The organism is Pantoea wallisii, from assembly GCF_002095485.1.
GTDB lineage: Bacteria > Pseudomonadota > Gammaproteobacteria > Enterobacterales > Enterobacteriaceae > Pantoea > Pantoea wallisii.
On the sequence record NZ_MLFS01000019.1, the window covers coordinates 1 to 57,015 of the forward strand.

Annotated in this window: 52 protein-coding genes and 3 pseudogenes (1 of these 55 only partly in view); 30 read left to right on the forward strand and 25 right to left on the reverse strand. The window is 57.9% G+C overall.

What is annotated here, in order from left to right; all coding sequences use genetic code 11:
- Positions 1-86: 86 nt before the first annotated feature.
- From HA48_RS08915 to HA48_RS08925, 3 genes and pseudogenes are all read right to left on the reverse strand, one after another.
- Entirely contained in the window at positions 87-1,637 is a 1,551-nt protein-coding gene (locus HA48_RS08915; protein WP_128600707.1) for a DUF3131 domain-containing protein, read from the reverse strand.
- Complete coding sequence (locus tag HA48_RS08920; protein ID WP_128600708.1) at positions 1,634-2,986, reverse strand: DUF3131 domain-containing protein; 1,353 nt, start codon at positions 2,984-2,986, stop codon at positions 1,634-1,636. Before HA48_RS08920 ends, HA48_RS08915 begins: the two co-directional genes overlap by 4 nt.
- Positions 2,983-4,802 (reverse strand): annotated as a pseudogene (locus HA48_RS08925) (glycosyltransferase family 2 protein). Before HA48_RS08925 ends, HA48_RS08920 begins: the two are co-directional and overlap by 4 nt.
- 312 nt (positions 4,803-5,114) lie before the next feature.
- On the opposite strand from HA48_RS08925, the gene opgC reads away from it, so the two are divergent.
- The 5 genes from opgC to HA48_RS08950 are packed head-to-tail and all read left to right on the forward strand — an operon-like array spanning position 5,115 to position 9,276.
- Positions 5,115-6,329, forward strand: a complete 1,215-nt coding sequence (gene opgC / locus HA48_RS08930) for an OpgC domain-containing protein (protein ID WP_128600709.1) — start codon at positions 5,115-5,117, stop codon at positions 6,327-6,329.
- Positions 6,330-6,342: 13 nt separating this feature from the next.
- Positions 6,343-7,257 carry a hypothetical protein gene (locus tag HA48_RS08935; protein WP_425270663.1) on the forward strand — a complete coding sequence of 305 codons (915 nt, stop codon included), beginning with the start codon at positions 6,343-6,345 and terminating at the stop codon, positions 7,255-7,257.
- Positions 7,258-7,267: 10 nt separating this feature from the next.
- On the forward strand, positions 7,268-8,506 hold the full coding sequence (locus tag HA48_RS08940) for a PP2C family protein-serine/threonine phosphatase (protein WP_128600710.1): 1,239 nt from the start codon (positions 7,268-7,270) through the stop codon (positions 8,504-8,506).
- Positions 8,496-8,831 carry an STAS domain-containing protein gene (locus tag HA48_RS08945; protein ID WP_128600711.1) on the forward strand — a complete coding sequence of 112 codons (336 nt, stop codon included), beginning with the start codon at positions 8,496-8,498 and terminating at the stop codon, positions 8,829-8,831. Before HA48_RS08940 ends, HA48_RS08945 begins: the two co-directional genes overlap by 11 nt.
- A 10-nt stretch (positions 8,832-8,841) precedes the next feature.
- The gene (locus HA48_RS08950) at positions 8,842-9,276 is read left to right on the forward strand and encodes an ATP-binding protein (RefSeq protein WP_128600712.1); all 435 of its coding nucleotides are present in this window, start codon (positions 8,842-8,844) and stop codon (positions 9,274-9,276) included.
- Here the strand turns inward: HA48_RS08950 and HA48_RS08955 are convergent.
- Positions 9,273-10,436: an alpha/beta hydrolase-fold protein gene (locus HA48_RS08955; RefSeq protein WP_128600713.1), complete on the reverse strand. Its 1,164-nt coding sequence runs from the start codon at positions 10,434-10,436 to the stop codon at positions 9,273-9,275. The genes HA48_RS08950 and HA48_RS08955 overlap by 4 nt on opposite strands.
- Before the next feature lie 250 nt (positions 10,437-10,686).
- Between HA48_RS08955 and HA48_RS08960 the strand changes: the two genes are divergently transcribed.
- Positions 10,687-11,418 (forward strand): YoaK family protein, encoded by a 732-nt coding sequence (locus HA48_RS08960; protein WP_128600714.1) that lies wholly within the window; start codon positions 10,687-10,689, stop codon positions 11,416-11,418.
- Between the two features lie 31 nt (positions 11,419-11,449).
- Here the strand turns inward: HA48_RS08960 and HA48_RS08965 are convergent, their stop codons facing one another.
- Positions 11,450-12,046, reverse strand: coding sequence for a TetR/AcrR family transcriptional regulator (locus tag HA48_RS08965; RefSeq protein ID WP_128600715.1), 597 nt, complete (start codon positions 12,044-12,046; stop codon positions 11,450-11,452).
- 308 nt (positions 12,047-12,354) lie between these two features.
- On the opposite strand from HA48_RS08965, the gene HA48_RS08970 reads away from it, so the two are divergent.
- Together HA48_RS08970 and HA48_RS08975 are read left to right on the forward strand one after the other, a co-directional pair.
- On the forward strand, positions 12,355-14,310 hold the full coding sequence (locus HA48_RS08970; protein WP_128600716.1) for a methyl-accepting chemotaxis protein: 1,956 nt from the start codon (positions 12,355-12,357) through the stop codon (positions 14,308-14,310).
- A gap of 161 nt (positions 14,311-14,471) precedes the next feature.
- Positions 14,472-15,368: an ABC transporter six-transmembrane domain-containing protein gene (locus HA48_RS08975; RefSeq protein WP_128600717.1), complete on the forward strand. Its 897-nt coding sequence runs from the start codon at positions 14,472-14,474 to the stop codon at positions 15,366-15,368.
- A 124-nt stretch (positions 15,369-15,492) separates the two neighbouring features.
- On the opposite strand, the gene HA48_RS08980 is transcribed toward HA48_RS08975, so the two are convergent.
- Positions 15,493-15,774 (reverse strand): VF530 family protein, encoded by a 282-nt coding sequence (locus HA48_RS08980; protein WP_128600718.1) that lies wholly within the window; start codon positions 15,772-15,774, stop codon positions 15,493-15,495.
- A 125-nt stretch (positions 15,775-15,899) separates the two neighbouring features.
- Here HA48_RS08980 and HA48_RS08985 point away from each other — a divergent pair, with 125 nt between their 5' ends.
- On the forward strand, positions 15,900-16,208 hold the full coding sequence (locus HA48_RS08985; protein ID WP_128600719.1) for a hypothetical protein: 309 nt from the start codon (positions 15,900-15,902) through the stop codon (positions 16,206-16,208).
- A gap of 483 nt (positions 16,209-16,691) precedes the next feature.
- Positions 16,692-17,447 carry an SDR family oxidoreductase gene (locus HA48_RS08990; RefSeq protein WP_128600720.1) on the forward strand — a complete coding sequence of 252 codons (756 nt, stop codon included), beginning with the start codon at positions 16,692-16,694 and terminating at the stop codon, positions 17,445-17,447.
- A 68-nt stretch (positions 17,448-17,515) separates the two neighbouring features.
- Here HA48_RS08990 and HA48_RS08995 read toward each other — a convergent pair whose 3' ends face one another.
- The gene (locus HA48_RS08995) at positions 17,516-18,337 is read right to left on the reverse strand and encodes a LysR family transcriptional regulator (protein WP_128600721.1); all 822 of its coding nucleotides are present in this window, start codon (positions 18,335-18,337) and stop codon (positions 17,516-17,518) included.
- Between the two features lie 107 nt (positions 18,338-18,444).
- Here HA48_RS08995 and HA48_RS09000 point away from each other — a divergent pair, with 107 nt between their 5' ends.
- A complete protein-coding gene (locus HA48_RS09000) occupies positions 18,445-19,179 on the forward strand; it encodes an SDR family oxidoreductase (protein ID WP_128600722.1) in 735 nt (244 codons plus the stop codon).
- 2 nt (positions 19,180-19,181) lie between these two features.
- Here the strand turns inward: HA48_RS09000 and yeiL are convergent, their stop codons facing one another.
- Complete coding sequence (gene yeiL / locus HA48_RS09005; RefSeq protein ID WP_128600723.1) at positions 19,182-19,874, reverse strand: transcriptional regulator YeiL; 693 nt, start codon at positions 19,872-19,874, stop codon at positions 19,182-19,184.
- Between the two features lie 134 nt (positions 19,875-20,008).
- Between yeiL and rihB the strand changes: the two genes are divergently transcribed.
- Both rihB and HA48_RS09015 read left to right on the forward strand, forming a co-directional pair.
- Positions 20,009-20,941, forward strand: coding sequence for a ribosylpyrimidine nucleosidase (gene rihB / locus HA48_RS09010; RefSeq protein WP_128600724.1), 933 nt, complete (start codon positions 20,009-20,011; stop codon positions 20,939-20,941).
- A gap of 113 nt (positions 20,942-21,054) precedes the next feature.
- Entirely contained in the window at positions 21,055-22,305 is a 1,251-nt protein-coding gene (locus HA48_RS09015) for a NupC/NupG family nucleoside CNT transporter (protein WP_128600781.1), read from the forward strand.
- A gap of 15 nt (positions 22,306-22,320) precedes the next feature.
- On the opposite strand, the gene HA48_RS09020 is transcribed toward HA48_RS09015, so the two are convergent.
- From HA48_RS09020 to HA48_RS09040, 5 genes are all read right to left on the reverse strand, one after another.
- Entirely contained in the window at positions 22,321-23,187 is an 867-nt protein-coding gene (locus HA48_RS09020; protein ID WP_128600725.1) for a DeoR/GlpR family DNA-binding transcription regulator, read from the reverse strand.
- Between the two features lie 141 nt (positions 23,188-23,328).
- Complete coding sequence (locus HA48_RS09025; RefSeq protein ID WP_128600726.1) at positions 23,329-24,276, reverse strand: D-ribose ABC transporter substrate-binding protein; 948 nt, start codon at positions 24,274-24,276, stop codon at positions 23,329-23,331.
- Positions 24,277-24,347: 71 nt separating this feature from the next.
- Entirely contained in the window at positions 24,348-25,403 is a 1,056-nt protein-coding gene (locus HA48_RS09030; protein WP_208613121.1) for an ABC transporter permease, read from the reverse strand.
- Positions 25,404-25,425: 22 nt separating this feature from the next.
- Positions 25,426-26,964, reverse strand: a complete 1,539-nt coding sequence (locus HA48_RS09035; RefSeq protein WP_128600728.1) for a sugar ABC transporter ATP-binding protein — start codon at positions 26,962-26,964, stop codon at positions 25,426-25,428.
- Positions 26,961-27,614 (reverse strand): DUF2291 domain-containing protein, encoded by a 654-nt coding sequence (locus HA48_RS09040; protein WP_128600729.1) that lies wholly within the window; start codon positions 27,612-27,614, stop codon positions 26,961-26,963. Before HA48_RS09040 ends, HA48_RS09035 begins: the two co-directional genes overlap by 4 nt.
- 399 nt (positions 27,615-28,013) lie before the next feature.
- Here HA48_RS09040 and HA48_RS09045 point away from each other — a divergent pair, with 399 nt between their 5' ends.
- From HA48_RS09045 to HA48_RS09060, 4 genes are read left to right on the forward strand one after another with little or no spacing between them, the layout of a single operon-like run.
- Positions 28,014-29,564, forward strand: coding sequence for an FGGY-family carbohydrate kinase (locus HA48_RS09045; RefSeq protein WP_128600730.1), 1,551 nt, complete (start codon positions 28,014-28,016; stop codon positions 29,562-29,564).
- A gap of 9 nt (positions 29,565-29,573) precedes the next feature.
- Positions 29,574-31,100 carry a glycerol-3-phosphate dehydrogenase gene (locus HA48_RS09050; protein WP_128600731.1) on the forward strand — a complete coding sequence of 509 codons (1,527 nt, stop codon included), beginning with the start codon at positions 29,574-29,576 and terminating at the stop codon, positions 31,098-31,100.
- A gap of 9 nt (positions 31,101-31,109) precedes the next feature.
- The gene (locus HA48_RS09055) at positions 31,110-32,054 is read left to right on the forward strand and encodes a sugar phosphate isomerase/epimerase family protein (RefSeq protein ID WP_128600732.1); all 945 of its coding nucleotides are present in this window, start codon (positions 31,110-31,112) and stop codon (positions 32,052-32,054) included.
- A 33-nt stretch (positions 32,055-32,087) separates the two neighbouring features.
- Complete coding sequence (locus tag HA48_RS09060) at positions 32,088-33,044, forward strand: sugar-binding transcriptional regulator (protein WP_128600733.1); 957 nt, start codon at positions 32,088-32,090, stop codon at positions 33,042-33,044.
- Between the two features lie 39 nt (positions 33,045-33,083).
- On the opposite strand, the gene HA48_RS09065 is transcribed toward HA48_RS09060, so the two are convergent.
- From HA48_RS09065 to ampC, 5 genes are all read right to left on the reverse strand, one after another.
- Complete coding sequence (locus HA48_RS09065) at positions 33,084-33,614, reverse strand: GNAT family N-acetyltransferase (protein ID WP_128600734.1); 531 nt, start codon at positions 33,612-33,614, stop codon at positions 33,084-33,086.
- Between the two features lie 97 nt (positions 33,615-33,711).
- Positions 33,712-34,452: a DeoR/GlpR family DNA-binding transcription regulator gene (locus tag HA48_RS09070; protein WP_128600735.1), complete on the reverse strand. Its 741-nt coding sequence runs from the start codon at positions 34,450-34,452 to the stop codon at positions 33,712-33,714.
- Between the two features lie 16 nt (positions 34,453-34,468).
- Positions 34,469-35,734, reverse strand: a complete 1,266-nt coding sequence (locus tag HA48_RS09075) for a YbiU family protein (RefSeq protein WP_128600736.1) — start codon at positions 35,732-35,734, stop codon at positions 34,469-34,471.
- Positions 35,735-35,950: 216 nt separating this feature from the next.
- Entirely contained in the window at positions 35,951-36,391 is a 441-nt protein-coding gene (locus HA48_RS09080) for a GNAT family N-acetyltransferase (RefSeq protein WP_128600737.1), read from the reverse strand.
- A gap of 9 nt (positions 36,392-36,400) precedes the next feature.
- On the reverse strand, positions 36,401-37,522 hold the full coding sequence (gene ampC / locus HA48_RS09085) for a class C beta-lactamase (protein ID WP_128600738.1): 1,122 nt from the start codon (positions 37,520-37,522) through the stop codon (positions 36,401-36,403).
- A 185-nt stretch (positions 37,523-37,707) separates the two neighbouring features.
- Here ampC and HA48_RS09090 point away from each other — a divergent pair, with 185 nt between their 5' ends.
- The 3 genes from HA48_RS09090 to HA48_RS09100 are packed head-to-tail and all read left to right on the forward strand — an operon-like array spanning position 37,708 to position 41,833.
- Positions 37,708-39,462, forward strand: a complete 1,755-nt coding sequence (locus HA48_RS09090; RefSeq protein ID WP_128600739.1) for a glycerol-3-phosphate dehydrogenase/oxidase — start codon at positions 37,708-37,710, stop codon at positions 39,460-39,462.
- Positions 39,446-40,285, forward strand: a complete 840-nt coding sequence (locus tag HA48_RS09095) for a class I fructose-bisphosphate aldolase (RefSeq protein ID WP_128600740.1) — start codon at positions 39,446-39,448, stop codon at positions 40,283-40,285. Before HA48_RS09090 ends, HA48_RS09095 begins: the two co-directional genes overlap by 17 nt.
- Before the next feature lie 60 nt (positions 40,286-40,345).
- Positions 40,346-41,833, forward strand: a complete 1,488-nt coding sequence (locus HA48_RS09100; RefSeq protein ID WP_128600741.1) for an FGGY-family carbohydrate kinase — start codon at positions 40,346-40,348, stop codon at positions 41,831-41,833.
- Between the two features lie 56 nt (positions 41,834-41,889).
- Here the strand turns inward: HA48_RS09100 and HA48_RS09105 are convergent, their stop codons facing one another.
- Together HA48_RS09105 and dcp are read right to left on the reverse strand one after the other, a co-directional pair.
- Positions 41,890-42,129: a hypothetical protein gene (locus HA48_RS09105; protein WP_128600742.1), complete on the reverse strand. Its 240-nt coding sequence runs from the start codon at positions 42,127-42,129 to the stop codon at positions 41,890-41,892.
- Between the two features lie 67 nt (positions 42,130-42,196).
- Positions 42,197-44,244, reverse strand: a pseudogene (gene dcp, locus HA48_RS09110) (peptidyl-dipeptidase Dcp).
- A 222-nt stretch (positions 44,245-44,466) separates the two neighbouring features.
- On the opposite strand from dcp, the gene ydfG reads away from it, so the two are divergent.
- Positions 44,467-45,213 (forward strand): bifunctional NADP-dependent 3-hydroxy acid dehydrogenase/3-hydroxypropionate dehydrogenase YdfG, encoded by a 747-nt coding sequence (ydfG, locus tag HA48_RS09115; RefSeq protein WP_128600743.1) that lies wholly within the window; start codon positions 44,467-44,469, stop codon positions 45,211-45,213.
- A gap of 47 nt (positions 45,214-45,260) precedes the next feature.
- On the opposite strand, the gene HA48_RS09120 is transcribed toward ydfG, so the two are convergent.
- Positions 45,261-45,590, reverse strand: a complete 330-nt coding sequence (locus HA48_RS09120; RefSeq protein ID WP_128600744.1) for a YnfA family protein — start codon at positions 45,588-45,590, stop codon at positions 45,261-45,263.
- Positions 45,591-45,720: 130 nt separating this feature from the next.
- On the opposite strand from HA48_RS09120, the gene HA48_RS09125 reads away from it, so the two are divergent.
- Complete coding sequence (locus tag HA48_RS09125; protein ID WP_128600745.1) at positions 45,721-46,056, forward strand: DUF1283 family protein; 336 nt, start codon at positions 45,721-45,723, stop codon at positions 46,054-46,056.
- 51 nt (positions 46,057-46,107) lie between these two features.
- Positions 46,108-46,404, forward strand: a complete 297-nt coding sequence (locus HA48_RS09130) for a DUF1161 domain-containing protein (protein WP_128600746.1) — start codon at positions 46,108-46,110, stop codon at positions 46,402-46,404.
- Positions 46,405-46,439: 35 nt separating this feature from the next.
- Here the strand turns inward: HA48_RS09130 and HA48_RS09135 are convergent.
- Positions 46,440-47,899, reverse strand: a pseudogene (locus tag HA48_RS09135) (MDR family MFS transporter).
- Positions 47,900-48,282: 383 nt separating this feature from the next.
- On the opposite strand from HA48_RS09135, the gene HA48_RS09140 reads away from it, so the two are divergent.
- The 4 genes from HA48_RS09140 to osmV are packed head-to-tail and all read left to right on the forward strand — an operon-like array spanning position 48,283 to position 51,737.
- Complete coding sequence (locus tag HA48_RS09140; protein WP_128600747.1) at positions 48,283-48,999, forward strand: ABC transporter permease; 717 nt, start codon at positions 48,283-48,285, stop codon at positions 48,997-48,999.
- 18 nt (positions 49,000-49,017) lie between these two features.
- Positions 49,018-49,944, forward strand: coding sequence for a glycine betaine ABC transporter substrate-binding protein (locus HA48_RS09145; protein WP_128600748.1), 927 nt, complete (start codon positions 49,018-49,020; stop codon positions 49,942-49,944).
- 9 nt (positions 49,945-49,953) lie between these two features.
- The gene (gene osmW, locus HA48_RS09150) at positions 49,954-50,601 is read left to right on the forward strand and encodes an osmoprotectant ABC transporter permease OsmW (protein ID WP_128600749.1); all 648 of its coding nucleotides are present in this window, start codon (positions 49,954-49,956) and stop codon (positions 50,599-50,601) included.
- Positions 50,601-51,737 (forward strand): osmoprotectant ABC transporter ATP-binding protein OsmV, encoded by a 1,137-nt coding sequence (osmV, locus tag HA48_RS09155; protein ID WP_128600750.1) that lies wholly within the window; start codon positions 50,601-50,603, stop codon positions 51,735-51,737. Before osmW ends, osmV begins: the two co-directional genes overlap by 1 nt.
- 84 nt (positions 51,738-51,821) lie before the next feature.
- On the opposite strand, the gene bioD is transcribed toward osmV, so the two are convergent.
- From bioD to HA48_RS09170, 3 genes are all read right to left on the reverse strand, one after another.
- Complete coding sequence (gene bioD, locus HA48_RS09160) at positions 51,822-52,511, reverse strand: dethiobiotin synthase (protein WP_128600751.1); 690 nt, start codon at positions 52,509-52,511, stop codon at positions 51,822-51,824.
- 102 nt (positions 52,512-52,613) lie between these two features.
- Positions 52,614-53,831: a sugar metabolism global transcriptional regulator Mlc gene (mlc, locus tag HA48_RS09165; RefSeq protein WP_128600752.1), complete on the reverse strand. Its 1,218-nt coding sequence runs from the start codon at positions 53,829-53,831 to the stop codon at positions 52,614-52,616.
- 135 nt (positions 53,832-53,966) lie between these two features.
- Complete coding sequence (locus tag HA48_RS09170) at positions 53,967-54,863, reverse strand: LysR family transcriptional regulator (protein ID WP_128600753.1); 897 nt, start codon at positions 54,861-54,863, stop codon at positions 53,967-53,969.
- A gap of 94 nt (positions 54,864-54,957) precedes the next feature.
- Between HA48_RS09170 and HA48_RS09175 the strand changes: the two genes are divergently transcribed.
- The 3 genes from HA48_RS09175 to HA48_RS09185 all read left to right on the forward strand — a co-directional run.
- On the forward strand, positions 54,958-56,214 hold the full coding sequence (locus tag HA48_RS09175) for an MFS transporter (protein ID WP_128600755.1): 1,257 nt from the start codon (positions 54,958-54,960) through the stop codon (positions 56,212-56,214).
- 166 nt (positions 56,215-56,380) lie between these two features.
- On the forward strand, positions 56,381-56,632 hold the full coding sequence (locus HA48_RS22460; protein ID WP_128600757.1) for a hypothetical protein: 252 nt from the start codon (positions 56,381-56,383) through the stop codon (positions 56,630-56,632).
- Between the two features lie 370 nt (positions 56,633-57,002).
- Positions 57,003-57,015 carry the 5' end (the start) of a sugar transporter gene (locus HA48_RS09185; protein WP_128600759.1) on the forward strand. It continues 1,172 nt past the right edge of the window, so only the first 13 of its 1,185 coding nucleotides appear in the window; the start codon lies at positions 57,003-57,005; its stop codon lies beyond the right edge, outside the window.

Genomic DNA, 57,015 nt, shown 5'->3' on the forward strand with positions numbered 1-57,015 from the left:
CCAGCGCCAGCCGGCGCCATCGTGACGAACCAGCAGCCAGGTGACGCCGGCCACGGCCAGCAGCAGTAATAACCCGACCAGGCGACTTACTGTTTTAGGCATGAGGTGGCTACCGGCGGTAATTTCACAGGCGCGGAGCTGTCGCAGCGGGCGCATTTACAGGCGCTGCACTTCGGCGCCGTACGCACTGAGGTGCCGGTCTGTTCACACCAGTTTTTAATGCCCGGCGTGACGCTTAAGAAGGGCCGGTTGCGCGTCTCGTTGTTCTGCTCAAACAGATCGACCACGCGCTTCTCCCACAGTGATGGCGCGTAATTTCGGTTGCGCGAATCATTGGTGTTATAGCGCAGCAGCTTGCCCTGTTTTTTAAACAGCAGCGCTTCCAGCATGATGCCGTTGTTATTGGCGGTGAACTCTTTGATCGGGCCATCCCCGTTCTCGTACAACCCTTCGTAGTAACCTTTGCCCTGTTCGTCGGCGTTTTCGATGGCATCAAACAGGCGGTCAGTGTAGGGCGAATCCCACAGCACCCACATGCCCAGCGCCGCTTTCAGCGATACCGCCGCCACGTTGGGCACATACTGGCCCTTATCGGTGATGGTGTTCCAGTTAAAGCCATCGCTGAAGACCGTGTCATAGACAAAGTAGGGGGACTTATCGAGCTGATGCTCCGAGCGCGCCGTAAGCGTGCCGGTGATCATGTAGCGGTTCTCCTGAGCCTGATAGACGCGGTCAGCGAAGTTTTTCATCCACGGATGCGAATGGTTCGCGGGGCTGTCGTCACGATCGTCCGGGTTATCCCAGCCCATCTCCAGCCCGTGCAGCAGGTAGGATTCCGTTACCACATAGTTGTGCTGATTGGTCAGGCGCGGATCGCGCGAGTCATAAGGCACCAGCACGCAGTAGATATCCGCCAGCGCGTAAGGCTCGGGTTTACTGGCCTGGCAGGTGGTAAAGCCCCACAGCTGGTAACCGGCCGCAGCATACTCTTCGTATCCCAGACGACCCTCCTGCACGTACTGTGGTTTTTTCTCTTTATCCAGGTATGCGCCGTAGAGCGTGCCGCAGTCATCCACCACGTGGGTGAAATCCCAGCCCAGCACCACGTTATCGATGCTGTTGCCGTGCTCCGGATAGCGCTCTTTGATGATCTTCAGCCACAACAGCATGCGGCCGATATCAATGGCGGAGAAGCCAATCTCACCGGGTTTGTTCAGGTAGTCCACCTTCTGCCCGGTAATGGTGTTGTAGGCTTTGTTGGGGACCTGATTCTGGAACAGCACCAGTTTGTTGAGCGTGGCCATGAACTGGATAAAGCGGCGGTCAAACTCCGCTTTGTCAATAATGCCCAGCTCGCGCGCGGCAGTCAGCGCTGCCAGATAAGAGCCGCTGTCCCACATGGTGGTTGAGGGATATTTGTTTACCGCATTCACCAGACCGGTGGTGGGCTGGTAGTTAGCGACAAAGTAGGACCACGCGTTTTTGGCCACGCTCATTTCACGTGGTGTCAGTTCGCCATGACGACTTTTGTAGTCAGATGCGGGCAGGCTCACGGCGGCCTGCAGCGGCGGGGCGATCAGGACCAGCACCAGCAGCAAGCGGCGTAAACCAGACAGGGTTAGGGATAACACGCTCATTGCGCTCTTACTCCTTTTGAGGGGGCGGTGGCGGGCGATCGGTTCAGGCAGCCCAGACAAAGCAGTTGGCCGTGCGCAATGTATGAGAGGCTCTCAAGCACCATTGCGTTGGTATCGGCATCGATGGCGGCGTTGACGCTACCGTCCGGATTAAAGCCGGCTCGCCAGCCTTTGCCCGGTTCAATCATTGGTAGCATCTGCTGGCGTAACGCCTCACTCCAGCGGTTGCGGAACAGGGCATACCAGGCGAATGCTGAACGGGTGGAGAGCAGGGCGCGCTCGGGCAGCGTATCGTGGCTGTTATCGTTTTGCTCTTGCACCGGCAGCGGCTGTTGACCCGGCAGCGTACCGCTGAAATCGGGCGCCTGTTCGGCGTAATCCGCATTGATATCGCCACGCGCATCCGGCTTACCGGTGCGCTGCTGAAGAATCTGCATAATGCGCCAGCTGATCTCACCGCTGCGCGCATCAAAGCCCTGCTCCAGCCCGGTGAGCAGATAAGGCTGGCTGATCAGCGCCGGCTGTTTGCCCCACGGCGTGCGCAGCCCTTCATCCGGCACGGCGTGCCCGTCAATTTCAATCAGCTTGAGGCCGTCCGGCGGCTGGCTCACCGCCAGCCCGGCTGCGCTGTTGATCATGCGCAGCACGCCGGCAGCATAGAGGCGATAGCCGTAGCTGCCACGCGGATCGTCAGTGCGGATCACCCAGCGGTTAACCGGCAGGCTGGCGCCCTGTGGGCCGCTGCTCTGCAGCAGGTTATTGAGCTGCCATTTCGCCAGCAGCTGGTTAACGGCAGCGGCGTGCTGCGGATAGCGCCAGACAAGCACCTGCAGCGGCACCAGCAGCCGACCCATATCGATGGCGGAGCCGTTAACCGGCGGGTCCTGAACTAGCGGCGTTAGCGTATCGGCGTGATAAAATGCTGCGGGTAGCCCCTCCGGCTGCAGCGGCAGGCTGCCTAAGGCCTCCAGCGCCGAGCTGATGCGGTCGTCAAACTCCGCTTCCGGAATGATATCGAGCTGGCGGGCGGAGAGGGTCGCCAGCAGATAGCTGCCGGCGCTCCACAGGCTCAGCCACGGCCGATCGGCTTCCGCATTCACCAGCCCATTGGGCTGGGTATTGGTGACGAAATATTGCCAGGCAATGCGCGCCCACACGGCTTCATCAAACGTCAGTTCACGCTGAGCCGGCAGCGGCGGAAACGCCTTGCTCAGCACAATGCCGTCCGTGGTCTCGACCCGCGTCGGCATCTGGCGTTCCACCCACAGTACGATGGCAAAACCGAGCAGAAAGCCGATCAGGATCGTGAGGTAGCTGCGTGCGCTGTATAAACCCGCTTTGAGACTCATCCGGCGTTTGTCTCCTGTGCTGCAGGAGGCGTCCACATCGCCGCCATGATCATCGGAAGCATCGCGGCGATGTTCACCGCACCCCAGAAAATGTTGATGACGTAACCGGAAGGGTCATCGACGTTACCGCGCGCCACCTGAATGCCACCCCACACTAGCCCCAGCAGCGTGAGCGCCACGATAGCCAGCTGCGGTTTCACCAGGTAGAGGAAGCGGCCTGACTGCCGCTCTTTTGGCGTGACGTGAAACTTGATCTTTTCACCGCGCAGCACGGTACTGAGCGCCCGCAAATTCACCGAGAAGAACGCGAGGTAGGAGGATCGCCCATCCCATGCAGAGATGCCCCAGGTACCGAACATAAACGCCAGCTCAGAGACGATAAAGAACGGCAGAAAGTGCAGGTAGAAGGGCGTGGAGTAGGCCGACACCGGCGGCACGCCGGTAAACAGATAGACCAGCGGCGAGATCAAAAACACGGTGTTCCAGATACAGGCGAGATAGGACCAGAACGTGGTGCCGTACATCAGCGTCTGCCCGAGGCTCAGTTTAAAGCGGCGGCGGCTGAAGATTTTATCGTGAAACAGAATATCCAGCGATCCGGCGGCATATTTGAAGCGCTGAATCATCCATGTCAACAGATCCTGCGGTGAGAGCATTTTCGATTCAATGCCCGGATGCATCACCGAACGCCAGCGGCGTCCTTCGTCACCATGCAGCACAATGGAGGTGTAGATATCCTCCGAGACGTGGAATTTGTAGGGCGTCAGTTCGGTATCGGCGATCACATGCGGACGCATCGCCAGGCTCAGCGCGGAGCGGGCCTCTTCATCGCGGATGTCACGTGTAAACTGCGCAATCTCCTGTTCGACGTTAAACACATAGCTGCGCAGTGCAGCCTGCATGACCGCTTCGCGCCGATGCACGGAGGCGGCGCCGCAGCAGAAGGCCGCGTTAACGGCGTTACGCCGACGCAGTATCACATCGTAGAACATGCGTGGATCGTTGAAGAAGGGATCGTTACCGATGGTCAGGCGCCCGAATAGCTTTTCACTCAGGCTGCCGAGGAGATACCCCGGCCAGCCCGCCTTGCGCCGCAGCCAGGTGGTCAGTCGCTCGCCTTCAGGCAGATCGTAAAACCACTGTGGCGTCTGTACCCAGGCGACGTCCGGATCGCGGAAATAGCCCAGCGTATTCTCCAGCAGCGTCGGGAAGACGCGCGTATCGGCATCGCAAATCACCAGAAAATCGCCGTCGGTGTGCTCCATACCGTTGCGGATATTGCCGGCCTTGAAGCCAATATTGTTATCGCGCGAGATGTAGTTGACGCTCTCCTGCTCACACACCGCGCGCATCTCCGGGCGGCGGCCGTCGTCCAGAACGTGCACGCGAAAATCCAGCGTGGCGGGGTAGCGCATTTTGCAGGCGTCCTGAATGGAGAGCCGCACCAGTTCGGGATCTTCAGAGTAGGTAGCAATAAACAGGTCAACTTTGATGGGACGCGCTGCTTCCCGATCGGCGGGCAGCAGACACTGATTGATATCGTCAGGCGCAGGCGGGCATTCAGGGTCTTTGACCTGCCAGATGTTGATGGTGAACAGCAGCGTGCTATCCAGGCCAGGGTCTCAGCCAGCGCCAGCGGCACGGCATACCAGAGCGCATCCATGTTGAGCGACTCCATCCAGCGCCAGCGAATGTAGTTAGCGCCCAGCACCAGCCCGGCAACGGCCAGCGTTTGCCAGATCCGCATGACCCAGCGCGGTGTATGCAGCGGCGCGGGTGGCCGGCGCGATTCAAAGCGAGAGAAGTAGTGATCCATAGTATCCCGTCATAATTAGTGGACTGCTAAACCACCCGGCGCCAATGCTAATCACAAATTAAGTAAATGAAAAACCATGAAAATAGTGAGCTTCGCTTATATTTATGCGTAAATGCAATCTGCAGCACTCTGCTGCTGCTAATAACAACTCTATTTTGTATAGTATTGCATTACAGTTATTTACAGCGATTTTGCGAAATTTTTCACCCATGCGTGACTTAGCGCGCAACATGGCTACACTTATTTTTACAAATGTGTCAGCTATGAATCTAATGTATTAGTGATGATTATCTTCATCAGGATTAATGCTTTATGACCGATCAGGCGCTTGCAGAGAGACGCACCTTTACCGACTTCCGGGCATGGCGTTACGCCATACCCGGCCGACGCGATCTGCGTATTGATATGCTGCGCGGCGTTGCGCTGGTGATGATGGTGGTGGCCCATACCGAGCTGCTCTCCGTGCTCAATATCTTTACCTGGGAGCGCTTTGGCCTGACGACCGGCGCGGAGGGCTTCGTTATTCTCTCCGGTTTTATGCTGGGGATGCTTAACCGGCAGCGGTTGCAGAAAGAGGTGCTGCTGACGGTAGGCTGGACGCTGTGGCGCCGTGCCGGCAAGATCTACCTGGTGAACATTGTTATCATCCTGCTGCTGCTCCTGCTTTCACGCCTGCCGCTGATCAATACCTTTGAAGTGACCCACTTTGTTGATCGCTACTCCGGCACCGTGTGGGCGCTGTTTCCCACCACACCGCAGATCAAAGAGACGTGGTTCAATATCATCCTTTATCTGCAGATTGGTCCGCACCAGACGCAGATCCTCGGGCTCTATATCTGCCTGCTGCTGGTGAGCCCACTGTTTCTCTGGCTGCTGCAGGCGCGCCGCGCCGGCTGGCTGATCGCCGCTTCCCTGACGACCTATCTCTGCTATCAGCTCTGGCCGCTGCGGGTGACCGTTTCCGAGTTTGAGTTCGCCTTTCCACTGCTGGCCTGGCAGCTGATCTACGTGCTGGGGATGTGCTGCGGCTGGTACAAAGAGGAGCTGATGTCGCTGGCGCGCACGCCGCCAGGCAAAGGGGTGATGGCTATCATGGTGATCTTTGCGTTGATAATGATGTTTATTGCGCAGAACCATACCAATCCGTTTATGCCGCCCGCGCTGCTAATGCACGTGATCCCACCGGCCGATTTCAACTGGTTTTACCATCACCTGGCGGCAAAAAACGCGCTGGGCCCCTTTCGCGTGCTGAATGACTTCTCACTGATATTGACGGTCTATCTGCTGCTGACTTACTGCTGGCAGCCCGTGGCCCGCGCCGTCGGCTGGTTTTTAATTCCTCTGGGCCAGCATTCGCTTTACACCTTTATTTTGCATGTGTTTGTGGTGCTGGCGATCAGCCAGTTCGTGCCGTTCGACCTGTGGCATCAGGCGTGGATTCGTAACACGCTGATCCACCTCACTGCGCTGGGCATCTTGTGGTGGATGGCGAAAAAAGAGATTGGCGGTCGTTTTATTCCGAATTAATCGGGGAGATCAGATGGGATACTACGGGCGTGCAGAGGGGAAGAGAGGGCTACTCCTGCTGGCGATGTTGTTGCCGGGGGTGAATGACGTCTATGCCGCCAGCCAGGAGAGCGCCGCCGTCTCCGATGATGAACCCATACAGGCCGGGGTGTTTACCAGCCGCTGGGGACGGCTATTCTCCGGCAATAAAGATAAATTTTCCGGCGCCCTGAGTTTCTCCAGCGGCCTGAAAGAGCAGCAGCTCACCATCCCGAACGGTTCCGCTTCGGCAGAGCAGAAAAAGAAGATCAACCAACTGCTTAATCTGAGCCTGCAGTACTCTCCGTACAGCTACTGGTTCGGCAATATTACCCTGCGCGCGCCAATCACCGATTTTGATAAGTACACCAGCGATTTTCGTTACAGCTTTGGTTATGACGACTGGCACCCCAATACCTTTAGCCTGGTCTACAGCAACTATGGCGACAACCACTTTTTCCCCTCGGGCAAAGCGCGCCGCACCTATTTTGAGCAGGGCGCATTTACCTTCGCCTATAAGTTTTCTCTGCCGAAGAGTATTGAGCGGCATCTGCTCATTAATGAGGGCGATGCGCTGACCTGCCAGGTTGGTTACAGCTGGGTACCGCGTTACTACTCGCTGGCGGACAATGATATCCGGTCTAACAAGCAGGTGGGTCTGGGCGGCTGCGGTTATACCTTTAAGCAGCACTTTTTTATCCGCGCCACGGCGTTCTGGTATCCGCATGCCGATCAGCAGCAGCCGTGGAACGGGGACTACAGCTACAGCTTTGGTTACGCCGGCTATACGCCCGGATCGTTCTCCCTGCAGTACAGCAACTACAGCGGAACGCGCTTCCCGGGGCGCAGCAGCGCCACGGCGAAATTCCGCGAAGGCACTATCTCACTTATCTGGTTTTTACCTTTCTAGGGCCGCCGCTATGTTAACGCTACAGCCACAATCTGTGCTCATCGTGGATGACGCGACCACCTGGCGCAAACTGCTTTCTGGCTTGCTGAAGCAGTGGGGCTATCACGTGTTTGAGGCAGAGAACGGCGAGCAGGCGCTGGCGATGCTGTCGCAGCACCCGATCAATTTACTGATCAGCGACTGGGAGATGCCGGTGATGGACGGGCTGACGCTATGCCGCCAGGTGCGGCAGCAGTTTCAGGAGCGCTACATCTACCTTATCTTGCTGACGGTGCGCGAAAGTACCGATGATCTGCGCGCCGGGTTTGACGCCGGCGCGGACGATTTTCTGCGTAAACCGGTCAACCGCGTGGAGCTGCAGGCACGCCTGCACGCGGGCGAACGCATCCTGCAGCTGGAGCAGACGCTGGAGAGCCGCAATCGCAGCCTCAGCGAGGCGCTGCAGCAGATCCAACTGGACCTCCAGGCAGCGGCGGCGCTGCAGCACAGCATTTTGCCGCCACACGCCATTCGCCACGCGATCTACCACGCTGACTGGCTGTTTATTCCCTCAGCCTGGGTCTCCGGCGATATTTTTCACTTTTTCCCGCTGGATAATCAGGCGGTGGGCTTCTACAGCGTGGATGTCTCCGGCCATGGCGTCTCCGCCGCGATGCTGTCGGTGGCCGTCGCGCGACAATTTTTGCACGGCCGCACGGTAGAGCGTTTTCTCTATGATGATGAGGCCATTACGCCGCCGGCGCAGGTGGTGAGTATTTTGAACGAGCGTTTTGTGGCGCAGAGCAGCGACGTCACCAGCTATTTCACCATGGTATATGGCGTTATCGATCGCACCAGCGGCGCAGGGCGGCTGTGCCAGGCGGGTCATCCGACGCCACTGATCGTCGCGCCAGACGGCGCTATCCGTCAGGTTGGGCAGGGCGGTCCGCCGGTGGGGCTGCTCGATCACCTGACCTGGGAGGAGGTGCCGTTTACGCTGGCAGCGGGAGAGCGCCTCTGTCTTTACAGTGACGGCATCAGCGAGTGTGAAAATCCCGGGCAGGAGATGTTTGGCGCCCAGCGTTTCGCCGCTTTGCTAACCGAGCTCGCACCGCTTCCGCTGCCGCAACTGCTGGCCGGCGTACACAGTCAGCTTAATCTCTGGCGCCAGTTGCCGCATGACAGCGATGCACCCGCCGGGGATGACATTTCGTTGCTGGTTATTGAGCGTCAGCCAATCTCTGAACAGGAGCAGCAAGATGAAAATTGAGTCGGAATCTGTCAATAACGTAACGCTGTTGACGCCGGTGGTGCGGCGCCTGGATGCTTCCGTTGCCATGCGCTTCAAGGAGGAGATCCTCTCCGCCATTCAGCAGGGCAACACGCGGCTGGTGCTGGACTTTTCACGTGTCGATTTCATTGACAGTAGCTGCCTGGGCGCGCTGATCTCCATTCTGAAGTCGCTGAGCAACGGCGGACAGCTGGTGCTGTGCGCCCTGAACAGTAATATCAGAAATATGTTTACCCTGACGCGTATGGATCGCGTCTTTACGCTGTGCGCCGATCGTCAGGAAGCGCTTAACACACTCCAGTGAGGGGACAACGATGTCGCACTTTCTGCCTGAGAAAACGCTGCAGCTGCCCGCCACGCTTAATAGCCTGACCACGCTGGGCAATGCGCTGCGGGAGTACCTATCCCCTTTACGCTTAAGCGAAAACTGGATCTACCCGCTGGATCTGGCGCTCTGCGAGGCGGCCAGTAACATTATTCGTCATGCCTATCGCGACGATGCCGGAAAAAGTTATCAGGTCTGTTTCAGCACGGATGACGCCGGTATCAGGGTCACGCTGGTGGATTCAGGTCTGCCGGTGCCGGAGGAGAAGCTGCAGATCTCAGACAGTGACAGCGCCATGCCGGAGGCGATGAACGAAGGCGGCAGAGGGTGGCCACTGATTTTTGCCAGCGTTGATAGCGTTGACTATCAACGCGGCGCGGGTGAGAACCGGCTCACCCTGTGGCGGGTGCTGCCGGCTGCTTAGCGGAACAGCTTCTGCACAAACGCGATATACGCTGGCCGCCAGACATCCATCTCATGGCCCAACGCAGGATAGCTGTGCCAGTCGTGATCGATCTTCAGCTGCTCAAGATCGGCTTTCAGGCCGGTCATATCACGACCGGTGATAATATCCTCTTCACCCGCCGCTAAGGAGAACAGCTTCAGCTGCCGGTTAACCGCTGACGCCTTCTTCAGCTGCGCGCTGACGCGAAAATCCGGTACGGTTTCGGTGGTCACGCCGCTGAAGATGCCCAGCCAGGCAAACTGATCAAGATGACGCATGCCGCTGACCAGCGTCTGATAGCCGCCCTGGGAGAGACCGGCAAGGGCGCGTCCCTGTGCCTCATTGCGCACCTTATAGCGTTGGGCGATGCGCGGAATGATCTCCTGCATCAACTCCTTATCCGCCGCCTGCGCATTACGTGCATAGAAGGTGTCGCGCCGCGTGGCCGGGGCAAAGGACTCCGGGATTGCGCTCGCGATGTCGGTCTCTGTGTCCGGCATGACCACGATCATCGGCACGATTTTGCCCTCTGCCAGCAGATTATCCATGATCTGCGGCAGCCGCGCCTGTGTCACCGCAGAGAGTACGGTATCGCCAAAGCCGTGATAGAAGTAGAGCACCGGCAGCGCCTCACCGTTTTTTTCACTGCCGGGCGGCACCCACACTGCCACCTGACGCTCTCGATCCAGCACCTCCGAATGCCAGCTCAGGGTATGGATTTCACCGTGTGGCACCGCTCTCTCATCCAGCAGGCTGCCCGGTACCAGAATCAGGCTGGTATTGACCTGGCGCTGCGGTTTGGGCGATGCCGTACCGGTATCAATGCTGCGGAACCCATCCACGTTAAAAAAATACTCATATAAGCTGGGCTGCAGCGGGGCGCTGGTAAATGACCAGATGCCCCGTTCATCTTTCTGCATCGGGTGAGACACATAGCGGTCGGGTGTGGCGCCCGTCACCACATCGACGGCTTTGGCAGCGGGCGCCCACAGGCGCCACGTCACGCTGTTATCACTATTAACAGCCGAGATGTAAGCTCCGGGCTCCAGGGTTTCCGGCGGACGCTGCGGCAGTGATTGCGCACTGGCCTGGCTCAGCCAGAGCGCGCAGACGATAGACAGGCAGAGGCGGTAACTCATCAGATTTCCTTACCAAAAAAGTCATTTTTACATTGTGGCAGATTTTGTCAGGATGTCAGGCTCGACTGAGCAGGGCGCAAAACAGAACATCCCTTGCCGTGAGGTTGAATTCAGAGAAGGATGATGGATTGAGCGCGTTATAAAACTAATAAAAGCAGGGGATTAGCCTGTCAGATGTGTGACAGCCGCTATGCTTGAAAGGCGATCTATTAAAAACCGTTTTGCAACATCCGGGAGTGACTGACAACTTATGCTGTTACGCAAAAAGAAAATTCGTTCGCACAGTGAGGATCGACTACTGGCCCTGACGCTGGCGACCACGGCCGGCATACTCAACGCCATGGCTTTCGGCGCATTTGGTTTTTTCCCTTCGCACATGACCGGTAATACCTCACAAATTTCGGCAGAGGTGAACGGATCCGACCTGCACGATCTGCTCTTTCTCGCCGTGCTGATCATCGCCTTTGTGACCGGCGCGATGCTGTCGCGGCTGGTGGTGGCGTATGGCCTGAAGCGCAATCTGCGCACGGTTTACTGCCTGGTCCTGCTGGCCGAAGGTATTGCGCTGACGCTGACATCCTTAGTGGAGATCCTGTGGTACTCCGAGCGGAATAACGGCGAGATTCTGGTTACCCTGAGCCTGCTGATGGGCATTCACAACTCCACTTCAACGCAGCTGTCGTCTGGCCGGGTGCGCTCAACCCATGTTACAGGTACGCTTACCGACGCCGGTATAGCGTTAGGTTCATGGTTGCGCGCACTGTTGAGCCGCAGTGAAGCCGCCGATCGGAATCTGCACCGCACCGTGCTGTTCACGCATCTGGTGACCATCTTTTCGTTCCTGTCCGGCTGTGTAGTGGGTTACCTGCTGTTTAAGCACCTGGGCTTTGAGGCCATGACCGGCCTCGGCGTGGTGCTGGCACTGATTGCGGCGGGGGGCATTGCCAGAACGCTGCATCTCACCGGCGTACGGTTCTGGTAAGTGCTGTAGCCGGGAGTCACCCTCATCCCGGCTACGTTTTCTTACCTGCCGCAGGCGCCAGCGCCATCCGGATAAAATCAGCAATATCCGCCAGCGCGCGCTGATGCTTCTCTTTGGCAGGGCTGATACTCAACACTTCAGCATACCCATTCAGCATCGCGCTCAGCTGCCGGGTGGTACGGCTAACGTCTGTTTTGCGGAACACCGCGTCATCGACACCCTGCTGAATAGTGTCACCAATCAGCGTCATCCAGCTGGTGATGTTACTCTCCGCAAGTTTGGCGTAAGCATCATTATTGGCCGCCATTTGCCACAGCGAATCATAGAGTTTCCAGGACGCGTCTGCTGAGTCGGGCAGGTAGATCTCCGCCAGCCGGATCAGCTTCTGATCCGGACTCAGGCCCACGACTTCATCGGTAAACTGCGCGATTTCGCGCGCCATAAAGCGTTCAATTGCGGCAAGACACAGAATTTGCCAGTTACTGAAGTAGTGATAGATGTGGCTGCGGGACAGGCCAAGTTGCTCCGTCACTTCGCGGGTCGTGACATCCGTAATCCCTTTCTCAATAAACAGGGCCACCGCCGTATCCAGAATAAGCGCTTTGAGATCTTCGCTCTTTTTTTTCATTTGTCGTTCCACCTTGCGTTGAGCCACTGCTCAAAATCCTATCTTAACAGAAGCCGGCGGGGCGATGCGTCAATGGTTTACGGCGCTTAAGAGAGGGGGAATATCGTTTTCAGCGATGACAGCAATTACTGAAGGTCGCGCCAGGTCTGTCGATAACGTTTGTCCGTCAGAGCGCTCACTATTGCGCATTGACGGAGAGTGATTGATGAGTTCTGAATGCGAACGGACCCTGCTTTTAGCCCTCTTTTGACTACACCAGAATGCGCAGCGCGAGCGCGCAGTATCATAATTGCAGGAAAAACAAGAATATGTCCTTTATCAAGACGATCATTAACCGTGCCCCTTTAGCCCGGACGTCTACGCCATCAGACGGCATTTATCACTGCCAGCAGCTGCCCGACACACTTTCAGCGGCAGGACTTTCATCGCGGGCATCAGGCATATTGTTAACGTTTGTTCCACCGGAAGCGGACTTTCACCGGGTAAGTCAGGCCTGGCAACGCTTCTCATCGGCTGATTTAACGGTTATTACGCTCTCATCTAATGGTGCGCTTAGCGCCAGCGGTCAGCAAAGCACTTACTGTGAAGGTAACGGACAGGAGGGAAGCTGGCTCTGGCTACCGGACACCCTGATTGCCGAACATGAAACGCATATAATTGACCTGCATCTCAACGATACGCATAGCGTTACCGAGCGCATCAGTGCTATTCAGCGCGATCTGGCCACGCTACAGGTACGTATGCCGCTGTCAGCAGAGCGCACTTTCGCCATGATTTACTGTGACGGATTATCGGCTTCAGAAGGATTTCTGATGCAGGCCTGGTATAACAGCGGTCTGTTCCCCTGTCTGGCTATTGGCGGCTCAGCGGGTGGACGCGTTACTTTTGACGGCACATGGATTGGGCTGGAGGGGCGTGTACTGCAGGGCAAAGCGGTCATCGTGTTTTGTCGTATGGCCGCCGGTAAATCGTTTGCGCCCTTTAAGAGCCAAAATTTCACGCCGCTGGATAAGAGCTGGCTGATCGCCGAGGCCAACCCGCTGACCAGAACGGTGACCTCAGTATTCAACCAGCAGGGGCAGCAGCAACCCTTTACCCGGGCACTGGCCGAGCAGCTGGGCTGTGACGAGCAGCAGCTGAGTCAGCGACTGCAGGGGCTGACGTTTGCCGTGAAAGTGGGGGAGTCATTTTTTATCCGCTCTGTCGCAAAGATTGAGAGCGGCCATGTGCACTTCTTCTGCGACCTGGAGTTTGGCGATCGGCTCTATCTGATGCAGGAGACCGATTTTAAAGCCGCCACGCAGCAGGACTGGGCGCGGTTTGTCAGGCGTCATGGTAAGCCGGCGGCCATCATGATGAATGACTGTATTTTGCGACGCCAGGGCAACCTGAACCAGCTGTACAATGCGCACTTCTTCAAAGGCATCCCCGCAGCCGGTTTTTCAAGTTTTGGCGAAATTCTGGGGGTGCCGATCAATCAGACGCTCTCTGCGCTGGTGTTCTTCAACCATGATGCAAAGGCGATGGCACAGTTTCCGGTTGAGTACGCCAGCTATGCAGCCCATTACGCTCAGCGGGCACTACGACGCTGGGAGGCGCTAAACAGCATCCAGACGCGGGTACTGGCGCGCGTTATCAATTATCAGCAGGAGCTCGCGCCTATTGTCAAAGCGCTTCCGGCGCTGGAAGCCGCCACGCAGAGTCAGGGGGAAACGCTCAGTCTGGCGGAGGGCAGTATCCGGGCCATCAGCGCCATCGCTACGGAAAGCCAGCAGGCGCAAAGCCATCTGGGTGAGGGGCTGGATGATCTGGAGCGTATTTCAAACGGTATTAACGTGATTACACACGGCATCAGTAATATCGCTTTTCAGACAAACATTCTGGCGCTTAACGCGGCGGTTGAAGCGGCGCGCGCCGGAGAGTCCGGACGGGGATTTGCTGTGGTTGCGGGGGAGGTGCGTCGCCTGGCGCACTCCTCGAAAGAGCAGGCGGAGGCCACCGCCAGCAATATCAACGATGCGGTCAGTACCATTATGCGCATCCGCAGCGTGGCCAGCACGACGGTAAAGACGGCCAATGATATGGCGGAACGCAGCATTCGTGCTGCCGATGCGATAGCAGCGATGAGTCAGCAAACGCGCAGTGAGCGTGCCGATATCACACAGCAGTTTGAGGGATTGCGCACCCTGACCGCGGGCATCGATGCGATGCAGGAAGCGGTGGCAGAACTCAGGGTGCTACAAAAGCTTTCAGCTGAACGTTAATTTTACCTCCTCTGGCGCGGCACTTATCAGGGTGCCGCGCTTTATCACACCCGATCGCCACGGCGGGTGGATCTTTGCGCATTGACTTTGAGCGGTTGCTCAAATAGACTCGCCCGATATTGAGCGACCGCTCAATTTTCCTTTCCGTATGAATAGTGAGTATGAAAACCTTACACGTTAACGAAAAACAGACCATGCCTGCAGGCGCTGCCGCCACGCTGAAGCGGTTAGGGCAGCGCTACAGTAAAAAATTACTTCTGACGCTAGGGCTGGTGGTTGCAGAGAACGTCACCTATCTGCTGTATCCGCTACTGGCGGGCTTTGCCGTGAATGCGATACTGGCTGCCAACACCTTACACGCAGTGCTGTATGCGGTGATGGTATTTGTCATGTGGGCGATTGGCGCTGCGCGCCGTAGCGTTGATACCCGCACTTTTGCACGTATCTATGCAGAGATGGCAGTACCCGTGATCCTGACCCAGCGTCTTGAGAACAATTCACCCTCCGTGGTTGCGGCGCGCGTCGCCTTATCCCGCGAGTTCGTGGATTTTTTCGAGAAACACCTGCCGGTACTTATCACGTCTGTCGCCTCTATTGCAGGCGCGGCAACCATGCTGCTGGTAATTGAGTTTTGGTCCGGGGTAGCCTGTCTCGGTATTTTGGCGTTCTTTGCACTCTTTCTGAAAAAGTTCACGTTAAAGAACGAGCAGTTGTTTCTTCGGCTGAATAACCGGCTGGAGAGGGAGGTCGATATGGTGAGCCGTGCGCCAGCGTCGCCACTGGTGCGCCACTATGGGGTGCTGGCCCGGTTGCGCATCTGCCTCTCTGACCGCGAAGCAATGGGCTATCTGGCGATCGGCAGCGTGGCTGCGCTGCTGTTTGGCATGACCATCCTGATCATGTGTTTCAGAGGGGGGCAAGATGCCGGTCACGTCTATTCGGTGATGACCTATATGTGGATGTTCGCCATGAGCCTGGACGATGCGCCCCAGCTGCTGGAGAAGTATTCGCAACTGAAAGATATTGGCCGTCGGGTCAATACCGGGCAGATTGCTTAAGCGTCGCTACGTGAATTCTGTGCCAAAAGCAGGGTAATAATGATGCAGGAATTTTCACGTAGCGCTGCCGGTATAACGCCGGTGGATCATATCGAGTATTGCTGAAAGCTATTTAACATAATAGTTACCTGTCTTTGCCCATCAGCCAGGGATTTGGCGCGGCGTCATCCGGTTTATCCGCCCCGAAGTCCTTCAGAGAATCCAGGTAGAGCGCCTCAACTTCAGCCCGCGCCCACGGCGTGCGACGCAGAAACTTGAGGCTCGATTTAACGCTGGGGTCGCTTTTGAAGCAGTTGATATTGACAAGCTTACCCAGTCTGTCCCAGCCATAGTGGGCGACCAGCGCATTGATTTGCATCTCAAGCGTAACGCCGTGCAGTGGATCGTTGGAGCGGTGATCGGTCATGGAAATCCCTTACAATGTGGATGGCAAAGGTTACAAGAAAGCAGGGCAAGCGGCAATGGTGTGGCCTTTAACGCTGCTAAATGCGGTACACTCGTTGTCACAACATCACCACCGGACAAAACGCTATGCACGACAAAAAAATGATTTCCATCGATCAGTTCACGCTCAGTGAGCGCGTTGAGGTAGAAGGTGCGTTTAAAGCTTTGATAGAGAAGCATCGTCAGCGCACCGGCAAAGAGCCGGATGCAAAACAGGAGAGAGCGTTCACGGCGGAAGCCAGACAGCAGATCATGACGGCGAAAATGGCCAGTGCGCGGGCGCAGGCGGAAAAAGCCCGTAAAACGCCGGCGCGCCGCAAAAAACCTGAATCACTGAAAGAGAGTGAAGTCAGCGACTTTAACTGGAAGGCCTCGGTCATCAAAGGGCGCAGATAACGTCATCCTGGCCGCACAGATTTTTCATCCGGCCGTTATTACGTTAAGCAGTGGAGGCGGATTGCAGGTTGACGTGGGTAGCGGGCAGGTGATGAAGGTAATCCCGCGGGGGTGCGTGTTAATCCTTAATTTAACATAATATACATTATGCGCCATTATGGCCTGATCGGGATTTACGGCATGGCGCCGCTCATTAGCGCTTCTTCGCTGATCTGGCACATTGCCCACGCCCGGGCTTTGATGCTGCCGTAGACAGCGCACAGGTTCAACTTTATAGTGTGCGTGCAAATCTTCATTGCCGTAGGCGTTACCGTCATCCAACGCGCCCTGAACCGGACTGGGCCTCTGCAGAGGGAAACCGGAACAGCGCCACGGCACTCCTCATCTGCAAGCCATCCTGGATCAGGATGGATTCCGGCATGCGTTTCCTCCTGCGTCTGCTGCGCGTGGCCTTTCAATCACTCTGACTGACAAGGCAAAAACATGAACCTGACGCAAAACACAATTCTGATTACCGGCGGTACCAGTGGAATTGGTCGCAAGCTGGCGGAAACCCTGCACGATCGGGGTAATACGGTGATCGTGACCGGACGACGCCAGGCGCTGCTGGATGAGATCACGGCACAGCGTCCCGCTATTACTGGCTATGCGCAGGATATTACCGATGCCAGCGCCCTTGCCCATTTCCGGGCTGCTGTGGTGGCGCGCTTTCCACAGTTAAATGTGCTGATCGCCAATGCCGGCATCTCCCGCCCGGAGAGTGTGCTTTCCGATAGCTGGGATGCAGCAGACGCTGAACAGATGGTCGCCACGAATATTATGGGCGTCATTAACATCACAGCTGCTTTCTTGCCGCTGCTTCGCACTCAGCCGCGCGCCACCCTTATGGCAACCAGTTCGGCATTAGCTTTCGTTCCGCTCGCGGCGTTTCCTGTCTACTGCGCCTCTAAAGCTTTTCTGCACTCCTGGCTCACTTCACTGCGTTATCAGTTGCGAAAAACCGCCGTTGAAGTGCTGGCGTTGTCACCGCCGTATGTGCAAACAGCGCTTACCAGCGATGCGCAGCTTAACGATCCGCGCGCTATGCCGCTGGATGCGTTTGTTGCGCAAATCATGCTGATGCTGGAGAGCGGCAGTTTTACTGCGGGTGAATTACTGCTGGAGCGTGATTATCCGCGCCGCCGCGCTGAACGCGACGGGCAATATGAGGCTATTTTCCGGATGATGAACCCGGATTAAACCGGCGTTTCTGGCGGCCCTGACGGGTCGCCACTACGGTAACGGCGCACAGCGATCCGCCTTTTCCTTCACGCGCTGGCGCGGCTTAAATGCGCCAGCAGTCCGGCGACAGTCGGGTTGGTTTGTGCCTGAACCGCATAGCAAATGCCTACGCGGCGCTGTAATGGCTGGCCCGGTAGTGTGCGGCTGCCAAGATGCGGCCGGGATAGCACCAGCGGTGCCGGCGCGATGGTCACCCCACTGCCCGCCTCTACCATATCCAGCGCCACGGCGTAACTGCCGGCATGGGCCGACGCAGCCGCGGCGCCATAAAACGGCAGCAGCCGCTGATGGGATTCCAGCTGAGGCGTGGCGATCCACGGCAGCTGATGCAGATGTTCAAACATCAGATTCGCCACATTACTGAGCGCATGACCGTTCGGATAAGCCAGCACATAGTGCTCGTCGAACAGCGGCATAAAGAGCTCATCCTCGCAGCGCAGGCTTTCGCAGGCCAGGCGGATATCTCCCACGCAGCCCGGATCGACTGTTACCAGCACCGTAGGGAAATGTTCGCGGATCTCTCTCAGCACGTAACCGAGCTGTTCGGTTGCCACATCCCCTTCTATGCCGATATGCAGCGGCAGACAATCAGTAGGATTGCGGAAACGCGCCACCAGTGCCGTCATGTCGCTCAGCATCTTTCGCGCCTGCGGATAGAGCACGCGCGCCTCTTCTGTAACATCAACGCCGCGTGGCTTACGCACAAAGAGCGCGGTATTCAGCTCCTCCTCCAGCAGCCGGATCGTGGCGGATAACGCAGGCTGCGTCAGGTTGAGCTGCTGAGCGGCGCGCGTAATGTTGCGCTCTTCGAACACGCAGATAAATGCAGTGAGTTGTCGCTTATCCATAGTTTATTTTTATGGCGGCCAAAGAAATAAACCATTTTTCACCATTCTCTCGCCGATTTAAAGTACCTGCGTCAACTCAGCAATCAATTTTATCTATGGTGAACAACATGACTCAAACAACCAAACCGCTGGTCGTCATTACCGGAGCCAGCTCGGGCATTGGCCTGGCGACCGCCAAAGTGCTGGCTTCACGCGGCCACGCCCTTCTGCTGCTGGCTCGCCGTATCGAGCCCATGACAGCACTGAATCTCCCCAATACGATCTGCCGCGCCGTGGATGTTACCGACCGTGAAGCCTTCAGCGCTGCGGTGCGTGAAGCGGAACAGCAATTTGGTCCGGTCGATGCGCTGATCAACAATGCGGGCGTGATGCTGCTCGGTGCGATTGGACAGCAAAATCCTGCCGAATGGGATAAGATGTTTGACGTTAATATCAAAGGCTTATTGAACGGCGTAAATGCCGTCACGGCCGGCATGATTAGCCGTGCAGCAGGTACGATCATTAACATCAGCTCAGTGGCCGGACGCAAGACTTTTCCAAATCATGCTGTGTATGTTGGCACTAAATTCGCCGTGCACGGGATGTCAGAAAACCTGCGTGAAGAGCTCTCGCCGCATAATGTGCGCGTCATTGTCATTGCGCCTGGCGCAACAGAGACCGAGCTGCTCAGCCATACTACAAATGACGACATCAAAGCCGGCTATCACGCATGGAAAGCGGAGATGGGCGGCAAAGTGCTCAGTGCTGAGGATGTGGCACATGCCATCGACTACGCCTACGCACAGCCCCAGCACGTCTGTATCCGTGAAATCGTTCTGGCGGCAACGCGCCAGGGTGCCTGATACTAATAGCCCGGTAACGTTATGCCGGGCTCCATCTCCTGCGCCAGTCGCATTAGCGCTCCCCGATTAAGAATAAGATAACCGGCCTTCTGTTTACTGATCACCCCTTCTGCGCTGAACTGCGCAAACACATACAGCAGATGCCGGTAAGTCACACCCAGATACTCTGCCACCTGCGTGTGCTTCTCTTTATATACGTTGTCATGCTGAGTCAGCAGAATGAATGCCGCCAGCCGGTTAACCAACGGGAATGCCTGATTGCGGGTCGAGGTTACAATATTGCGAAAGTTTTTCCTCACTAACCCCAGGCAGGCGTGGCGCAGAAACTGCGCATCATTGATCAGCAGGCTACGGCACTGTTTCACCGGCAGCGCCAGGCACCAGCAGCTCTCAATCGCCTGCACCGCGCGTGAGGGGTGCGTCTCATCCAGTACTTCAATCTCGCCAATAAAACAGGGCGCACTAAAAAAATCGACCAGGGATACACGGCCATTCGCCAGCGTGACATAGAGTTTGGTGCGGCCGCGTGCCAGCCAGAACAGCCAGCCCGGTAAGCTGCCCTCGCGCACAATGTAGTCACCCGCCGCAACCTGGAACAAACGTGTGTGTTTGATCACATCCGCAGAAAATTTATCCGCGTAACCCGATTCGCTAATGAGCTGCTGCATCAAGGGTTCATTGTCGATCTCTTTCATTCTCTCTGTTCCATGATGAGATTTCTCATATTCGCCGCTAACGGGCCGCTGCTAAGGTGAAGCCGTCTACCCTACTCCACCTGATTTCCGCAATGAAATGAAGGTGATAACAACAGAACGGAAGGAAATAACCTATGGCAACGCGCAAAATTATTTTGGATTGTGATCCCGGTCATGATGATGCCATCGCAATCATGCTGGCGGCAAAACATCCGGCGATTGAGCTACTGGGTATCACGATTGTGGCAGGCAACCAGATCCTGGATAAGACCTTAGTAAATGGCCTGCATGTGTGTCAGGCGTTAAATATTGATACGCCAGTGTATGCCGGCATGCCGCAGCCCATTATGCGTAAGCAGATTGTCGCCGATAATATTCACGGCGAAACCGGCCTCGACGGCCCGGTATTTGGTCCGCTTGTGCGTAAAGCCGAAGATAAGCACGCGGTGAATTTTATTATCGATACGCTATTGAACAGCGAGGGCGATATTACGCTGGTCCCCGTTGGTCCGCTGACAAATATTGCGGTAGCGATGCGCATGCAGCCAAAAATCATCCCTAAAATTCGTGAAATTGTGCTGATGGGCGGTGCATACGGCACCGGCAATTTCACACCGTCGGCTGAATTTAATATCTATGCGGATCCGGAAGCGGCACGCGTGGTATTTACCGCAGGCGTACCGCTGGTAATGATGGGCCTGGATCTTACTCACCAAACGGTTTGTACGCCGGATATTATTACGCGCATGGAGAACGCAGGCGGTCCGGCCGGCCAACTGTTCAGCGATATGATGAACTTCACGCTGAAAACCCAGTTTGATAACTACGGTCTCGCCGGTGGTCCGGTGCATGACGCCACTTGCGTAGCTTATCTCATCAATCCCGATGCCTTTAAGGTGCAGGAGATGTTTGTTGAGATCGATGTAAACCAGGGCCCCTGCTACGGCCGCACGGTATGCGATGAGCTGGGCGTGCTGGGCCTGCCGGCCAATACCAAAGTGGGTATCACGCTGGATACGGCCTGGTTCTGGGATGTCGTGGAAGCGTGCGTGCGCCAATACCATTAACAAAGATTGACCTCACCTTATCGGGTTGCCCTTCAGGGCAACCTCAATATGGGCAGTAAGCTGTCGCCCATACCGCTCATGCACGGCCAAAACAAACATCAAGAGAGATCATGATGGACATAATGAGAAGTGTTCTGGGTATGGTGGTCTTACTGGCGATCGCCTTTTTGCTGTCAGTGAATAAAAAACAGATCAGTCTGCGGACCACCGGTGCGGCGCTGTTAATACAGATTGCCATTGGCGGCGCCGTTCTCTATTTACCACCGGGAAAATGGCTGGCGGAAAAAGCCGCTTATGGCGTCCATCAGGCGCTATCTTACAGTGACGCAGGCAGCGCATTTCTGTTTGGCGCGCTGGCGGGCCCACAAATGGATAAGGTATTTAACGGTGCAGGATTTGTATTTGCGTTCCATGTATTGCCCGCGATTATCTTTATTACTGCACTGGTGAGCGTGCTCTATTATATCGGCGTAATGGGATTTCTGATTCGCCTGCTCGGCGCTCTATTTCAGCGCGCGCTGGCGATCAGTAAAATTGAGTCCTTTGTTGCCGTCACAACCATCTTTCTGGGGCAGAATGAGATCCCCGCCATCGTCAAACCCTTCATTCACCGCCTGAACCGTAATGAACTGTTCACGGCAATTTGCAGCGGTATGGCGTCTATTGCCGGCTCCACCATGCTGGGTTACGCCGGTTTAGGCGTTCCCATTGACTATCTGCTGGCGGCATCGCTGATGGCGATTCCCGGCGGGATTCTGTTTGCGCGCCTCCTGAGCCCGGCCACGGAGGCTTCAGCGGTCGCTTTTACGGATCTCTCATTCAGTGAAACCCCGGCGCGCAGCTTGATCGAGGCCGCCGCCGCAGGGGCGATTACCGGCCTGAAAATTGCGGCTGGCCTCGGCACGGTTGTCCTGGCGTTCGTCGCTATCATCGCCATGGTCAACGGCATTCTCGGCGGAATCGGCGGCTGGTTTGGATATGGTCAGTTCAGCCTGCAGGGCGTATTCGGTTTTGTATTAGCGCCGCTGGCGTGGCTGATGGGCGTTGACTGGCACCATGCCGCGCTGGCGGGAAGCCTGATTGGGGAAAAGCTGGCGGTCAATGAGTTCGTCGCTTACCTTAGCTTCTCTCCTTATCTGCAGGATAGCGGCGCGCTGGACAACAAAACCGTGGCCATTATCTCGTTCGCCCTGTGCGGTTTTGCTAATTTCGGCTCAATCGGTGTGGTTGTGGGGGCGTTTTCAGCGGTTGCACCGGAACGCACCTCGGAGATTGCCCGGTTGGGCATGCGCGCCCTGCTGGCGGCCACGCTCTCCAATCTGATGAGTGCCACCATTGCCGGCTTCTTTATCGGCATTGGTTGATCCTGCTACCGGGCACTATGCCTCATCGCGCGGCGTATGCCCGGTTTTCATCGGCGCGACCACCACGTTAACGCCCAGCTCCTGCATGCGCCGCAGCGTGGCGACCGGCGTTCCCTGATTCACAATCACCACATCAAACTCACTCAGGTGGGCAAAGCGATGCAGGGCACGGCGCTCAAACTTGGTGTTATCCATCATCAGAATGCGCTTCTGCGCAGCATCAAACATCGCGCGCTTGGTCTCTACCGTCTCCGCGGATTGATGAAACACCGCATCATCAATGATCGCTGACATGCTGACAAAAAACACATCGGCGCGCAGGCCGGCAATCGCTTCACGCGTCATGCGGCCCATAAAGGCGTTACACCAGTGGTGGAACTGCCCGCCCAACCCCATCAGCGTGATATCCCGCCCGTTACGTAATTCATTCATCAACGTCAGCGAGTTGGTGATCACCGTGAGCGGGGCTTTCACTGCCAGCAGCCGCGCCATCTGCAGCACGGTAGTGGAGTCATCAAGAAACAGCGCCTGGCCCGGTTCAATCCAGGTTGCTGCTACCTCCGCGATAGCCTGCTTCTCCTCCAGCTGGCGTGTGGCGCGATAGATATCGCTGGACTCAACCAGGCTGGTCGGCGTGGCCGACACCACACCGCGGGATTTATGCAGCAGGCCGCGCTCCACCATTTCATCAATGTCGCGGTGCGCGGTCATCAGGCTGATGCCAAAACGTTCAGTGATATCTTCAATGCGGATCGCCCCTTCCGCCATCACCGCTTCAGCAATCAGCTGACGCCGCGCCAGCTGACGAGCCTGGCGGCTGTCGCCGGGTAAGGTTTCGTTCAGGAATACGCCAGCAGAGGTGTCGTGCGGGTTGTGCGCCATAGTTCGTCCGAAAAGAGAGCAGAAGTGCAGGTTTGGCGTAGATTACAGCGCGTAAACGCCTGGTTTGCAAATGTGCGCGCCTGCGTGAGCAGCGGCGCACAAGGTTGCGCCGCCGGGATTGCTACGGTGAGGGTTAGTCCGTTACTGCTTCAGTACGAAGGGCGAAACAAAGTTACCCGCATTCTCTTTGGTGATCAGGATGCAATCAAACAGCTGTTTCTCTGCCGCCGCGCCGGTTTTGCCGGTCTTCAGGAAGGTGTCGGCCTGCTCAACCGCTTTCCCGGCGAACTGTGCCACAGGCTGCATCACGGTGTAGGCCAGCGTGCCCGCTTTTACCGCATCGACGGCGTCCGGAGAGCCATCAAACCCGCCCACTTTCACCTGCTTCAGTTTGCCCGCCTCTTTCAGCGCCGCAATGGCCCCCAGCGCCATCTCATCGTTACCGCTGATGACACCTTTAATGTCCGGATTGGCCTGCAGCAGCGACTGCATCTTGTTAAAGCCCTGCGTGCGATCCCAGTTCGCTACCTCCTGGCCCACCTTCTTCAGCGTGGGGTACTGCGTCAGCACGGTATCAAAGCCATTGGCGCGCGTGGCCGCATTGTTATCCGATGGCGGCCCCACCAGCTCCACATAACTGGCCGTCTCGCCCACCTGCTTCACCCACTCCATCGCCCCTACGGCGGCGCCCTGCGCGTTATTCGACACCAGTTGCGCTTTCGCCAGCCCGCTTTGGTTGAGCTCCGCGTTAATAACAAAGACCGGGATATTCGCTGCAATCGCCTTTTTCACCGATCCAATGGAGCCATCGGCGTTAGCCGGATCAAGAATGATCGCTTTCGATTTATTGGTAATGGCGGTATCGATCAGCTGGCTTTCCGTATTGGTATCGCCTTTGTGCGCGCTGACTTTGGCGCTGTAACCCAGCTTCTCTGCAGCCTTCTGCGCCACCTGTCCCTCTGTTAGCCAGTAAGGGTTTGAGGGATCGTTAACGATGATGGTCATCAGGCCATTGTTCGCCCAGCCAGGCAGCGCGAAGGTAGAGATCGCCACGACGGCGGCGGCAATAAACAGACGTTTGGTTAACATAAGTGCTCCGTTATTATAGGGGGGTACAGGTATGACGGATAACCGCGCGCTGCCGGAACAGCGCACGCACGTTAGCGACCGCGCCGTCCGTATTGCAGGGTATTCAGCAATACCGCCAGCACAATCACGGCGCCGGTGAACACCGTCTGCCAATAGGCAGAGACGCCGATAATCACTAAACCATCAGAGAGAAAGCCGATCACGAAAGCGCCCAGCAGCGTACCGCGCACGTTGCCGCGACCGCCGGTCAGGGCCGCACCACCAATCACGACGGCCGCAATCGCCGTCAGTTCATAGGTGGTGCCGGCGGTAGGCCCGGCAGAGGTAAGCTGAGAGGAGAGCACCAGCCCGGCCATGGCCGCGCAGATACCGGACAGCACATACACACTGATTTTGATGCGTTTTACTGGCACACCGGAGAGGTCGGCTGCGCGCTCGTTACCGCCCGAGGCATACAGCCAGCGCCCAAAGGCCGTGCGGCTGAGCAGGAAGCCGCACGCCAGCGCCACGACACCCAGCACCAGCACACCTACCGGCACGGTAAACAGGCGATTAAAGCCCAGCCAGTCAAATCCGGTATTGCCCAGAGCCTCACTGCCGGAGAGCTTGTTGTAGGTCAGGCCATTGGTCATCAGCAGCGCGATACCGCGCGCCACGTACATAGTGCCGAGCGTGGCAACAAACGCCGGCACGCGAAACCAGGCGATCAGCACGCCGTTAACCAGCCCCACCAGCGCACCCACCAGCAGTGTCAGGATCGCGACGGCCCACACCGGCAGATAGAGCACCACGCCCAGCGCATCGAGGTTGATGCCCTGCATCATAAAACCGGCCATCACGCCGGCCAGTCCCAGCGTTGAACCGACTGAGAGATCGATACCGCCATTCAGGATCACCAGCAGCATGCCGATCGCCGGCAAACCAAAGATCGCCACGTGTGATGCCATGGTCAGGAAGTTGGCGCCGGTAAAGTAGTTGGGCGACAGCAGGGAGAAGGTGGCGATAATTACCAGCAGCGCGATGAAGGCGCGCCCCTCCAGCAGCAGGCGCGCCAGATGCAGGCGACCGCCCTGCCGTTGCGGCGCGGCGATGGCTGGTGTAGCCAGCGTTTGGGTTCTGTCAGTCATACCGTTTGCTCCGTTTTTCATGTCAGGCCACCATGGACTCGCCGGAGGCAGCCATAATGCGTTCTTTGCTGACGCTGGCGTCAAAGATGGCGGAGATACGCCCTTTGCTCATCACCACAATCCGATGCGCAATACTCAGGCACTCGCCCACTTCTGAGGTGGTATACACCACCGCCAGCCCTCTGCTGGCGCTCTCCGCCAGCAGGCGAAACACCTCAGCTTTTGCACCGATATCGATGCCGCGGCTGGGTTCATCCAGCAGGATCACTTTGGGCCGGGTCGCCAGCATCTTGCCGATTACCACCTTCTGCTGATTCCCGCCGGAGAGCGATCCAATCGCCGCATCGCCACCGGCAGTTTTCACCGTCACATTCCGAATACTCTCGCTAATCAGCTGCTTCTCCCGCCGGGTAGAGAGCACCAGCCCACGCACAAACTCGCTAATGCTGGCCAGAGACAGGTTTTCCCCTACTGACAGGGTCTGTACCAGACCATCGCGCTGCCGATCTTCCGGCACCAGCGCCAGGCCCAGTTTGATGCGCTGTGAAATCGTCAGGCCGGAGAGATCGGTATCCTGCAGCAGGATCTGTCCGCTGCTTTGCCGCAACCGCCCGGCAATCGTCTCCAGTAACTCCGTGCGGCCGGCTCCCATCAGGCCGTAGAGGCAGACAATCTCTCCGGCCTGCACCGCCAGAGAGAGGTTATCCACCAGCCGGATACCGGTTTTACTCTGCACGGTGAGATCCTTAACCGTCAGCGCCCGGGCACCAAAGGCATACCCCTGCGGCGGTGAGCCGAGGTCAAAGTGATTACCCACCATATGGCGCACGATCCACTGAAGGTCGATCTCTTCGCGTTTGGCATAGGCCGTCATCACGCCATCGCGCAGGACCACGGCGCGATCGGTTATCTCCAGCGCCTCCTCCAGATGGTGTGAGATGTAGACGATAGCCACACCCTGACTGGTGAGGTCGCGAATCACCTGAAACAGCACCGCCACTTCCGCAGCGCTAAGCGCTGATGTCGGTTCATCCATAATCAGAATCTGCGCATTCACCGACAGCGCACGGGCGATCTCCACAATCTGCTGCTGCCCCAGGCGGAGTGTCTCCACGGGCGTCAGCGGATCGATCTCCTCCTCCAGCGCCGCCATCAGATGACGGGTAATGCGCGCCTCTTCGGCGTAATCCACCCCGCCTGCCCGACGAATCTCCCGCCCCATAAAGATGTTGTCACGCACGTTCATATTGGGCGCGAGATTAAGCTCCTGATGAATAATCGAGATGCCGCAGTCGCGTGCCTCAGTGGCGGATCGAAACACGCTCTCCTCGCCGTTAAGCAGAATTTCCCCGGATGTTGGCGTAATCACGCCAGACAAAATTTTCATCAGCGTCGATTTACCCGCCCCGTTCTCCCCGAACAGCGTGGTCACTTCGCCGCGACGAATCTCAAAATTAACGCCCTTCAACGCGTGCGTTGAGCCATAAACCTTGCTGACATTGCGTGCCTGCAGAATCACTTCGCCTTTGAGCAGCGCAGGATTGACGTTAAACGGTTTCATTTCACCTCCAGGCTAACCGGTGTCACCATCCACATAGCGGGATTCAGCAGACGAAACACCCCCACAACCTGCACGGTTTTGCCCGGTAGCGCCTCGCGATCCAGCTTATCCAGTACCGCCCCCTTCATTGCCCGATTAATGGCGGAACCGGCATTTTGATACTCAATCTGATTGGTGAAATCCCCGAACTGTATGTGGCCGCTGGCGTCACGCAGGTCGGTGCCGGTGATCGCCGGGCCGGTCTGCACGCGCACCTGTATACCGGCAGGCAATCCCGCCACCTGCAGCGGGAAGATCCCCATCTGTCCCGGCTGCACCACGCCCTCCAGCTTCACCGGAATGACCGGCAGCGGTGCGCCCACACCATATTTGGCGACCGCAGCCTGCTGATTCTCCTGCAGCGCAGCGGCCAGAGTGCTGGCATCAACGGCGCGCGTCGTAACATCCTGCTGAATACCCGGAAAGGTTTTCTGCCCGTAGCTATCAGCGGAGAAGCGCTGCGTCTGCACATCCTCCACAGCCCCCTTTTTTACCACTTTGGTATCAAGCGCGATGGCCGCGATCACGGCGACCGCGACGGCGCCCGTCAGCCAGTAACGCCGGGCACGCTGCCGCGCCAGCTGCTGTGCAAGTATCGAGACATCGGACATAACGTCACCTCTCTGTTATCAGCCATCGCTCAAACTGATAATGTTATAAATGTGATAACTTGTGTGATGAAAATTGTGCTGTTGTGATTAAATTGTCAACAGGCAGCGCGCAAATTTTTCAGGAGAGCGATCTGGATCGCTTAATCACACCCTAAGAAGCCTTACCAGGGTTAATGCCCTTATACATAAGGGTTAAACGTATTTGTCAGCAGCAGAGCGTCGCGTTAACCGGCCGTTTTTCGTGATCGGATTCGCTAATTCAAATGAAATTTATTATGTTTTACGCAAAATAATACAACAGATATGTTATCTCCATGAGAAGTGGTGTAAGAGGTTACTTAGCAAATTCATCACAGGCCGTTAACACGGCAGAGACGACAAAGCGGTTGGGGGGTTTAGGTGGAGAGTAGCGACATCATTCTGGGGCTGGATTCCGGCACCTCAGTCGTTAAAGCGGTGGCGTTTGATCTGCAAGGCCGGCAGCTGGCGTGTGCGTCCACGCGCAACCACTACTACCGCAGCGCAGGCGGCGCGGCGCAGCAGTCCATGACGCAAACCTGGCAGGATGCGGTTGCGGCTATCCGCAAGCTAAGTGAGCGGGTAGATAACCTGGCGGGCCGCGTGGTGGCCGTGGCGGTGACGGCTCAGGGTGACGGCAGCTGGCTGGTGGGAAAAGATAATAAGCCGGTAGATGACGCATGGATCTGGCTGGATGCGCGCGCGGCCCCTACCGTTGATTGGCTTAATCAACAGCCGCAGGCCCGTGCGCGCTTTACCGCAACCGGCACCGGTCTGAATACCTGCCAGCAGGGTGCGCAGTTGGCGCATATGGATCGCCACTATCCGGCGCTGTTAGCGCAGGCCGAGGTCGTTATGCACTGCAAAGACTGGCTCTATCTCAACCTCACCGGCGTGCGGGCCACCGATCCCTCTGAAGCGAGCTTCACCTTTGGCAACTTCCGCCATGGACAGTATGACGAAACGGTGATTGAGGCTCTGGGTCTGACGCACCATCGCCATCTGCTGCCCGAGATCGTTAACGGCACGCAGATCACGCATCCCTTAACCCGTGCCGCCGCTGAACTGACCGGGCTGCGCGCCGGCACGCCGATTGCGCTGGGCTATGTTGATATGGCCATGACCGCGCTCGGCGCCGGCGTGCATACCGGCGAAGCCCATACCGCCTGCTCCATCGTGGGTTCAACCGGCGTCCACCTGCGCAGCGTTACCCTTGAGGAGGTGTGGCTCAACCCGGCGCAGACCGGCTATGTCATTCCCCTGCCGTGGCCGGGCTATGTCACGCAGGTGCAGACCAATATGGCCTCCACGCTTAACCTCGACTGGCTGCTGAATCTCGCCAGCGATCTGCTGAGGAACTTTGGCTGTGAAACCGATCACGCCCGGCTGGTGCAGCAGATTGATCGCTGGCTGAGCGAGGCGCAGCCCGCCAGTCTGCTGTTCCACCCCTATATTTCGCTGGCGGGTGAGCGTGGGCCGTTCGTCAATGCCGATGCGCGCGCCAGCTTCACCGGCCTTCACTATCAGCACAATTTTGGCGATCTGGTTCGCGGCGTGATTGAGGGCATCGGCATGGCGGCGCGTGACTGCTACCAGGCGATGGGAAGCACCCTGCCGGGTGAAATACGCCTGACCGGCGGCGCGGTGCGCTCCCAGCCGCTGCGCCAGATCCTCTCCGCCTGTATCGGTGCGCCGGTGCGCATCAGCCAGCGTGATGAAGCCGGTGCGGCAGGCGCCGCCATGATGGCCGCCGTGGCCATCGGCGCTTACCCCTCCATGGCACACTGCGTGGAAACCTGGGTTCGCCCACTGCTTGATGATGCCGAAGCGCCCGATCCGGCGCTGATGCAGCGTTATCAGCAGCTGTTCCCAACCTATCAGCAGATCCGCAGCGATCTGCCGGCCGCCTGGCAGGCGCTGAAACAGTTTTAAGGAGTACGCATGAGTGATAACACGTTGGATCTGTTTGTGATTGGCGGCGGCATCAACGGCGCCGGAATTGCGCGCGATGCCGCAGGCCGTGGGCTGTCGGTGATGATGTGTGAGAAAGATGACCTTGCCCAGGGCACGTCGTCCCGTTCCGGCAAGCTGGTGCACGGCGGGTTACGCTATCTGGAGTATTACGAGTTTCGTCTGGTGCGTGAGGCGCTGATCGAACGCGAAGTGCTGCTTAATGCCGCACCGCATATCATCTGGCCGATGCGCTTTGTCCTGCCGCACAGCCCGGCCGATCGCCCGGCATGGCTGGTGCGGCTTGGCCTGTTTCTGTATGACCATCTTGGCGGACGCAATAAACTGCCGGGCACGCGATCGCTCGATTTAACGCGCGATCCGGAGGGCGCACCGCTGCTGGATAGCTATCGCAGGGGCTTTGAATACTCCGATTGCTGGGTGGACGATGCGCGCCTGGTGACGCTCAACGCCATGGATGCCGCCGAGCGCGGTGCCCGCATCCTGACGCGCACCCGCTGCGTGGCGGCGGTGCGTCAGCAGGGAAAATGGCAGATTACCCTGCAGGATGAAGCCAGTGGCGCACAGCGTACCGTTTTTGCCCGCGCGCTGGTCAACGCCGCCGGCCCGTGGGTGCTGGATATTGTGAATCAGGTGACGCACAGCAAAAGCGCGCGCAGTGTGCGACTGGTTAAGGGCTCACACATTATCGTGCCCAAATTCTGGGAGGGCCAGCAGGCTTATCTGGTGCAGAACACCGACAAGCGCGTGATATTTATCAATCCTTATGAGGGCGATAAAGCGTTGATTGGCACCACCGATATTGCCTGGCAGGGTAAAGCCGAAGCGGTCATGGCGGATGACAGCGAGCAGCAGTATCTGATCGATGTGGTTAATCGCTATTTTAAAGTGAAACTGCGCGCCAGTGATGTGATCACCCGCTTCTCGGGGGTGCGTCCGCTGTTTGACGATGGCAAAGGCAATCCCTCTGCCGTTACGCGCGACTATGTGTTTGAGCTGGACGATCAGCATAACGCCCCGCTGCTGCACGTCTTTGGTGGCAAGATCACTACGTTCCGCAAGCTGGCTGAACATGCGTTACAGAAGCTGGCGCCCTATTTTCCGGCCATGGGGCCGGACTGGACGCGCGGTGCCACGCTGCCCGGCGGCGAGATCGTCAATGCCGATTTTGAAACCTTCCTCGAACAGGTAAAGGCTCGCTGGCCCTGGCTGCCACAGCCGCTGCGCCGGCACTATGCCCGGCTGTACGGCGCCCGTATGGAAAAGCTGCTGGGTGATGCCGCCGGGCTTGACGATCTTGGCCGCTATTTTGGCGGACAGCTGTATGAAGCGGAAGCGCGCTATCTGGTTAACCACGAGTGGGCGCAGCAGCCAGAGGATATTTTGTGGCGGCGCACCAAGCATCAGCTGCATCTGGATGAGGCGCAGCGCGGTGCGTTTGCCCAGTGGTTCGCGCTCACCTTCCACACCGCGCCGCTGCGCGCGCATGCCGGTTAAGAGGTACCTATGCCGCTCACGCTCTCTTTGAATACCAATCCCCTGGTCAACCGCTTTGCCGATCCCGGCGATCTGATCCATACCATCGCGCAGCAGATCCGTATCCGCGATGTACAGCTGACGCACGAGTTCATTAACCCTGGCTGGCCGGCCGCAACCATCACCCACATGACGCGCCGTATGCAGCAGGCGCTGCGCGCCACCGGCGTGCGCGTCACCTCCGGCATGACAGGCCCCTATGGGCGTCTGAACCATTTTGGTCATCCCGATGCCGCGGTGCGGCGCTATTACATCGACTGGTTCAGGACCTTCGCCGATATCACCGCCGAACTGGGCGGCGTGGCGATGGGCTCGCAGTTTGCCATTTTTACCCAGCGCGATTTCAACGATGCGGCGCGGCGCGATGCACTGATGGAGATCGCCATCAGCTGCTGGCATGAGGTTGCCGAGCATGCCAAAGCGGCCGGGCTGCGCTATCTCTTCTGGGAGCCGATGAGCATCGGACGGGAGTTTGGTGAGACGATCCCGGCCTGCCTGGCGCTGCAGCAGCGGCTGAGCGCCTGCGATTTTGCCGTGCCGATGCGGATGATGGCGGATATCGATCACGGTGATGTCACCTCCCGCGATCCGCGCGATTACGATCCCTATGCGTGGGCGGAAGCGGTGCCGCGCTATTCACCGATTATCCATATCAAGCAGAGCATGATGGATAAAGGCGGTCACAGGCCGTTTACATTGCAGTACAATGCCGGCGGCCGCATTCAGCCCCAGCCGCTGCTTGCAGCGCTGGCGCGCGGCGGCGCGCAGGATAATGAAATTTGCCTTGAGCTAAGTTTTAAAGAGCGCGAACCGACGGACAGCCAGGTGGTGGCCGATATTGCCGAAAGCGTGGCGTTCTGGGCGGATCATATTGATACCGGTGTGCAGGATTTGCATGCAGGTGATGAGGGTTAAGCGCAAATCCATCAACAAATAAGGGATGATCACATGAAATCCGTACCCTCTCAGGCGGAGCGCGACGACTCACTGGCGCTGCGCGCGGCCTGGCTGCACTACGTTGGTGGGCTAACGCAGGCGGAAGTGGCGAAACGTTTAGGTCTGCCGTCGGTAAAAACTCACCGCATGATTGCGAAGATGGTGGCGGAAGGCGCGGTCAAAGTCTCAATCGATGGGGATATTGTCGCCTGTGTCGCGCTGGAGGATCGGCTGCGCGCGACGTATGGTTTTAACGTTTGCCACGTTGCGCCCGATCTTGGTGAAGAGGGGTTGCCCGTGCGCGCGCTCGGCATGGCCGGCGCCGACTACCTGCGCAATCTGCTTACGGCTTCTCCGGCGATCACGCTCGGCATGGGGCACGGACGCACGCTGTCGGCAGCCATCCACCAGCTGCCGCGTCTTGAGGCGCCGCAGATGCGCTTTGTGTCGCTGCTGGGCTGCCTGACGCGCAACTACGCGCTCAATCCACATGATGTTATGCACCGCATTGCGGAAAAGACCGGCGCACAGGCCTATATGATGCCGGTGCCCTTTTTTGCCAATACCGAAGAAGATCGTGATGTCCTGCTGGCGCAGCGCGGCGTCAGTGAGGTGTTCCGGATGGCGGCGCTGAGTGAAGTGAAGCTGGTTGGCATCGGCACGGTGGAGCCGGCTGCTCAGCTGGTAGAGGCCGGGATGATCGATGAGACAGAGATTAATGACATTTCATCATCCGGTGCGGTCGGTGAGCTGCTCGGCTACTTCTTTGATGCCAGCGGCCAGATGATTCACAATTCGCTGACCGCACGCACCCTCTCCGTACAGCTTGATCTCGCCCACCGCGCCGAAATCGTGGCGCTGGCCGGGGGCAGCAGTAAAGTGGCCGCCATTCGCGCGGTGCTGGCCAGCGGCCTGGTGACCGGATTGATTACCGACGAAGCAACAGCTCAGGCGCTGCTGGACGATTAAGCAAGGATGCCGCGGCGCCGTTAGCGCGCCGTGACAGCATCATCTGATTTCAGCGGGGAGTAATCCGAACACCCAGTCATCCTGCCAGCGGCCTTGCAGAAAGTAGTTTTGACGCAGCGTGCCCTCCTGGTGAAACCCTACGCGCTGTAAGGTCCGGCGTGAGGCCTCATTACCTGCTGTCACCGTGGCGGTCAGCTTGCGATAACCCTGTTCGTTAAAGGCAAAGCGGGCAATATCGCGTAATGAGGCTGATCCCAAGCCTTTACCATGGAATGCCGCCGCCAGAATAAAGCCCACTTCTGCGATATCAGCACCGCGATCGATAAAACCGGTAAGGCCAACCGGTACATCACTGCCCGTTTCTCGCATCACCAGACATAGCCAGTGATGGCAGCCTTTTCGCCACGGCTGCAGGCGGGGTTCAAATGACTGCGTCCGAATCTCCATCGCGCTACGCTCATCGCTGATATGCTGCATAACGTTACGATCCTGATTAAGTGCAAGGAAGAAAGGCCAGTCCGCTGTGGTTAAAGGGCGGTAAGTGAGCCGGTCTGAGCGTATAAAAGTCATGCATTCTCCAGCAATTGATCAAACAGGCGTTACAACACAATAATTTTTACAGATTGGGTCGTAAAACCAGCGCAAAACGACTGAAAAACCCCAGGCCTTAAACCAGCGTTAACGTAATGCCCTGCGCTGTAAGGGCCTGCTGATGTTCGCGGGCCAGCGCGCTATCGGTGATCACCTGGTTAAAGGGGGTGAGCGGCGCCAGCGCATACGGATGGATCTGCCCAAACTTAGAGGCGTCGGTAAGGGCAACCGTGTGGGTGGGTTTTTCCATGATGGCGTTTACCACATCGCAGCGCAGCATGTCGCGGCTGGTAAACCCGGTGCTGGCATCCCAGCCATCGATACCGATAAACGCTTTGTGAAAGTTGAGATGCTGAATGCACAGACGCGTCAGCGGCCCGACGACCGACTCGCTGCTTTTCTGAAACAGGCCGCCGAGGATGATGACATCGCCGCCCTTCTCCCGCAGCAAACCGGCGATGTAGTGGCTGACCGTTACAATGGTGATATCCTGACGGTCGCTCAGCTCCCGCGCCAGCAAAGCGTTGGTGCTGCCGCCTTCAATAAACACCGTCTCACCCGGGTTAACCCCGGCGGCCGCGCACTCCGCCAAACGTTTTTTTAACGCAAAGCGGGTTTGCATACGCGCGCCCACATCGTCACTCTGCGGCGCCACCGCTGAACCGTGTACGCGGCGTAAGAAGCCGCCCTTCTCCAGCGCATTCAGGTCCTGCCGCACGGTCACTTCGGATACGCCGGTAATGTGCGCCAGCGCATTGACGCTGACGCTTCCGCGCTCGCTGACCAGTTGGATAATCTGCTGATGACGTGCGTTCATAGTTCCTGCTATCGGGTTAGCCAGCCAGACCCAGACTGCGGCGGCCACAGGCGTTGAGCGCATCCGGGGTAAATCGGTCGCGCCAGTTTATCTCGTAATCCTCCTGCGGGAAATCACCGGGTGACGCGCCCGTGGCCAGCGCCTGTGCCACGCTGGCGGCATAGGCGGCGTTTTTCTCACACAGCGGCGCCGCCGGAATGTACATAACATTGCCCCAGCCCTGCTGATTCTCTACCGGCGCGACCGAATGGATGACATCGCAGTGCCACCATACGGAATCACCAGCTTCCAGCGCCGGGATTGAGCAGAGCCCATCAATCAGCTCAGGATGCCACTGTTGTGAAACCGGCAGCACTTTGCCCGGTGCCACGCCGCACAGCTCATCTTCCGGTACGTCTTGCAGTAACGGGCGCAGCAGCAGATACGCCATCGCTTCCGGAACCGGTACAACGTGCAGTAATCCTTGGCCGGGCTGCATATCTGAGAGCGCCGTCCAGCCCTGGAAGGTGCGAAACACCGAACATTTCGTGGTGGTGCCGGACTGGTATTCATTCACCTCGGTGCGATGGGCCGCATCCCAGGGATCGTACTGATCAAACTGGTTGGAGAAGATCTTACTGAAGACTTGCTGGTACGCCGGCAGTAGCCAACGCTCAAGCGCGCCGGAATCGGTGTGCGCCCCCAGCCCTTTTGACGTGATACCGGGCAGGCGGCGGCGAATGCGATCCGGATAGATGATGCTGACGTCCGGTTCAAACCAGCGGGTGCCGCCTGACTCGAATTTCCATAGCCGGTTAAGGAATGACTGGGTTTGCGCCATCGCCTCATCCTGCCGCGCTGACATCTGCGCCTCGCTCCAGTAGATGGGGTAGATCTCCGGACGCGACGCATCCAGATTGCCAAAGAAGTTGTCGCCCGGCCCCTTATAGACGCTATCAAAATCGTTGTTATCGAGGTAGTTCAGCATCGACTGATCCCACGCCAGTGCCCGATCGCGGCTGAAGTTCTGCTTCACCACCACGCAGCCGCGGCGAAGGATATGATCTTTGGTCGCGTCGCTGATGTTGCCGGCGGCGATGTCCGCATGGCTGACCTGCGGCCATGCGCTGCCGTTTCGGGCCTCTTCTTCACGAGCCGCCGCAATTTCACTGACGATCTTGCGTTTAACCTGATCGAACAGCCCTTCTACATCGCCGATCTGCGCACGCAAAGCGCTTTTCATCAGGCGCACTTGCTTTTTGAAGTCCTGCGGTTGCTGCTCAGAGGTAAATGTCGTTGTCATCGCGCACTCCGGTTGTTCATTGTTTTGTTTCAATTGAAAGTAAATTCACTTTCATTCATAACAATTTTCATCCGAATGACAACAGGAATGCAGCAATTCGTCGAGTGCGATCACAAAGAGACGCAGCATGGTGTGCTGTTAAGGGGGATTATGAATAGGGATGGCGAGCCGGCTAGCGGAGTGGCGACCCGTCAGGGCCGCCAGGAAGACCGGGCCTTAGCCCAGCAGATGACGATACTGAATGAACTCTGTTTTGCTGGCGATAGTGTCATACAGCGCGCGTGCGCTGGCATTCGACTCCTGCGTCAGCCAGTACACCCGTGAGCAGCCCAATTTTTCTGCCTGCTGATATACCGCCAGGATCAGCGCCTTGCCGTACCCCTGACCGCGAGCGGTGTCGCTGACGAAGAGATCCTGCAGATAGCAGTAGTCGCCGCGCGTCCACGTCGAACGGTGCGTGAGAAAATGCGCCAGCCCCATCATCCTGCCGTCGTGCTCAGCCACCAGGCAGTGCATCGGCTCCGCGCGCGATAACAGCCGGCGGAAGGTTTCTCCGGATGTCGCATCATCAATATCGGTGTGATAAAAGTGCTGATAGCCCTGCCACAGCGCCATCCAGGGAGAAAAATCCTCAGCTCGTAGTGCTCTGATTTCCATAGCCGATCCTTATTGATTGAGCGCGCGAATGATCCGGTAGGCTGCCGCCACGCGATCGTCATTCGGGAACCATTTATTTGCCAACATGATGACCGCCGTTTTCTGTGCCGGAATAAATACCGCATAGGTGGAAAAGCCGTTGGTCGAGCCGGTTTTATTATACCAGGCCTGCTGCGGTGCCGCTTCCGGCGGCGTGATGCGCGTTGCGCGCATGCCCTGCATAATGCGCGCGCTGCTATTGCCCGCGATCAGCTGCTGTTCCGTGACCGGCAGCGGGTAGTACTCCCACATCATCGCCTGCGTAAACGCTTCAGTCTGATAGTGTCCCTGATGCGTGGCGGCAACCGCACGTTGCCACGCAGGCGCAACCTTCTGTTCGTCCAGTTGGATGGCCAGCCAGCGGATCAGATCCGACGAGGTGGATTTCAAGCCGTAGGATTCGGCATCCAGCGGCCCGGGCGTGACGCGTACCGGCCGATCCTGTTTATTATAGCCCTGCGCATACCGCTTCATCTCCGCCGACGGAACCTGCACATAGCTGTGCTGCATGCCCATCGCCGGGAGGAGCTGCTTCTCCATTGCGTTGATAAAGGGCTGCTCCAGGCTTTTTGCAGCGATCATCCCCAGCATGCCGATACCAGGGTTAGAGTAGACGCGCACCGTACCGGGTTCTGCCTGGGGCTGCCAGTGCTGATACCACGCCATTAGCTGCCGGGTATTTTTAACCGCATCCGGCACAAACAGCGGAGTACCGCTGGTATGGGTGGCAAGATTGAGCAGCGAGACGTTATCGAATGCGCTTCCCTTCAGGGCGGGCAACCACTGGCTGGCGGCATCGCTAAACTGCAGCTTTTTCTGCTGCGCGGCATAGCTGGCTAAGGTGGAGGTAAAGGTTTTACTCAGTGAGCCAATCTCAAAAAGCGTCTGCTCTGTAATGGGTTGCTGCGTCTGCTTTGACGCTACGCCATAGTTATAAAATTCAGTTTTACCGTTGTGTATAACGGCCAGCGCCATACCGGGAATCTGATACTGCTGCATTAAAGGCTTAATGACCGCATCCGGGGCGGATTGGGCCAGCACGCTGCCGCTCACCAGCAGCGTCAGTGCGGTAATGTTGATCGATAAGCGCATGAAAATTCCTTTTATTTTCGTTTAGTCACACTCTCTGCTGCGCAGTATATCGCTCCCGACCGCCCTTTTCGCGCTGATACGCCCTGCGAGTGAACAGTGTCACATCTTATTAACGCTGGTTTGCTGTTTTACCCGCAGCCTCCTATACCTCTGTAAATTAAGCTTTAACCGCAAGAGAGCGTGCTATGGATACGTTTTTGACCCGCGAACAACGGCTTAACCATCTGCGTCAGCGGCATTCCGTGCCGGTATTGATTGTCGGTGGCGGGATTAATGGCATCAGTACCTTCCGCGAACTGGCGCTGCAGGGCATTCCGGCAGTGCTGGTAGAGAAAGGTGACTGGTGCCAGGCAGCCAGTGGCGCACTGTCCCGCATGATTCACGGCGGCCTGCGCTATCTGGAGACCGGTGAATTTGCCCTGGTTAAAGAGTCGGTGATTGAGCGCGATCGCCTGTTGAAAAATGCGCCGCACTATGTGTTCCCGCTGCGTACCACGGTGCCTGTTGATAATCTTGGCGGCGGCGTGGTTAACGCTACGCGCCGTTTTTTACGCCTGAGTGACAAGCCTGGCCGGCGTGGCGCGCTGCTGATCAAAACCGGGCTTAGCCTCTACGATCTCTATACGCGGCAATATGGCGCCATGCCTAAGCACCAGGTTCGCAATGAGGCGGCCACGCGCGATCGCTGGCCAGGATTCGCCCCGTGGGTGAAGTACAGCGCCAGTTATTACGACGCGTGGATCAGCGCGCCTGAGCGTCTCGGGTTTGAACTGATCGATGATGCTGAACACGCCTGCCCGCAAGCGCTGGCGCTTAACTATCTGCAACTGATCAGCGCCAATGGCGAGACGGTAACGCTGGAGGATACGCTCAGCGGCGAACGATTCACCCTGCAACCGCATGTGGTGGTCAACGCCACGGGCGCCTGGATCGATCAGCTGAACCAGCGTATTGCCGCGAATCGCGATCGCCCTAAGCTGATTGGCGGCACCAAAGGATCGCACCTGATCCTCGATCATCCTCAGCTGCTGAGCATGCTGGCGGGTGAAATGGTCTATTTCGAAAATCAGGAGGGGCGCGTCTGCATTATGTTCCCGTGGTTTGGCAAAGTGCTGGTGGGCTCTACCGACATCCGCACTGACGATCCGGACGCGGCCGTGTGCGAGCAAGATGAAAAGACGTATATCCTTGAATCGCTGCGCTTTGTTTTCCCTGACATCGTGGTGCCAGCGTCCTCGGTTGTGTACACTTTCTGCGGCGTGAGACCGCTGCCCGCCAGCGAAGCCGCCGTTAACGGGCAGATTTCACGTAACCACTCGCTGGTACTTCTACCGCCCGATACGCAGCGAGCCTGGAGCACGCTGTGCCTGGTGGGCGGCAAATGGACCACCTTCCGCCGCTTCGGCGAAGAGGCCGCCGATCGGGTATTACGCTTGCTGGGAGAGAAGCGCCAGGTCTCCAGCACCGATTTAGCAATCGGCGGTGGCCGTGATTTTCCGGGCGCGTCAGCTCAGACCGCCTGGCTCAGCCAGCTGGCGCAACAGTACGCGGTGCCCCTGCCGCGCGTCACCCAGCTGACAAGACGTTACGGCAGCCGCGCCCTGCCGCTGCTGCAGCATATCCGGCAACAGGGTGAAGAGCCGCTGCGTCAGCACGCCGATTACAGCGCGCTGGAGCTGCGCTACCTCATCGAACATGAACAGGTGTGTCAGCTGGAAGATCTGCTGGTGCGCCGCACGGGCCTGGCGATATGCGGTGAACTGACCCCGGCGCTGATTCAGGAGATCGCCCTGCTGATGGCCGCCACGCTTGGCTGGAGCGAAAGCCAGCGCGTGCAACAGGTGCAGCGCTGCTGCGCCAGCCTGGCGCGCCTGCACGGCCTCAACGGGCTCTATCCCACTGTACTGCCGGAGGAGACACGACATGCCAGCAACCAATAAGGTGCGCATGAACCGCCTGTTTGGTCAGGGTAAATGCCTTGATGTGGCAATCGATCACGGTATTGCCAACGAACCCGATTTCCTCTCCGGGCTGGAGGACATTGAGCGCGTCATGGATAACCTGATTGCGGCCCAGCCAGACGCTATTCAGGTCAATTATGGTCAGGCCGATCTGCTGCAGAACCACACCGGACGCAAACCGGCGCTGGTGATGCGCACGGATGTGGGCAACGCCTATAACGCCGCCCGTCACCGGGAGATGTGGGCCGTGCTGCACAATCCCGAAGCGCCCATTCTGGCTGCCCTGCAGCTGGATGCCGCGGCCGTGGTGGTGAATCTCTACCTCATTCCCGATGAACCCGGCATCCTCCGCATGTGCATCGAGAACATTGGCCGGCTGCGCCACGCCTGCGAACGCTACGGCATGCCGCTGATGATTGAGCCGCTGGTGATGGCCCCCGCCGGACAAGGCGCGGCCTACGGCTCGCTGGGCGACGTTGAAAAAATGGTGCCGCTGGTGCGGCTGGCGCGCGAACTGGGGGCGGACATCATCAAAGCCGATCCGACCGATAACGTTGACGACTTTCATCGCGTGGTGGAAGCGGCGCGCTGCCCGACGCTGGTGCGCGGCGGTGGTAAAGGTGAGATCGGCGCGGTACTGACCAAGAGCGCGGCGCTGATGGCGCAGGGTGCCAGCGGCATGGTGTATGGCCGCAATGTTTATCAGCATGATAACCCCGCGCGCGTGGTAAGCGCGCTGATGGCGATTATTCATCAGGGTATCAGCGGCCAGGACGCGCTAAATCTCTATCAGCAGGGCTAAGCCTGACCTGTACCGGCGCGTAAGCGGTGCGCCCTCTTCGCCTGCCAGATGGAGTCGGATATGAGCCAGATTCTGGGCATTGATGCCGGAAACACCATGATCAAAGCGGTGCTGTTTGATCTCAGCGGGCGCGTGCTCTCGGTGGCAGAGTGCGCCGGAGAGACTCACCAGCCGCAGGAGGGGTACGCCGAGCGGCCAATTGAGGATATCTGGCACGGCGTCAGCCAGGCGATCCGCTGCTGCCTGCAGCAGGCGGGCACCGATGCGCATGACGTGATCGCTGTCGGCGCGGCCGGGCACGGTAACGGACTCTACGCGCTGGATAAGCAGCAGCGCCCGCTGGCAGGTATTCAATCCATCGATCACCGCGCCACCGATATTGTCGGGGCGCTAAAGCGTAGTGGCGCGGATCGGCGTATCTATCCGCTGTCGCTACAAAGCCCCTGGCCGGCGGCCACGCCTGTGCTGATGAGCTGGATCAAGCAGCATCAGCCCAAGCGCTGGGCGCAGATCGGCCATCTGCTGTGCGCCAAGGATGTGATCGTCCATTTTCTTAGCGGTGCACTCAGCAGCGACTACTCCGACGCATCCGGTGCCGGCCTGATCGACTATCGCCACCGCGGCTACAGCCGTGAACTGCTGGCGCTGTACGGCATTGAGGACGCGCTCGCCCTGCTGCCCGCGCTGCATGAATCCTGCGCGGTAGCAGGTCACGTGACACCGCATGCGGCACAGCTTACCGGCCTGGCGGCGGGTATTCCGGTGGTCGCCGGCCTGTTTGATGTGGTGGCCAGCGCCGTGGGTGCCGGCGTGGTGAACTGCGGCGATGCCTCTATCGTGGCGGGCACCTGGAGCATCAATCAGGTGATAGTGGATAAACCTGACTATCTTCGCCCGGTCGCCATGAACGCCATTATCGGTAAAGATCGCTATATGGCAATTGAAGCCAGCGCCACATCGGCGGCCAATCTCGACTGGTTCCTGCGTGAGTTTGACGATGGCCGCTCGGGCCAGGGCGCGGCGCGCAGCAGTGAGAGCGTGGCGCATGTCCAGCCCAACGACCGGCTGCCGCTCTATCACCCCTATCTCTACTCCGGTCGCAAATCGGAACCGGCCAAAGCCGGATTTTATGGGCTGGGCGGCTGGCATACGCGTGCTGATATGCTGTTTGCGCTCTTTGAGGGCGTCACCTTTGCGCACCGCGCGCATATTGATCGACTGCGCGCGGCCGGTATCACTTTTGACCGGGCAACCCTGTCGGGCGGCGCAGCGCGCAGCAGCGTCTGGCCACAAATGTTTGCTGATGTGCTGGGTATACCGATTCGTGTGGCGCAGTGTAAAGAGACCGGCGCGCTGGGCGCGGCTCTGTGTGCCGGTGTCGGCGTTGGGGTGTGGTCAAACCTGGATGCCGCTGTCCGGCAGGCGGTGCAGCTTGAGCCGTGCGAGCGGCTGCCGCGCCCGGAGCGCATGACGTTTCATGAGGCACGCTATCGGCTATTTAAGAAACTGGAACTGTTGATGCGTGAGATGTGGCACGCAGCGGGTTGAGCCCCCGCTACCACCCATCACTTTTCGGGTGATGGGTGGTAAGCGCGGTATAACGTTTAGCGGCACTGACTGGTACAGTTCTGGACGCAGATTTGCGCCAGCGAGCCGCACCCTCCGCCGCTGTCATTTTTACACTGCGACTGCTGTACATAGCAGTTCTGCTGGCAGGCGGAGACATCACACTTCGCCGCAACCGGCGTAAACGACGGCATTGTCGCCCGCTTATCCGGCTGCCAGCCAGATTGTGCTGTTGCGCTCATGCTGCCGAGCAGCAGTAAAGCTATGATCCACTTCATTAGCCGATCCTCCTTACACAGGTGTACGAAGTATAACCATTACACCCGGCCACGCCGGGTGCCCGGCTCACACATCCGACAATCCGCGATTTTTCAGCATCGGGCCAATCTCCGGCGCTTTGCCGCGCCATGCCAGCCACAGGTGCTGCAGATCGCTGCTGTTACCGCGCGATAAGATCTGTTCGCGGAACTTTTGACCATTCTCACGCGTCAATCCGCCGCGCTCGCTGAAGGCCTGATAGCCATCATCCGCCAGCATCTGGGTCCAGATATAGGCGTAGTAACCGGCCGCATAGCCGCCGCCCCAGATGTGGCGGAAATAGCTGGAGCGATAGCGCGGCGGAATGGCTGCCAGCGCAAGGTTCTCTGCCGCCAGCGCCTGTTGCTCAAAGTGGCTAACGTCCTGCGGCTGATCGTGCCGGGTCAGGGAGTGCCACTGCAGATCGAGGAGCGCAGCGGCCAGCAGCTCGGTCATGTCGTAGCCTTTATTGAACTGCGCGGCGCGTATCATCTTATCGCGTAGCTCAGCGGGCATGGGCTCGCCGGTTTGATAGTGGCGCGCATAGCTGGCAAACACCTGCTCATGGCTGGCCCAGTGTTCATTGATCTGCGAGGGGAACTCGACAAAATCGCGTGGCGTTGCCGTTCCGGACAGGCTCGGATAGCGCTGGGTGGCAAACAGACCGTGCAGCGCGTGCCCGAATTCATGAAACAGGGTAATCACTTCATCCCAGCTCAGAAGTGCCGGCTGGCCCGGCTGCGGTTTGGTGTAGTTGCAAACGTTGTAGATCACCGGTTTGCTGTTCAGCAGCGTGGATTGATCGACAAAGTTGCCCATCCACGCGCCGCCACTCTTGTTATCACGCGCGAAGAAATCGGTGTAAAACAGCGCTAAAGGCGTGTCATCCGCATCAAAGATTTCATACACATTGACGTCCGGATGGTAGACCGGCAGATCGTGGCGCGCCAGGAAGCGGATACCATATAGCTGGCTCGCCGCCCAGAACACGCCCTTCTCCAGCACCGTATTGAGCTCAAACCAGGGGCGTATCTGATTCTCATCCAGGGCGTACTGCTCTTTGCGCACCTTTTCAGCGTAGTAACTCCAGTCCCAGGCGCGCAGCGGGAAGCTGTGCTGTTTCTCAATCAGCTGCTGGATATCGGCCGCTTCACGCCCGGCGCGTTGACGGGCGGCCGGGACGATATTGCGCATGAAACTGAACGCTGCATCAGGCGTTTTCGCCATCTGGTCCTGCAGGCTCCACGCCGCGTAGGTGCTGAACCCCAGCAGATTTGCCTGCTCAGCGCGCAGCTGTGCCATGCGTGAGACGATAGCGCGCGTATCGTTGTCGTCATCCTGCTCGCAGCGCGTCAATGCCTGCTGAAACAAGGCTTCACGCGTGGCGCGCACATCCAGAGATTGCAGTACCGGTTGCTGCGTGGTGTTCTGCAGCGGGATCAGCCACTCGCCCGTCAATCCGCGAGCCTCTGCGGCGGCCTGCGCCTGCGCCAGGGCTTCCGGACTCAATCCGGCCAGCGCGGCCGCGCTGCTGACGGTATAGGCACCGGCTTTGGTGGCGGCCAGTAGTTTGTTACCAAAGCGCGTGCTCAGGCTGGCCAGCTCCTGATTACAGGCGCGCAGCCGGGTTTTATCCTCATCGCTCAGGCTGGCACCGGCCAGCTGAAACGTCTGCCAGGTCACCTCCACCAGCCGCATCGCTTCAGCATCCGGGCAGTGCGAACCGCGCTGCTGATAGACGCTATCAAGGCGGGCAAACAGCTGGCTGTTGAGGTAGATTTCATCGTTCAGCGCCGTCAGCTTAGGGGCGATCAGCTCGTCAATCTCCTGCAGACGTTCACTGGTGTGCGCCGAGGTCATCGCGGCAAAAACAGCATAGACACGGCTGAGCAAGCGGCCGCTCTGCTCCAGCGCTTCATAGGTGTTAGCAAAGGTGGCCGGTTCAGCATTGCGGGCAATCGCCGTGACCTCCTGGCGTTTCTCCTCAATGCCGGCCTCCAGCGCGGCAGATAATCCTCCTCTGTGATGCGATCAAACAGCGGTGCGTGGTACGGCAGAGGGCTAACGGTGAAAAACGGATTCGCTCGTGAAGTCATTATCGCTCCTGATAATCAGCAACGCCGCGCTGATGTGCGGCGGGATGCTTTTATCCTGGCAGCTTCAACCGCCGGCAACAACCACGCGATTAGCGTGATATGCGCCGTCCGATCGCTTATGCAATTTTTTGCTGAAGCCCGGCCCGGGATTTCCTGAGCGCGACCGCAGGGTTAATGCTAAGGTGTGGCGCAGGCACCTGAAATCATATAAGGAACAGTGAGATGATTATTTTTGTTACCGGCGCCACTGCTGGTTTTGGTCAAAGTATCACCCGCCGCTTCATTGCCACCGGCCACAAAGTGATCGCCAGCGGGCGGCGCGCTGAACGTCTCAAAGAGCTGAAGGATGAGCTGGGCGACAATCTCTATACCGTGCAGCTGGATGTGCGTAACCGTGCGGCGATTGATGACGCGATTGCCGCGCTGCCCGCCGACTGGCGCGATATTGATGTGCTGGTGAATAACGCCGGCCTGGCGCTGGGCGTTGAACCCGCGCACAAAGCCAATATCGAAGACTGGGAAAACATGATCGACACCAACAATAAAGGTCTGGTGTATATGACGCGCGCCGTGCTGCCCGCCATGGTAGAGCGTAACGTGGGTCATATTGTGAATATCGGTTCGATTGCCGGCAGCTGGCCATACGCAGGCGGCAACGTTTATGGGGCGACCAAAGCATTTGTGCGCCAGTTCAGCCTCAATCTGCGCACCGACCTGCACGGCACCGCCCTGCGCGTGACGGACATTGAGCCGGGCCTGGTGGGCGGCACCGAGTTCTCTAACGTGCGTTTTAAAGGCGACGACGGCCGCGCCGACGCGGTTTATGAGGGCACCACCGCGCTGACAGCCGAAGATGTGACTGAAGCGGTGTACTGGGTGACGACGCTGCCGAAGCACGTCAACATCAATACGCTGGAGATCATGCCGGTCACGCAGACCCTGGCCGGCTTGAAAGTGCATAAAGGGTAAGCGCTATCCGCCGCGTCCGTTACGGCGCGGCGGCTGTTCCGGCCTTATCAGGCTTTTCCCCAGCCCGTTACGATGATCAGCATGCCGCTCATCGCCACCAGCGCACCGATCCAGTCCCATGTAGTGAGTTTGATGCCATCCACCACGCGTAGCCACACCAGAGCGGTTAACACATAGACGCCGCCGTAAGCCGCGTAGACGCGCCCGCTGGCAGCAGGATGGAGGGTTAACAACCAGACAAACAGCGCCAGGCTGGCCGCCGCCGGTACAATAAGCCACGCCGTCATGCCCTTTCTCAGCCACAGCCACGGCAGAAAGCAGCCCACGATTTCCGCAATCGCCGTCAGAAAAAACAGCAGTGTGGTCTTCACCAGCATAATCAATCTCTCTGTTACGTAAACAAACGGCTCACCGCTGGTGAGCAAAGAAGCAGCGATGATATACTCTCATCCATGGCTGTTACAGCCGCAATCCGCGCTGTGCTGGTGTAAATGAAAGGACATAACGATGAACAAACTGTTTTCCGCCCTGCTGGCGACCGTGCTGACCTCCGGCGTGCTGCTCTCTGTGCCGCTGGCCTCAGCTAAGACTGACCGCTTGATTATTGAAGACGGTAACAATGCGGCCAGCAACGAAGCGGCGCGCCAGAGTAAAGAGCAGTGGAACGACACGCGCAATCTGCGCAGTAAAGTGAACACGCGCGTGGAGAAGGAGTTCGATAAAGCCGATCGCGCCTTTGATACCCGCGACGCCTGCGAGAAGAGCTATAACGTTAACGCGTACTGGGAAGAGAACACCCTGCGCTGTCTGGATCGCCGTACCGGGCGCCCGGTTGCGCCTTAATCCGCTGAGACTGCTATAGTTCTCTATGAAATTCAAACAAGGGAGTGAAGGATGAAGAGACGTTATGCAGTTCTGCTGATGGGGGCACTTGCTCTGCCGCTGCTGGCTCAGGCCTCTTGTGAGAGCGTGCAGGCCGATATCAGCAAAAAAATCATCAATAACGGCGTAGCCGAATCGGATTTCACGCTGGATATCGTGCCGAACGATCAGGCCGATCAAGCCGGTGGTCAGGTTGTCGGCCACTGTGAAAATGATACGCAGAAGATTGTGTATAAGAAAAACGGTCGTGATGCGGACAGCAACGTCGCGGATAGCGCGGGCAGCTCGCAGGACGGTCCGGCGCAGTAAGCGTGATTCAGGGCGGCCACGGTGCCGCCCCTCTTCTATTCTGCCTCTGGCCGCTGCCGCGGCATCAGCCACGCAACCCACAGCGTCAGTAACGCAATCAGCAGCGCAACCACAAATACCCAATGCAGCGACGTGGCAATTTGCCCGGTCCAGTACTCGAGCCGATCGGCTGGCAGCGCTTCGCGAGTTTCGTGCGACATGATTTTTTGCATCGGATCGCGCGCTTCCGGCAGACGCAGCGCCAGATTCAGGTTCAGCACCGCGCCCATGATGGCCGTCCCTATCGCCGAGCCCAGCATACGACTAAACATGATTGATGCCGTGCAGATGCCGCGAATCTCATAGTGCGCATGATTCTGCACCGAGACCAAAAACGTGGTGCTGGTCATGCCCATGCCGGTGCCGATCACAAAGGCGGTCATGCCGGCCTGCATGATGGAGCTGTCGGCACGCAGCAGCAGTAACAGCGCACTGCCGGCAATCAGCAGAAAGGCGCCCAGCTGGGCGGTGAAACGGTAGGAGGTCACCAGCATCAGCCGTCCGCTCAGCGTACTGGCAAGCGGCCAGCCAATCGACATCATCGCCAGGGCGCTGCCCGCCTGCAGCGGTGTGCCGCCGGTAATTCCCTGAATCCACGTAGGCAGAAACGCGCTGATGCCCATCATGGTCGCCCCGATAATCAGATTACCCGCGTTGCCCGCCACAATTAACCGGCTGCGCCAGATGGCCAGCGGGAACAGCGGTGCCGCCGCACGCTGCTCATGGTGCTTGAGTCGCCAGCCGGCAATCACTGCCAGTATCAGGAATGGCAGCAGCCAGTAGCCCAGGCTTCCGCCTGCAGGAGCGCCACCAGCAGCGCCGTCACCGCAATCATCAGCCAGCAGCTGCCGGTAAGATTGAGCGTGGCGCCCTGATGCTGTTCACGCGCCGGCAGAAAACGTGCCAGCAGCAGCATTGAGACCAAACCAATCGGCACATTGACCCAGAAAATCACCGACCAGTTAAAGTGCTGCACCAGCCACGCGCCGCTCAGCGGACCTATTACCGCCGCCACGCCCCATACGCTGGAGAGCCAGCCCTGCACGGTAGCGCGTTCACGCGGTGAATAGATGTCTGCCACAATGGTGGTGGTCAGCGGCATGATCGCCCCGGCGCCCAGCCCCTGGAATGCGCGGAAGATAATCAGCCAGGTCATGGTATGGGCGAAGCCGCACAGCACTGAACCGAGCAGAAACAGTGATACGCCGATAAAGAACAGCCGCTTGCGCCCCCAGATATCGGCCAGCCGCCCATAGAGCGGGACGCTGACCGCCTGTGTTAGCAGATAGATGGAGAATACCCAGCCAAATTGGGAAAATCCGCCTAAATCCGCAATGATAGTGGGCATGGCGGTGGCGACGATGGTGACCTCAATCGCCGCCATAAACATCGCCAGCATGCAGGCGATCAGAATCCAGTGCCGGTAATGCGTGTGTACTTGTGCGCTTTCAGTCATACGTCTCCCTTTTTTGTTTAAGGCTAGCCGATCTTTTGCCCAGCCAGTTTCCTTTGCGTGCCGCTCATTGTGACAACGTCACTTTTTTCGATAAATTTTTTTCATTGTGCGTGTAAACCTTATGCCATGCGGGTTTCGCTTACTTTTTATGCGTATCTATCTCTCTGATTTTGCCGTAAAAACTGGCTTTATTCGGAAAGCATTGCTATAGCATTTACAGGCGCTTTCCAGACTCTCACTAAGAAAGCACCGCTAAACAGTCATTTTAACTGCAATTTGTCAGAGTGATGGACTTTCGTATGCACCCCGACGGGCGCTGCGCCGCCATGCTGAAAGTGACGCTATAAAACCAATCGATTATTTTAATCAGGGAGACGCACGCTATGCACACTGCATCGCTCGCCCGCCGTGCCGGACTGGCCCTGCTGGCTATTGTGGTCGTGATTGCCCTGCTGGTTTGGGGACTGGGATTGGATACGCTGCGCGCACGCAAAGTGGATCTGGTCTACCTCGGGCAGCAGCACCTGTACCTGGTATTCTGGTCAATGCTCTCTGCTCTGCTGGTCGGCATTCCCAGCGGCATTCTGTTGAGCCGCCCCTTTGCCCGTCGCTGGGCTGAGTATGTGATGCAGATCTTCAATGTGGGTAACACCTTGCCGCCGCTGGCGGTGCTGGCGCTGGCAATGGTCGTGGTGGGCATTGGCGACCGCCCGGCGATAATCGCCCTGTTCCTGGCCTCTCTGCTGCCGATTGTGCGCAATACCTATGCCGGTTTAAGCGCGGTGCCGCCGTCGCTGATCGAAGCTGCCAACGGTATCGGCATGACTAAACTGCAGCGCCTGCGTCAGGTGGAGATTCCCAATGCGCTGCCGGTAATGCTTGCCGGTGTGCGCATCGCCACGGCCATTAATGTCGGTACCGCTCCGCTGGCCTTCCTGATTGGCGCCAGCAGCTACGGCGAACTGATCTTCCCCGGCATCTACCTTAACGACTTCCCGACACTGATTCTCGGCGCTGCGGCAACCGCGCTGTTCGCGCTGATTCTCGACATGCTGCTGGCAGCATTGGGACGCTTTCTCAGCCCGCACTCTGCGGCTTAATACAGGGAGATCTGTGCGATGTCGAAAACACACTTGCTGGCGCGCTGGATAAAACAGACGACGCTGGCACTGACTGCTTCGCTGGTTATCAGCCAGACCGCTGCTGCTGCCACCCCGATTGTAATGGCGACCAAGAGCTTCACCGAGCAGCATATCCTCTCCGCGATGACGGTAATGTGGCTGAAAAAGAAGGGTTTTCAGGTTATCCCGAAAACCAATATCGCGACCACCATCAGCCGCAATGCCATGATCAATAAACAGATCGATATGACATGGGAGTACACCGGTACCTCACTCATTATCTTCAATCACATCAGTAAGCCGATGTCGTCACAGGAGGCGTACAACACGGTTAAAACGCTGGACGCCAAACTGGGCCTGATATGGCTGGATCCGGCCCCAATGAACAACACCTATGCGTTCGCCATGCAGCGTACCCGCGCTGAAAAAGAGGGCATCACGACGATGTCGCAGCTGGTGGCAAAACTTGAAGCGGTACGCAAAAACGATCCTGACCACAACTGGAAGCTGGGGCTGGACCTTGAATTCGCCGGACGCTCTGACGGCCTGAAACCGCTGCAGAAAACCTACAATATGCCGCTCGATCGCCCGCAGATTCGGCAGATGGACCCCGGTTTAGTTTACAACGCGGTGAGGGATGGCTTTGTTGATGCCGGGCTGGTGTATACCACCGACGGACGCGTAAAAGGTTTTGACCTCAAAGTCCTTGACGACGATAAGCACTTCTTCCCCAGTTACAACGTCACGCCAGTGGTGCGTCAGGACGTGTTAGCGTCGCATCCCGGCCTCGACGCTGCGCTTAATCAGCTCTCCACGTTAATCACCAGTGAAGCGATCACGGAGATGAACAAACGCGTCGATATCGATCATCTGTCACCGCAGCAAGTGGCGCGTGATTTCCTGCAATCCAAAAACATGCTGTAAGGAGGCGCCATGGATACCCTGCATTACATCATGAATAACTGGAACAACCTGCTGGCGCTGACCTGGCAGCACACCTGGCTGGTGCTGGTGGCGGTTGGTTTCGCGATTATTGTCGGCGTGCCGCTCGGCATTCTGATTGTTCGCTTCAAATGGCTGGCAACGCCGGTGCTGGGCATTGCCACCATCGTGCTCACTATCCCGACCATTGCACTGTTTGGTCTGATGATTCCACTGTTTTCGCTGATCGGTCAGGGCATTGGTGCCCTGCCGGCGATTACTGCGGTGTTTCTCTACTCGCTGCTGCCGATTGTGCGCAACACCCACACCGCGCTGGAGAATCTGCCGCCGGGGCTGCGCGAAGCCGGTCGCGGTATCGGCATGACCTTCTGGCAGCGCCTGCGCTGGGTTGAGATTCCAATGGCGCTGCCGGTGATTTTTGGCGGAATTCGCACCGCCGTGGTGATGAATGTCGGCGTGATGGCGATTGCTGCGGTGATCGGCGCTGGCGGCCTCGGCCTGCAGCTGCTGGACGGCATCAGCGGCAGTGATGTGCGTATGCTAATTGCCGGCGCGTTGATGATCTGTTTGCTGGCTATTGTTCTTGACTGGCTGCTGCACCGTTTGCAGCTGGCGCTGACTCCTAAGGGGATTCGATAATGATAAAACTGGAAAACCTGACGAAAACCTTTACGCAAAAAAACGGCACCACGTTTAACGCCGTAGATAACGTCAGCCTTGAGGTCCCTGCCGGCGAGATGTGCGTACTGCTCGGCCCTTCGGGCTGCGGTAAAACCACTACGCTGAAGATGATTAACCGCCTGATACCCGCCTCCAGTGGCAGGATTCTGATCAACGGTGAAGATACCAGCGGCCAGGACACGGTAACGCTGCGCCGTAATATTGGCTATGTCATCCAGCAAATCGGTCTGTTTCCCAACATGACCATTGAAGAGAACATTACCGTTGTGCCGCGTATGCTGGGCTGGGATAAGAAACGCTGCCGCGAGCGCGCGACCGAACTGATGAGCATGGTGGCGCTGGATCCCACTAAGTTTCTGCACCGCTATCCGCGTGAGATGTCAGGCGGCCAGCAGCAGCGTATTGGCGTTATCCGCGCGCTGGCGGCGGATCCACCGGTATTGCTAATGGATGAACCTTTTGGTGCGGTCGACCCGATCAACCGTGAAGTGATTCAGAATGAGTTTCTGGAGATGCAGCGCCAGCTGAAGAAGACAGTGATGCTGGTAAGCCACGACATTGACGAAGCGCTTAAGCTGGGTGACCGCATCGCCGTGTTCGGTCAGGGCAAGATCGTGCAGTGCGCCAGCCCCGATGAGTTGCTGGCAAGGCCGGCCAATGATTTTGTCGGCTCGTTTGTCGGCCAGGATCGAACCCTGAAGCGTCTGCTGCTGGTGCAGGCCGGTGACGTTACCGATCAGCAACCGACCATCACCGTCCGTCGCAGTACCCCACTGCAGGAGGCTTTTGCCACCATGGATGATAACGACATGCGTTCCGTGACCGTCGTTGATGATGATGGTAAACCACTGGGGTTCGTAAAGCGTCGTGAGGCGCGCGGTGCCAGCGGCCGCTGTGAGGAGCTGCTGCATACCTTTAAGGTCACCGGCAAAGCGGAAGAGAACCTGCGCGTCGTGCTCTCCAAACTGTACGAGCACAATACGGTATGGATGCCAATCGTTGATGAAGAGGGGCGCTACAGCGGCGAAATTTCACAGGACTATATCGCCGATTATCTCAGTTCGGGCCGCACGCGCCGCCGTCTTAACCCCTGACGTTAACGCATAAGTAGCAACGTAATAAGATGGCTGAACCTCTTCCTCAGGTTCAGCCATCCTCTTTACAAGCCCGGTACAGGATCAGGCGGCGGGTTTTGCCTGCGTGCCGGACTGCAGCAGCGTGATGTCCAGATAGCCGCTGAGTTCGCGCTGTTCCGCGCGCGGCAGATAAGGCAACTCTCCCAGCAGCGGCGCAGCCAGCTTAGCGCGCAGCACATCGATTATCTCGGCGTAGTGCGCCAGGCCGGGGTTAATGCGGTTAGCGACCCAGCCGGCCAGCGGCAAGCCATCGCGCGCGATCGCCTCCGCCGTCAGCAGCGCATGGCTGATGCACCCCTCTTTAATGCCGACCACCAGCACCACGGGCAAATTCTCCTGTTGCACCCAACGGGAGAGCGGCTGCCCATCGTTCATCAGGCTGCGCCAGCCGCCGGTGCCTTCCACCACCACGTGCGCGGCGCGCTGCTGCAGATGCGCAAGCCCCTGGCTGAGCACAGCATAATCAATGCGCTGCGCCGGGCTGGTACTGATCTCATCCTCTTCCAGCGTCACGGGGTTCACGGCGACGTAATCCAGGCTGATTCCGGAGGCCTGCTGCAGCAGTAACGCATCCTTGTTGCGTAAGCCTTCGGGTGTAGGTTGTGCGCTTTTTGCCACGGGTTTATAACCTGCAGCGATCAGATCTGCCTGAGCAAAACACTGTAACAGTGCGCGGGAAACCACGGTCTTACCCACCGCGGTGTCGGTGCCGGTGACAAATAGTGTATTCACCTCTATCCTCCTTCGTTTGAGCGATGCGTAACCTGCGAAGGAGGCAGTTTAAGGAAATGTTGCGCGTAACAGCTTGCGTTAGCGCAAACTAAAGGCGGACCATTAGCCCTGCAACAGTTTAACCAGCAGATAGCCGCTATAGAGCGCGTCCTTGATCAGCGCGGCGCCGCCCAGGGTGCCGGGATCGTTAAACGCAGCGGGTGCCAGCTGAATCTCACGGCTGTATGCGGGCAGCGCCTGCTGCCGGATAGTGCTGCTGACGGCCGGAAACAGCACATCCGCCGCCTGGTTCAGCGGCGAACCGATAAGAATCTGTTGAGGGTTAAAGATGTTGACCATCATCGCCAGCATGCGGCCCACGTGATGTCCGACGCCGGCAATCACGTCGCGCGCCAGGCGATCGCCCTGCTGCGCGGCATGGCACAGGCTCTCAATGGTCAGCGGCTGCTGATGGAGCTGACTCTCCGGCTGTGATGCCAGGCGCTGCGCCGCCAGCTGCAGCAGGCTACCGGTACTGGCCACGGTCTCCAGGCAGCCGTGATTGCCGCAGTAGCACTGCTCTCCGTAAGGATCGATTTGCGTATGCCCAATCTCCACCAGCGCTCGTCCGCTTTTGTGCAGCAGCTGTCCGCCGCTGATCACGCCTGCGCCCACGGTTTCATCTATCACGATCTGAATCACATCCAGCGCGCCGCGCGAGGCGCCAAACAGCGCTTCGGCCAGCGTCCAGGCGGAGATATCGTGCTGCACGAATACCGGCAAGCCGGTACGCTGCGCCAGCGTTGTCCCCAGCGGCATATCCTCAACATCATAGCCCGGCATACGATGCACCACGCCGGAGGCGGCATTGATCAATCCCGGCAGCGTCACCGCAATGGCGGTCAGGCGCTCAAGCTTTTGCTGATGGCGGATAAAAAAGGCGTTCACCATCTCCTGCAGGGTATGCAGCAGCGGAACATCGGCACTGGCGGGTAACGGCAGGCGATCTTCCTGGAGCGCGCGGCTACTGAGATCGCGTAGCGTCAGCGTGATGCTCCCCGGCTGAATACGCACCGCGAGGTAGTGCCAGGCCACCGTATCGAGGATCAGGCCGATGGCCGGCCGGCCGCGGCTGCCGGGCTCCTGAAACTCGGTCTCCTGCACCAGATGCGCATCCAGCATTTCACGCACGATCTTGGTGATGCTGGCGGGCGCCAGCTGGGCACGTTTAGAGAGCTCAATACGCGAAATCGGGCCGTAGTGGTCAATCAGTCGGTAAACCGCACCTGCGTTGGTCTGTTTTATTTGGTCAATATGGCCAGGCTGACTGTCCAGATTCACGCCCTGCTCCCGGATATTTTCGCGCTTCTAAATAAACAGCAGCTATGGTGATGCAGATTGGCAGGCAGCGTCAAATATTTGATTAGAAATGTGATTTATCGCACATAAAGTTAACGGTTAATTTTCGCGGTGGCGTCAACTTTCTGCATTTTGCAGCAGGAGCGTCATCATATTGGCCATCTGCGCACTCGGTTCGCGCACCGCAGACCAGACCAGCCAGACTTCTGAAGTGGCATCGCTCTCCTGCAGTGGAATCCACACCACATCCGCCAGGCGCGCACGACGAAATGACGCAGGCAGGATCGAGACGCCCAGCCCGGTCGCCACCAGACCGAGAATGGTCATCGCTTCACCGACCTCCTGCGTGATAAACGGTTTGATGTGATAGCGATGCAGCAGCGCCAGAATTTCAGCGTACAGCGCCGTACCGCCCTGCGCGTCGAAAAACACGAACGGCTCACTGGCGAGCGCCTGAATGGCGATTGATGCGGCACTGGCCAGCGGATGCGCCCAGTGCACCACGGCATACAGCGGCTCGCGCAATAACAGGCGGTGCTGCAGGTCCGCTGGCAGCGGCGTGTTTCGCATGACGCCCAGATCGAGCCGCCCTTCATGTAACGGGGCCAGCTGCTGGCGCGTATTGTGCTCCTGCATCTGAATGTGCACTTCAGGCCAGCGCTGGCGGAACTGATACAGCGCATCCGACATCAGGCCGGTAAACGGCGCGGAAGAGGTGAAGCCGATACGCAGCTCGCCCTCCTGGCCGTGATCGATGCGGGAAGCCCGGCGTGCTGACTGCTCCACCTGCAGCAGAATGGCGCGTGCGTCCTGCAAAAAGGAGTGGCCGGCGGGTGTCAGCTGCACGCTGCGGTTGGTACGGGTAAACAGCTGCGCCTCAATCTCCTGCTCCAGCTGTTGGATCTGCTGGCTGAGCGGCGGCTGCGACATGTTGAGACGCAGCGCGGCACGACCAAAATGGAGCTCTTCGGCTACCGCAACGAAGTAGCGTAAATGGCGCAGCTCAATATTCATATTTAAAACGTCTTATTTGAGATTATTAATATATTGTACAACCTATTTGCGCTCTCCTACAGTGAAGCCTCTAACTTCATAGCGAGGATGTTCTGTGAGTCGCTCTACCCATGCCGTGACGCTTGATAAAGAGACACCGTCTGAAACGCCCGCGGCGGCTATTTCCACGACTGAATGGATTGAACGCGGATCGCCGCTGTTCATGCGCGTGACGCTGGCATTGTTCTCCGCCGGACTTGCCACCTTTGCTCTGCTCTACTGCGTGCAGCCTATTCTGCCCGTGCTGTCGCAGCAGTTTGGCGTAACGCCAGCCGAAAGCAGCATCTCTCTCTCGCTCTCTACCGGGCTGATGGCGCTGGGCCTGCTATTTACCGGCCCGCTTTCAGATGCGGTTGGGCGCAAACCGGTGATGGTCACCGCGCTGATGCTCGCCGCCATCTGTACCCTGATCTCTGCCCTGATGACCAGCTGGCAGGGGATCCTGCTGATGCGTGCGCTGATTGGGTTATCGCTCAGCGGCGTGGCCGCAGTAGGGATGACCTACCTGAGTGAAGAGATTCACCCGCGTGTGATTGCGTTCTCCATGGGGCTCTATATCAGCGGCAACTCGATTGGCGGCATGAGCGGTCGCCTGCTGACCGGCGTGCTGACTGACTTCTTCTCCTGGCGTATTGCGATTGGCGTCATCGGCTGTTTCTCGCTGGCGGGAGCGCTAATGTTCTGGAAGATTTTGCCCGCCTCGCGCCATTTCCGCCCGGCCTCACTGCGCCCGCGCAGCTTACTGATTAACTTTCGTCTGCACTGGCGCGACAAGGGGTTGCCGCTGCTGTTTGCAGAGGGGTTCTTGCTGATGGGCGCATTCGTCACCCTGTTTAACTATATTGGCTACCGGCTGTTAAGCGCGCCGTGGTCACTGAGCCAGGCGGTGGTCGGGCTGTTATCGGTGGTCTATCTGACCGGCTCCTGGAGCTCTCCCAAAGCCGGGGCGATGACCAGCCGCTTTGGTCGCGGGCCGGTGATGATTGTCGCCACGGCGATCATGCTGGCCGGTTTGTTGCTGACCGCGTTTGACACGTTATGGGTCATCCTGCCCGGCATGATGCTGTTTACCGCAGGCTTCTTTGCCGCTCACTCGGTTGCCAGCGGCTGGATTGGGCCACGCGCGCGGCGCGCCAAAGGGCAGGCCTCATCGCTGTATCTGTTTAGCTATTATCTGGGCTCCAGCGTGGCCGGTACGCTGGGCGGCGTGTTCTGGCACCGCTTTGGCTGGCCCGGCGTGACGGCGTTCATTGGCACCCTGCTGGTGCTGGCGCTGCTGGTAGGCCTGCGCCTTCAGGGCCGGAAACTGTAATACTTCTCATCCTTTACGCGGGACGCTGACGTCCCGCGCCCCGCCTCCCGCTGTTTTTTCCGCTAATCATTCAGTACCACTTAAAACAAAACGGCGATTCATCGCTATAATTCGCTCTATTCCAACAATACTTAGATTTTATTTTTTACAGCAATGAGGTAGTCAGATGGAGCTTTATTATTATGTCGATAAGCATGCCGGCTATAACGACAATCACGTGGTGCACGCAAAGGGCTGCCCTTTCCTGCCAGGTGTCGATGGACGGCGTTTTCTGGGCACGTTTTACACCGCAAATGCCGCCATTCAGCAGGCGCGTAAATTTTACGCAACTGCGCTGGGCTGTGAACACTGCTGTCCGGTTACGATAAAAAAAAACCTGAACCACACGAATAGCGTGGCCCTAAAACACATGGCCTGACTCTGATAATCCTGGCCTGACTGCCCGGTTGTCGCTAAGCAAAATTAATAAGCAGCGTTACGGCGCCTTGCTATAACAGAAACAGTACGTTTAGCTTTGACTGGATCGCAAAATGCACATTGCGTGGTCACCGCCAGGATTGACTTTGCCTCCTGCGCACGCCTCCTCAGTACGCTGCCCTCGTGGAAATAGATAATAACCTCAAGCTATTAAGCACAGGTCCGGCGATAAAAAATATTCAATGATAAATGGCGGGTTAAAGGTTTTCATCCGCTCATTAATGCTCCACAATAGCGGCAGTTTGTGACCTGGGTCACTTAATCGGGCGTATATTGCCCTTCACTCTCGCCGTTTAGCCGATTTGAACTCAATGCAATCAACTA

Bases quoted from the DNA above. Each gene is read 5' to 3' on its own strand.
- HA48_RS09095 (WP_128600740.1), top strand. From the start codon at position 39,446: ATGCCAGCAACCAATAAGGTGCGCATGAACCGCCTGTTTGGTCAGGGT.
- HA48_RS09145 (WP_128600748.1), top strand. From the start codon at position 49,018: ATGTCGAAAACACACTTGCTGGCGCGCTGGATAAAACAGACGACGCTG.
- ydfG (WP_128600743.1), top strand. From the start codon at position 44,467: ATGATTATTTTTGTTACCGGCGCCACTGCTGGTTTTGGTCAAAGTATC.
- HA48_RS09000 (WP_128600722.1), top strand. From the start codon at position 18,445: ATGACTCAAACAACCAAACCGCTGGTCGTCATTACCGGAGCCAGCTCG.
- HA48_RS22460 (WP_128600757.1), top strand. From the start codon at position 56,381: ATGGAGCTTTATTATTATGTCGATAAGCATGCCGGCTATAACGACAAT.
- HA48_RS08935 (WP_425270663.1), top strand. From the start codon at position 6,343: ATGGGATACTACGGGCGTGCAGAGGGGAAGAGAGGGCTACTCCTGCTG.
- HA48_RS09120 (WP_128600744.1), bottom strand. From the start codon at position 45,590: ATGCTGGTGAAGACCACACTGCTGTTTTTTCTGACGGCGATTGCGGAA.
- HA48_RS09055 (WP_128600732.1), top strand. From the start codon at position 31,110: ATGCCGCTCACGCTCTCTTTGAATACCAATCCCCTGGTCAACCGCTTT.
- HA48_RS09080 (WP_128600737.1), bottom strand. From the start codon at position 36,391: ATGGAAATCAGAGCACTACGAGCTGAGGATTTTTCTCCCTGGATGGCG.
- osmW (WP_128600749.1), top strand. From the start codon at position 49,954: ATGGATACCCTGCATTACATCATGAATAACTGGAACAACCTGCTGGCG.
- ampC (WP_128600738.1), bottom strand. From the start codon at position 37,522: ATGCGCTTATCGATCAACATTACCGCACTGACGCTGCTGGTGAGCGGC.
- HA48_RS08985 (WP_128600719.1), top strand. From the start codon at position 15,900: ATGCACGACAAAAAAATGATTTCCATCGATCAGTTCACGCTCAGTGAG.
- HA48_RS08940 (WP_128600710.1), top strand. From the start codon at position 7,268: ATGTTAACGCTACAGCCACAATCTGTGCTCATCGTGGATGACGCGACC.
- HA48_RS09025 (WP_128600726.1), bottom strand. From the start codon at position 24,276: ATGTTAACCAAACGTCTGTTTATTGCCGCCGCCGTCGTGGCGATCTCT.
- HA48_RS08990 (WP_128600720.1), top strand. From the start codon at position 16,692: ATGAACCTGACGCAAAACACAATTCTGATTACCGGCGGTACCAGTGGA.
- HA48_RS08950 (WP_128600712.1), top strand. From the start codon at position 8,842: ATGTCGCACTTTCTGCCTGAGAAAACGCTGCAGCTGCCCGCCACGCTT.
- opgC (WP_128600709.1), top strand. From the start codon at position 5,115: ATGACCGATCAGGCGCTTGCAGAGAGACGCACCTTTACCGACTTCCGG.
- HA48_RS09035 (WP_128600728.1), bottom strand. From the start codon at position 26,964: ATGAAACCGTTTAACGTCAATCCTGCGCTGCTCAAAGGCGAAGTGATT.
- HA48_RS08980 (WP_128600718.1), bottom strand. From the start codon at position 15,774: ATGACCGATCACCGCTCCAACGATCCACTGCACGGCGTTACGCTTGAG.
- HA48_RS09140 (WP_128600747.1), top strand. From the start codon at position 48,283: ATGCACACTGCATCGCTCGCCCGCCGTGCCGGACTGGCCCTGCTGGCT.
- osmV (WP_128600750.1), top strand. From the start codon at position 50,601: ATGATAAAACTGGAAAACCTGACGAAAACCTTTACGCAAAAAAACGGC.
- HA48_RS09015 (WP_128600781.1), top strand. From the start codon at position 21,055: ATGGACATAATGAGAAGTGTTCTGGGTATGGTGGTCTTACTGGCGATC.
- HA48_RS08915 (WP_128600707.1), bottom strand. From the start codon at position 1,637: ATGAGCGTGTTATCCCTAACCCTGTCTGGTTTACGCCGCTTGCTGCTG.
- HA48_RS09060 (WP_128600733.1), top strand. From the start codon at position 32,088: ATGAAATCCGTACCCTCTCAGGCGGAGCGCGACGACTCACTGGCGCTG.
- HA48_RS08975 (WP_128600717.1), top strand. From the start codon at position 14,472: ATGAAAACCTTACACGTTAACGAAAAACAGACCATGCCTGCAGGCGCT.
- yeiL (WP_128600723.1), bottom strand. From the start codon at position 19,874: ATGAAAGAGATCGACAATGAACCCTTGATGCAGCAGCTCATTAGCGAA.
- HA48_RS08965 (WP_128600715.1), bottom strand. From the start codon at position 12,046: ATGAAAAAAAAGAGCGAAGATCTCAAAGCGCTTATTCTGGATACGGCG.
- HA48_RS08995 (WP_128600721.1), bottom strand. From the start codon at position 18,337: ATGGATAAGCGACAACTCACTGCATTTATCTGCGTGTTCGAAGAGCGC.
- HA48_RS09050 (WP_128600731.1), top strand. From the start codon at position 29,574: ATGAGTGATAACACGTTGGATCTGTTTGTGATTGGCGGCGGCATCAAC.
- HA48_RS08960 (WP_128600714.1), top strand. From the start codon at position 10,687: ATGCTGTTACGCAAAAAGAAAATTCGTTCGCACAGTGAGGATCGACTA.
- HA48_RS08955 (WP_128600713.1), bottom strand. From the start codon at position 10,436: ATGAGTTACCGCCTCTGCCTGTCTATCGTCTGCGCGCTCTGGCTGAGC.
- HA48_RS09105 (WP_128600742.1), bottom strand. From the start codon at position 42,129: ATGAAGTGGATCATAGCTTTACTGCTGCTCGGCAGCATGAGCGCAACA.
- HA48_RS08920 (WP_128600708.1), bottom strand. From the start codon at position 2,986: ATGAGTCTCAAAGCGGGTTTATACAGCGCACGCAGCTACCTCACGATC.
- HA48_RS08970 (WP_128600716.1), top strand. From the start codon at position 12,355: ATGTCCTTTATCAAGACGATCATTAACCGTGCCCCTTTAGCCCGGACG.
- HA48_RS09040 (WP_128600729.1), bottom strand. From the start codon at position 27,614: ATGTCCGATGTCTCGATACTTGCACAGCAGCTGGCGCGGCAGCGTGCC.
- HA48_RS09170 (WP_128600753.1), bottom strand. From the start codon at position 54,863: ATGAATATTGAGCTGCGCCATTTACGCTACTTCGTTGCGGTAGCCGAA.
- HA48_RS09020 (WP_128600725.1), bottom strand. From the start codon at position 23,187: ATGGCGCACAACCCGCACGACACCTCTGCTGGCGTATTCCTGAACGAA.
- HA48_RS09125 (WP_128600745.1), top strand. From the start codon at position 45,721: ATGAACAAACTGTTTTCCGCCCTGCTGGCGACCGTGCTGACCTCCGGC.
- HA48_RS09030 (WP_208613121.1), bottom strand. From the start codon at position 25,403: ATGACTGACAGAACCCAAACGCTGGCTACACCAGCCATCGCCGCGCCG.
- HA48_RS09100 (WP_128600741.1), top strand. From the start codon at position 40,346: ATGAGCCAGATTCTGGGCATTGATGCCGGAAACACCATGATCAAAGCG.
- HA48_RS09090 (WP_128600739.1), top strand. From the start codon at position 37,708: ATGGATACGTTTTTGACCCGCGAACAACGGCTTAACCATCTGCGTCAG.
- rihB (WP_128600724.1), top strand. From the start codon at position 20,009: ATGGCAACGCGCAAAATTATTTTGGATTGTGATCCCGGTCATGATGAT.
- HA48_RS08945 (WP_128600711.1), top strand. From the start codon at position 8,496: ATGAAAATTGAGTCGGAATCTGTCAATAACGTAACGCTGTTGACGCCG.
- HA48_RS09070 (WP_128600735.1), bottom strand. From the start codon at position 34,452: ATGAACGCACGTCATCAGCAGATTATCCAACTGGTCAGCGAGCGCGGA.
- HA48_RS09065 (WP_128600734.1), bottom strand. From the start codon at position 33,614: ATGACTTTTATACGCTCAGACCGGCTCACTTACCGCCCTTTAACCACA.
- HA48_RS09075 (WP_128600736.1), bottom strand. From the start codon at position 35,734: ATGACAACGACATTTACCTCTGAGCAGCAACCGCAGGACTTCAAAAAG.
- HA48_RS09130 (WP_128600746.1), top strand. From the start codon at position 46,108: ATGAAGAGACGTTATGCAGTTCTGCTGATGGGGGCACTTGCTCTGCCG.